The sequence below is a fragment of the Bacteroides acidifaciens genome, from assembly GCF_903181435.1.
Lineage (GTDB): Bacteria > Bacteroidota > Bacteroidia > Bacteroidales > Bacteroidaceae > Bacteroides.
Map to the genome: position 1 here is coordinate 57,672 of NZ_CAEUHO010000004.1, position 57,671 is coordinate 115,342.

Sequence of the window (57,671 nt, forward strand, 5' to 3'; positions counted from 1 at the left end):
GTCCGCATAAGGAATGATACAGAACAAGCCATTTCCGCTTGCAGACAATCCACAATACATAATATAAGGTAGTTCACCCAACTTAATCTTAAGGTCTTCTATGTTTGATATTGACGGGTTATCTTTTCCGTCAATATCAATACAAATCAAGTTCGTATACTCGTAAATTTTTTCAGTTCGTCGTTCAGAACAAACACAACTGACAGTTATTGCAGGAAGAAGTTCTTTCAATTCTCGCCGTTTCATCAAATCAGATTCATTTCGAAGTTCTTTGATTAAAACAGTACGATAGTCCTCTAAGAACAACCAGTCCCATAAGTTCACTACTCCGCTTGCATAACGATTTTGCGCACTTTCAAACATTGATACTTTTATGATATTTTCCATATTTCTTACTTTTTTACAGGCCATCAGGCAATGAATTTTCTACAAATTGTTTAGCAATATTATTACTTTTCACAAAAATATAATTATTCCCACCACCACCTTTCTCAATCTCAAATTTCAAACTCTTTATGCGAGTTGAAAATTCTTTTCGTCTCACAGGTATCAACTTCTTTATACAACAATACGCATTATATTCTTCTCTAAAATCTTTTAATAAGACTCTATCATTATCTGATACAGAAGGCACGTATTTTTTTGCCTCTATGAATTGTGCCACACTATCAGATTCAAATCTCATTTCCTCAAGAAGTTCTTTTGCCTTTGGCGATTCTGTAAATTGTTGTTGCTTCAACAACCTTCCCAATCCCTCAAGCACCCAATTGAAAATACCGCTTAATTCTTTGGATATTATTTTCTTGGCGAGATGTTTATCTTGTTTTTCATCCGGAATAATCACTTCAAAGTTCAAGATTATAAATCTTCGCAAGTAGGCATGGGTAAATTCAATATTATTAGGAAATTTGTTAGTGTTAAACATAAACTTTCCATAATTCCGAATAATAAACGGATGTCCATAAGGAGAACGCGCATCAATAGGCTCATTGCTGATTAGCTTCTTGAACAAGTCAGGATTGATATTCTTTCCTCCGAGTTCTGACGAATAGTTAAGCAGATAATTACCTAATTGTGCCCTAAAATATCCATTTTCATTACATAAATTACTTATCGTATAGGAACAAGTGTTGTGTTCTCCAAGCAGTGCTTGCACTATTTCAAATATGACGGATTTACCGTTGCTTCCTTCACCTTTCAAAATCAAACACTTTTCTAATTTCAAGTTTTGAGTAAAAATATATCCCAAATATTCTGCAAGAATCATTTGTGATTCTTTTTCAGGTAAAACCTCATTCAAGAAAGCCTTAAAATCATCACAAGTCGCTTTAGAATTGTATTCAAAAGGCAATTGATATTTAAAAAAGTCCCGCTTGTCAAAGTCTCTCAACTCTTGTTTGTCCTTTGAAATGACAAATGTCCCATTCTTTAGATTAATTTTCACCTCATCTTTTTTCTCATTCAAGTCCGGTACAAGAGTGCAAAGAGCGACAAACTGATTATACAATCTCTCAAGATTCCTACTCAGTCTAATATCATAATAATTGAAGTCTGCCTTATTTGCCGCTACGGCAAGAAATTCCTTCAAAAGTGGACGGGTTATGTTTTTCCAGTAACAGCCCGTATAAATATATGGCTGAATACTGTCCGGCTCAATGCCGAGCCCCAATTTAAACTCATCCGCGTTCTTCATTAATTCTTCTATCAATATAATATATTTGACTTCATCATCCGGCTCTAACCCCTTTAATTCTCTTGTTTCATTTTCTGACAATCCCCCGTTGTTTTCTTTCCTACGTAGTTCTGCAAGTTTTTCAAGTTTTTTATCATCATCAAGATGATAAATAACCGGATAGTCTATTTTTGAAGATATATCTATTATTTTCTTCAATGTTTCCTCTTGTTGTACTTGCTGCAAAATATCTCTTACATATCGTTTCAAGCCTTTTGCTGTTTTATACGGATGATTTATCATTGGAATATTATTATTGTTGCTATTACTATTCATATTATTTATCTCCTATCTTTGTTGAGCCGATTTTATAATTAATTGTATTGATTGAGTTGAAAGATTTTGGCTCGTTTTGCCTTCCTCCTCAATTTGGTTGTTTAACCATTTATCCAATTCTTCAGCAAAGAAATACAGATTACGTCCTGACCTGTGACAAGGTATATTATCTGTTGCTGATAATTTATAGAGTTTCGATGAACTTAATTTATATCCTTGTTTTTGAATATATTTTAAGGCTTGCTCCTTATTCAGCCACTTTGGTATTTCTTCCCTTTTTTCTATTCTGTTTATCAGAATGTTTTTTATCTCTGATATTTCCTGAATCAGATAATCTATCCGTTCCGGCAACGTGTCATAACTTGTTTTTTGATGTTCCATACCTTTTGTTTTTTGTTTCTGGGGCAAAGTTCGCCAACTTTTGAAAGGGCATAAAAAGGCACGTTCAGGCACATTTAGGCACGATTGTATCAGATTAATTATTAGTTTGTTACATATATTACCGAAAAGAAATTATTGATTTTGGCACGTTCAGGCATGAAATATATTTGATTAGTTGGTTACGTTTTGTATTTTTGTCATAAACATCATGTAGTAATATGGCAAAGAAAAGAATACCGATAGACAAAGAGAGGTTTGAAACTTTAAAAAACGAGTTAGTAAGAGTTTCTAATATAGATTTGAGTTCAGATAATGCATACTCTGACCTATGCGATTATATAAAGAAACAGAGCAATACTAATTTTCCTCTCCCACAATATGAAGACGGAAGCGTTATCCAGCAATCTGAAACTATCAGCGTTGATACATTACGTCGTTATTGGGGAGATAAAGATGCAGACAAGGAAAGAAAGCCGGATGTTGGAAAATTATCTTTCATGGCTCGTGCTTTAGGATATAAGGATTGGGAAACATTCTGCCACGAATACAAACAGACCAATACGGACTTTGACATAGAGAAAGGATTCAATGGAATGGACTATTTCAAGTTTTCATCATTGCTTGAAGGTGAAATCGTCTGTATCGGCTGGTATCCTCAAAAATATTGCAGATTGAAGTTTTTAGGAGAGTACTCTTTTGAGGTCGTTGAATCCTATAGAATGAAAAGTGAGGTTGGACGCAAATTTGAAACTTCCGGTTTTCGTCTCGCCCAAATATCAGACAAGGCTATTTTTCCAGAAGTCTTAATAGAGCCATTATATGAATATCAAGAAGATTTATGGAATGCCATAGAAAACTTTGATATAAAGAATTGCCCTACAGAAATCCTTTTATAAGAAAAGATAAAAGTGAATAAAGTGAGTAAAGTGAACTATATTTTTATAATAGAGCATATTCTTATTTTATAGACCATATAACGATATAAAACTTTATACTTTTTATAAAATATAGTTCACTTTACTCACTTTATTCACTATGTAATATTTTTCTACTTTTATTTATTCTTTCATATTCGAGATATGCTCGTGCTTCTTTATACCGAGTATTAGAGGCAAGAGAAAAGCTCGATACAGGAGACGAAAACAGCCTTATTTGGGATATGGGTATATAGTAAGCTCAGATTGTATGGAGCTAAATAAGAAACGTAAATATTGCTTGATTTAGAGAAACATAGCACATATAGAACTCTCGTTTTTCCGATAGTTCAGATTTTAAGGCATAAAAAAATCCTCTTGCTGCATAAACACAACAAGAGGATATTCTTTTGAGTTGATATTAGTTCAACGAAATAAGATTGATGATTCTGTTCCCGTTTTCTGCAACATTATCGATAATAACTTCATCTGTTTCTGTGATAGTTCCTACGACATTTACACCGTCCGAATATCTAAAACCTGTAAATGCGATATTCGGACTTTCCGAACTCGCCGAAAGACTTTGTATTTCATAGTCCAAGATTTGAAACTGAGATTCTTGATAATCTTTCATTGCTACTTTTGAGAAAGTTGTATTGCTATGGTTGTACCATGCTTTATTTGTGCGAATACCTCCAATATTAATTTGCTTATCAAGTTTTGTACATTTTTCTCCGTCAAACTCATAATGTTCATTCAGCACCATTGTTTTGCGTACATGATTAGGTACAAATCGCCAATACCCATTGAATTGTTCATCAGGTATGGTACATATTGTTTTTTCTTCTAAATCATTATTACCGATAGTTTCATACTTGATAATCTCTTTGTCACGAACTGAATATAAATCACCGTTGAAAACAAATGTATAAATATCTGAAATCGGATAAATTCTACCACCGGGGCACTTCACACGACAATTCTGTTGTTGCTCAAATCCTTGCCAATACACAATGAAACCATCACCTGTTACCGAAAAATTATCAAAACGTATATCATCTGGCAACAAACCCTCAATAGTCATTGTTTCAGGCGACAACTTTAATACCTGCTCACCTTTCAGATAGCCTTTGTAATAGATATTACCTTGTTTGTCAGTGAAGATATTATCGTTCTTACCAGGTGTTGATAGGTTTTCTGGAAAACGATATAATTTCTCAGTTTCTTTATTCAAAAGCATTGCGTATTCTGTTGCTGCGCCATGCGGCTCACTTGGGATAGCTATGTGTGTTGGGTCGTCACTATGTGAGTTATACCATTCTTGCATTATCCTATTTGTATCATACCAATCAGGAAACATCAATAATACATTGTCTGATAATTTGTTGATTTCATAGATATTCAAAACATTTGTTTTGCCGTCAGAACCTGTGATTATTAATTTGGATTCATTGCCATTTTGGTCAATTTTCCACACTCCACCAAAAGTTCCAGACTCCCCAGAACGAGTATTAGTACCTTCTTTCGTATAAATCATCTTTGCATCGCGAACATTTACAGAGGAAAGATGCTTGTAAATTTCATTACGGTCAAATTCCTGATAGTTCCCACTTTTTTCGCAACTTGACAGCATTGTTCCAAACAGGAACAAACTTAAAACGAAACAATAATTTTTCTTCATAATTACCAGTATTTATTCCATTCTCCCCGCCCACACAGAAGAAGTTTATAAAATGCGAAAGCGTGAGGGCTGCTAACTTATTTTACGGAATAGGCTCTGGTAAAACCCTTGAACTAAAACAAGCAACAGTCTCCCCACGCCATATATGGATATGACGCGAGAGATGCTAACTTATTCCCGTTCGTTAATAGTTTACCAGACTTTATTCCGGAGAATCAGTTAAACACTTTCGTGTACCTTAAATTTCTAATATGTCCGCCATGTTGCCATGACGATGCAAAATTAGAAAAAATAAGGCACATCACAAAGTTACATCTCATAAAGAGACTGTTGCAGGTTACAAAATTAGATATTCTTATTCATTCAGCATTTCATCAATGGCGAATTCGTGAAGTTCATGTTCCAGCTCCATTCCTTTAAGCCGTTCTTCTTTCTTCTGAAAATAATCATCGCCCAAACCTTTTTCTTCGAGTGCCTTGTCGAATTTATCAAGTATTTCATCTGAAACACATTCTTCATCGTCATTATCGATTGACTCGTCCAATACAGCAAGCATATCCTCCATTGTGTATTTCTGTTCTTGTGAAGAAGTATCTTCCGTTAATGAAAACTCTGTATCATCCTCACAATCAATATCCGGCCCTAACATATCTATAAGCTCATCGATTGTATAATCTTTGTCTTTAAAAGAATCTTTCGTATTTTCTTCTTTGACAATCGGCTCTTGAACACCGGTTTCCTGTATGCTTTCTTTTTGAGCAGACATTTTAGTCTTTGGTGCTTTCTTTGAAGATTTCTTTTTAGTCTCTACAACTTCGGCAGTCACCGGTTGTTCTTCTTCTACTTTTTTCTTTCGTGCCATAACTTTATTTATTTTTAAATTTAGTAATACTCCGAATACATGAATCATCGGACATTACATATATCCTCTTTTTTGTCGGAATATAAAAGAAAAAGGTATTTTAACTATATTCTTAACCTGAATTAAGCTCTCGCACCGGTAATTTTGCATAAAGAAAGCCCGATTCCCTAATGAATAGAATTACCGGGCAGGAAAGTAAGAAGAGCCCCATATAGGCTATATAGGCTACAAAAACGAGGTCAAAAGGTTAGTGTTCTTAGCACGCTCCTCTTTCTCGAAACTCGCCAGATATGCTTCCGTAGTCCTCAGGTCGGTATGTCCTAAGGATTCACTTATATAAGAGATATTGGCTCCGCTTCGTTTCAATACGGTAGCGTATGAATGTCTTGCGGTGTATGTGGTGATATTGCCGATACCCAATTCTTCACCTATCAACTTCATACGTTTGTTGATTCGCTTGACAACATCGCGTACAATCGCTTTACGCTCTATAGCCGTTTCATGCCCTTTCATATAAGGAAATATGTAATTATCGGGTAACGGTTTGTTTCCCCACTTGTCAATTATTGTCTGTAATTGGGAAGAAACAACCGCACGTATCTCTTTCCTATTCTTTGTCGTGCGCTCTGTTTTCTGTCTCACAAAACATATTTCACCGTCCACAATATCCGAGAACTTCAATTTCAGCATGTCTGTCGGATTGATACCGTTGCACAAGTAAATGAATATCCAGAGGTCTTTATATCTGTTAGTGGTTTCATTTTCACTCTTATAATCGAAAATGGCCTTCAACTGTTTCTTTGTCAATCCTTTCTTTCTTCCGATACCGGTCTTTATCTCGAACAGACCTTTTCCGAATGGGTATTGCGATTCTTTGATAACGCCGGCTCTCTTGGCTTCATTCATCAAAGTACGAATATTTCTCATGTGCATACCGATTGTAGAAATACTTCTCGTTTTCGACCAAAGTCTTTCGCATTTTTGTAACCATTCAACCGTAACGGCACTAAATGGAATATCTTTGCCGCCGACTTCCTCAACCATTACCAATGTAGTTTGATAGAACTGCATTGTCCCGATTCTTTCTTCGTTTTTCAGTTCCTCAATCTTAGCTCGTATGGCACTGTTCAGAGTATCACCGGTAGCTTTTCCCAAACGTAAATTGAGCGTATTGAAAGAGAATGTTCCTTTCTCTGCCAAAGCTTCAACATTCATACGGACTAAAGAAAAACTACTTTCAATGGCTTGTCTGATTTTCTTGCTTTCAGAAGATTTACTATCCGGCAGTTTGTTCCATTCTTCTTTTGTCATGCAGATACCAATAGAATAATACTTGGGCTTTCTTTGATAATAAACCTTGATTTTAATAGGATATTTGCCTTCTTTGTTGGCAGTACGTGCATCAAGTACCGTAGAGACTACGATACCGTCTTTTGAAAAATTATACATGGTTTTAGTGATTACCCGCAAGCGGAATTGCTTACGATAGTCTATATATCCTCATTTGAATGGAAATATAAACGTTTTGAAGCCTTTTAAATATTGGTTTTGAGTAGTTTAGACGTTAGTTTCAAACGGTTTAAAACAATAATAGCAAAACATAGTATATATATTAGTCTGTAAATAAGAATTATACGCTTCGCTCATTTCAAGAACATTATTGAGAAGTATCACTAAAAGTCGGCAAAATACAGCTATCGATAAATAGATAATAAAAGTTAAACATTCAAAGCCATTGAATCCGATTCTTCTATTTTAAAGAGTTCGCATTGATTTTCAAATTATGTTTGAAGATTCCGAGCACAAAATAAACATAGAAAATAGAATAAAACTGCATACAAATTGAAGTATATAATAATGTAGATACAATCCCGTTTTTAACTAACTGATTAAACTTTTGCTCACTTTTATTGTTAAAATATTATATAACAGACTATTTATTTCCGATTATCTGCTTGTTAATCCAAAAATTAGTCTTATTTTTGCACTCAATATGACCTCCCACGCTTCCCATTTGAACAGCGCACCCGGGGAGGTCTTCGAGTTTCTATACATTGAGAAATATGCATGATTGAGGATTTTGAAGAGAAAGTACCCTATACAAAGAGGCCTTTATCAATTAAGACACAAGTTGCAAAACTTGAAAAAAGAGGTTTAATCATAGATGATGAAAATTTAGCTGGTGACTATTTGTCTAACATCAGCTACTATCGTTTACGTGCATATACTTATCCTTTTCAAAATAATACGGATTCAGAAGTTGACCACAGCTTTTTACGAACAGACATTCATTTTAAAGACATCATTGATTTATATTGTTTCGACAGGCGTTTGCGTTCTCTGATATTTAATGCAATCGAAAAAATAGAGGTCGCTCTTCGGACTAAAATCGTTCAAACATATAGTGAAGACACCAAGAATAGCCATTGGTACGAAGATGAATCTTTGTTTAAGGACAATAAACGTATAGTTAATGGTGAGGAGATTTTTGCTTACGACACTCTTTTAGACGACATAACACACGAAATAGACAGAAGCAACGAGGATTTCATCAAACACTATAAAAGTAAGTATTCCAATCCTAATACTCCACCTGCATGGATGACTTTGGAAGTTATCTCTTTTGGTACTCTAAGCCGTTTGTATGAATTATTAAATAAAGATGATAACAAAAAGACTGTAGCCAAACTATTAGGTTTAAACAAGGTTGATATATTGGAAAACTGGATGCATGCACTATCTAATTTACGAAATTGTTGCGCACATCATAGTAGAGTTTGGAACAGGCGTTTTATTGTAAATATCTTGCTTCCAACCAATACAGACCGTCTGTTCTTGGATAGAGATACTATTGCAAGGACTAAAAGAAACAAGTTATTTGCATATCTATGTTGTATCAAATACATTTTGGATATAATCAGTCCTAATAATGACTTTCATAAGAATCTGAAAGGACTAATAGCAGAAGGCGGTAAATTGTTATCATTAAAAGATATGGGATTCCCTGAAAATTGGAACTATCTTGGTGTTTGGAGAGGATAGTAAGACCTTTCTCAAGATGAAAAATGATTTCTAGCAAAATAATTATCTAAACATACTATATAGGTGAAAAGATAAACTTTAAGAGAAGCAACATTGTTATTTATATTATTATATATATCTTTGTAATCAAACTAATTAATATTATGCTTGACAAAGTAAAGTGTTTTGAATACATTTTAATACGATTAATAGAGTGGTATTCGAATATGAGACCAGATGACACAGAACTTTTATCATTCACAAGATTAAAAGTTCTAAAATTACTTTTCTTTGTTTCAGCAGTAAAGCAAGATAATACGAAAAGAGATTTATTGGATATTTTCGATAATTTCTATGCTATGCAACATGGTCCTGTAGAAAGCGATATATATAATGAGATTACCAACCACTTAATATTTTTCAATTTTGAAGGACGAAACATCAAAAGAACTGATATTGACATTAATTTAGAGTTCTTGCATTTAAATAAAGAAGATATTACTCTTTTAGATAGCTCTATTAATGCACTGCGTAATATAAATCAAAATATTATCCTTTATAGTGCATCAAAGTTAGTAGACTTATCTCACAAATGGGAAAGTTGGCAAACTGCTATCGCAATCGCTGAAATCTTAGGTAAGGGCAGTGAAAAAATGAGAACTAATCTAATAAGGAATGACAAACAATATTTTTCAATATGACAGGACATTCCCAAAGTAAAATAGGAAAATTAGCTATTGCATATAATACTTATTTCCCAACGGATTGGATTGAAGATCAAGATTGGAGTCAAGACAAAGAGAAAGAGAGTTTTGCTTTTTGCAATAGCAATTTAAATTCCTTTCAAAAAGAATTTTTTATTGAAGTATCTAAGTCTATTCTTTCAGGTGAGTACCTAATCAAAGATATGCAAAACGACATTGAAAATCTTACTCAACCCAAAGAATACCAACCTATTGATAGTGAATCCACACTTAAACAAGAAACTTATAGGCGATATAGATGTTTAGACAACGAGTTAACTAAGGTTCTAATTCATTATCGTGCTTTCATTTTATTAATGAATACAAAAACAGATGGAGAAAATCATAAATATATTGTAAATGCTTATTTTGTAGATGAAGAAGAATCTTCTTCAATAGAACTGTTTGAATATTTAATCGTATTTATCCTCCGCCTATGTAAAATAGACCACTCTTTATCATATGATGAGCGAACAATTCGTAATCTCATCTTAATGAGAGTTGACTTAGAAAAGTTAATAGAGAAAAATGTAGATGAAATAGCAGACATCTTTAGAATAGCTTTAAATAAAAGTTCATTTTTGCTTAAAAAACTCATTTATTTTAAAGGAAAATCAGAATACGTCTTAAATTTTAAATCTTATACCATTGATGATAATAGTATAGACATTAAAGAGTTACAATCATTAAATGATGACTTCCTTTTCTTACACGGAGAAGATGAAAAAGGAGCTATGCGATGTGATAGAATTTTCTCTTTACAAGATGCTTGTAATAAAAGAAAAGCAAAATTTTTCGAGATGATTCTTCTGATGAACAAATACAAGAATCATGGAAGCGAAACTCAAATAGATAATCTAATTGAAAATTTTGAAAGGTACAGTCGAAGTTACTCTCATCAAAAAGAATTCAATATTTTTGCCATAAATACCATTAAAAACTATTTATATAATTGTCGATTTTCTTATTTATTAAAACACAAAGAGTTTACTTACTACCAACTAATCGAAAAATACACGGAAATTGACAATATCCAAAAGCTAACAGGAGTGCAGAACTTTTTTCCACACTACAAAGTTGTAGATAAGCTATTTAGTATCATAAGACATGATATTAAACAGAAGAAAACGGATTCTGAATTAATAGTAAAAGAGGTTGCTTCTCTAGAAGAGTTTATCCATAGGCTTGAAGAAAAATTGAGTTGGTCTGAAGAAAATAGCTTTTATCCATTTCAACTACCATATAGAGAGTGTAGATATAGAATTAATAATGTAATTCTATTTATGCCGTCATCATTTAATAAGCCTATTAACTATCAGGCCATACGTGAAAAAGTAATACAATACAAGGCTGATTTTCAATTACTAAAAAAAGAAATTGAATTTTTCAAGGAAAAAAAAGATATAGAGGTTTTAAAAGAAGAAATATCTTCTTTAAAAAGAAAAAATATTGAAATTGTAGGTGCTTTTACGGCAGCTATAACTTTTTTATTTGGATGCGTGAATATCTTTTCTGAAAATAAAGATAGCAATATAAAAGTTTTAGTGACTAATCTAATCGGTTTAGGTTTACTATTGATTTTATTTTGTTGTATCATATTTATATTAAGTATCCCACAAAATGAGAAATTAGGGAGCTTTTGTAGGAATCCAAGAAATATTTTATTCACAGTCTTAATAATTGGTTCTTTAATCATACTATATAATATAATCACGTAATTGCATACAAATTGCACGCATCTTAGGAAAATGGAGGAAAAGAGGAGATATTACTTGAAAAAGAAATACTATCTTAGGGCTTGGTTTCCAAGCCTTAAGAAAAAACAAGAAAACAAATGGAAAGTATTGATAATCAATTATTTGCGACTCATAATCTGGAGGTCCCTGGTTCAAGCCCAGGCTGGTCCACGAATAAAAACCTCATAAACGATAGTTTATGAGGTTTTTTGTTTTGATATTCCATCCTTGAAATATAACTAAATTGGGGCTCAGTCTGAAAACTTGGGGGATTTGATTCTGGGCAATCACATCCTTAAAAAAAGATTCATTCCGGTGCGGGGATAAATCAAAGCAGTACTGAAGTAAGCCGAGCCATGTACTTGACTTACTCAAGTCTCCTATATCATTTCATTGAGTGTAGTACTTGTTGCTGTCAATTCTCCTACTTGTTACTGCTAAATCTCCTACCAAATATAAAAAGTAAAAAACCGCCTTCAGCTTTCAGTTCTTCAAAAAAGTCCCTTTTCATCGGTTCTTTTGGCTGAAGTCACCCCTGAATGCAAAAGTGTATAACTTAACCACGTGCCACCCACTTTTATCCGGGTGATGGATCTATATACCCCGCGTGGTGGGCATATAGATTCAGTACGGTGAGTATATATACCTACCACGATGAATATATAGCTCTACTGTCAAGTCTGAAAAAGCTGAATGCGCTGAAAGCATTTCTCCCTTGCTACAACCTATTCTCGCAGGGGGTGTGTTTTTTCGCCTTCAGCCGCTATCCCCTTTTGCCAAGGCGTTTGCGAATAAAACTAAAACGCTGAAACCGGATTATAACATAAAAAATCAGTAAGAGAGTTTTTAGTTAGTTTGGATACTGATAATTGGAGATTTGGTTCATTTCCGCACAGGAATGAACCGATTTTTAGGGACATGGCTGTGTCCTGAACCAAATCCCCCAAGAATTACAACTGACCCTAAATTGGTGAAAATTACCTCGAAACACATCACTGTTAATCTATTGTTGACCTCAAATCGATAGGGCAAAAGATAAGATTACATAGAAAAACTCCCATAAGTATTCAGCTTACAGGAGTTTTTCCATGCAATCCCATTCAATTCTTTTTTACCCTAATACCTATTAATATCGACTGAAAAACTATAGTTAAAGTTTAGCGGAAGTCTTTCAACTCTTCCTGTAATTTCTGGCGAGTAAAGAAAATACGGCTCTTTACTGTACCCAATGGAAGATTCAGTTTATCTGCAATCTCACGATATTTGAATCCGGCTACATGCATAGCAAACGGCACCCTATATTCTTTAGGCAAAGCGTTGACTACGCGGCGCATCTCCTTTAAGTCATAAGCTCTTTCTGTACTCTCATATGCGGAATCCTGCGGCAGGTTGATATGATAAAGATTATCGGTCTGATCAACAAATGTCTGATCGCGTACAACCTTGCGATAATTATTAATAAAGATGTTCCGCATTATCGTATACATCCATCCTTTGAAATTTGTGTCAGGGGTATATTTATCTTCGTTATCCAATGCCTTTAATGAAGTTTCCTGTAACAAATCGTTTGCTTCTTCACGATCGGTCGTCAGTTTGTATGCGAAACGGAGTAATTCGTCCTGTACTCCCACCAGGTCTTTTTTGAAGCTTAAACTTTTCATATGCGTTACTTTTAATATGTGAATACTCGCCGTAATAATTTTGATGGTGCAAGTTTACGGGAATTCAACAGAAGTGATAGGTCAAGAACAAACATTGTTTAGGGGAAAATCTATCAGTAGATAGTTTTTAGGTCATTTTAGATAGATTTCGGGTGGTAGTTGGAGTATTTTATAATAAGAAAATCCCATTTTGATGTCACACCTGACTCAAAATGGGATAACACAAACAAAACAAACAATATTAGCGATTTTCACAAACAGCTGTTTCTTTTATATTCTAAAGATTTATAAGACTTATTTAGATTATGTCGCCAAAACATTAACGAGAGCAAAAGTATTACTTTATTGTAATATGGTAGATAGGTTTTAATAATAGTTATAAAGAATAATTGCTTCATGTATAAAGAATCGTGTTAGATTATAAAAAATAATTTTTAAAAACCAGTTATACAAAAAGATAAACCATTCATTCTCTTATATGTTACAGGCTATACTTCTCAAAAACGATATAATTCTCCCAGAACCTCTTTTCTTACAAAAAATAAATTTCTATATTTGGGCAATATACAATCAAACACTTATTCTCTTTATTTATGGCTGATACAATCTCTTATCAATATGCCGCTCCTTCCGCATTGCAACGCACTGCCGACCAGGACGAATTATTCCTTGCCAAATACAGCGAAATTGAGAAGAAAGACGCCCCCTGTTTCTTTTGGGGGAAGTTGACACAACCTTATATGACAGCACGTTGCCTCATCGCTTTGTCCAACGTTGTACAGTCTAGTTTCAACCTGGCACCGGCACAGCTTTCGATGCTGAAAGACCCGATTGTGACGGCAGGCAACGACCGTCTGCGTTTTGAAGGCTTTTCCAACTGCGCAGGCGTATATGCCAGAGTTGATGTGCTCCCCGACGGACACGACGGGGAATTTCTGGAAAACGGAACCACCAATGTAGACTTCAATACAGGGATGATTTCTGCCTTAGGCAGTATCGGCAGGCAAGAGAAAGTCGTGATGTCCGTAGGACCTAAAGAAGTGGGGCTCTATAATAAAGGTGAGAAAGTGATAGAACGCAAAGTCCCTCTCCCCGTAAAATGGATAAAGGGACTGACTACGGTACAAATCTATCAGTCAGCAGCCGAACGGCTCTATTCCTTCAATCGCATACAGACTTTACAACTCTTTCAGACTCTCCCGAAAAGCACCATAAAATGCGACTATTATTTAGTGGTCCGTGGTCAAAAACCCGCCTTTTCACCGGTGAAAAGTCTGAATTCCGTATGTATCGGCGGGCTTCATCGTTTGCGGTTACTCGAGCCTTTGCTCCCGTTTGCCGACGAGTTGAGAGTCTTTGTCCACCCCACCATGCAATCGACCACCTGGCAACTCTATTTCGGCCCGGTTCGTTTCAGCCTTTCTCTCTCGCGGGAATGCTGGCGCGGTTTCTCCGGAGAAAGAGCGGCTTTGGATGCCCTGCTCGAAGATATACCGGAAAGATGGATAGAAGCTATGGATAAGTACAGCTATGCCAACCAACAGTTCAACCCCACCCTCTTTGCTATTGAGGAACATATCGACCTGGATAGAGTAGATTCCCTTTCGGTACGACTGGCGGCTATGGGACTGTTGGGATTCGATTTGGATGAAAACAGCTTCTTTTATCGTCGTCTGCCTTTCAAGACCGAACGGATTATGAGTCTCAATCCTCGAATGGTAGCTGCTGAGAAACTTCTGGAAGAAGAGAAAGTCGAAATTATATCGAATGACGGAAACCGGGTGGAAGCGCGTGTCGCAGGCAGCGGCGGAGTAAGGCATACCGTCATTTTAGACAGAGAGAACGAGAAAGAACGTTGCACCTGCACCTGGTTCAGCAGTAATCAGGGAGAACGGGGAGCTTGCAAACATATTTTAGCAGTAAAGAAATTAATACAATGAAAGAATTAAAACACGAATTGGAGAAGCTGTCCAAGGCTTACAAAGACACTCCGGAGAAAGAAGAAAAGGTATTGATTCCTTTTATCAAGAAATTATTGGAACTCCCGATGAAGGAGCGGCGCAAGTTACTACCCGTCATACGGGATTTGCAATGGATAAAAAGTAAGTTTCCAGGTTTCAGCAGCAGTGAGACATTTTGCAGCCATGACAGGGCGCGTTTCCTGGCGGCACCCGTCACCGGACTCAAACAGCTACTCGAACTCCACCTCGAACTGTTGTCCAACAACCACAGTAAAGTTACGGACGGACAACTCCGCCAACGCCTGCAGGAGTGGACGGCAAGCAGCAACCTGAAGAAAGTGATAACCTCACTGAACAACCTCTAAAAATCCCTACGATTATGACCATAGAAGAACGCCTCAACGAAATAGTAGAAAAACAACAAGGTGATGCCATCATCCCCTTTCTACAAGGACTGACTCCGGAAGAACGCAAAAGCCTTGTCCCCTGCCTCAACAAACAGGAAGAACATTATAATAAGTTCGTCCAGCTAAAGCCAAACACATACGGTACACGCGCCACTCCCGAACAACATCGTATCCTCAACCTCACTGCCCTTGTCATCTATTCTCAGAAAGAATATAGTAAATACTATTGGAGTATAAATGTCGAACGGCTGAATGAATTGATTTCGTGGCACATCCCTTCTTGGCTGAATACCTTCTTCAAAGAAAGTGAAGGAAAAGATTCCCGCGGCTTCTATAATATGGATTATGAGATACTAATGGACTGGTTGGAGCAAGGAGTCCTCAAAGTCTCTCCCACTCCGCAGACCATAGCAGGCTATCTGGTGAACTATATCAACAACACCAGCATATTGCGAAAACGGGAAATTACACTGAAAGAGCACATTTGGTACCTCTTTGAATACGACTGCGGACAAAACTGGATGGATAGCCGAAATGGCGGTTCTCCCTACTATCCCTACAGATACCTCATCGAAAATGGACTGCTGAACCGTATGCGCGTACTGAAAGAATCCCTGCTTGCCGTCAACCGGAACATGAATAAAAACCTGTGCAGTTGGTTTGCCGGCATGTTCGAAGCACTCGCCCCCAGCGTAGAGGAACAATTGGAGTTACAACCCGAACTATTTGCCGTCCTGTCGTGCCCCCACAGCCGTCCGACAAATATCATACTCAAATTGCTGAAGAACCTGTGCAGTCACCCCCAATTCCCGACAGAAGAATTTCTGAACCAGACTTCCGTCCTGTTTGCTTCGGACGTAAAGGCAGTCCATCAAAATACGCTGGCCATCCTCAACAAGCTGGCGAAAGAAAGAAAAGAATACCGCGACGCCATCTGCTGCGCCGCCGCACAAGGGCTAATGAGCCGTGAAGAATCTATCCAAAGTAAAATAGTAAAACTGGTTCAGACCTACGGAGACACGGAATCGGCAACATTGAAAGAAGCCCTTTCCGTTTATGTAGATACTATGTTGACCAGCATCAAACAAGAATTGAAACCTTATCTGGAAGGCAGCTCCTCCGACATCACCCCGGCAAACCCGACAGCCAGCAACGCTTCCTTTATCAGTGAATCCTATGAGCCCGTCCCACCCATCATCAGCGAAGAGAACCGGATACCGGAAATCACCTCTACCGAAGACCTGATATTTTTAGCCAGCCAAGTGTTGGAAGTAAACGAAGTGTATCACTTCGAACAATTTATCAGTTCGCTGATACAATGGGACGACCAACTGGAAGCCGGGCAAGTCCCCCAATGGACGCCCATTTTTCAACGTGCCTATAAACTAATTCTAAGCGGTGGAAATTCCCGCACCGGTATATTGGACGATATGATGGCAACCTTCCTTGTCGACTATTCAAAGCTACTAACCAGACGCTTCCCTGAAGAAGGGAAAGAGCTGAAAGTCCTGCACGAGAAAATGGTGCAGAAAGATGAAGTACAACGAGGACATTGGGGATTCTGCAATTTACAATCGCTTACCATCCGCCAAAAAAGAAATAAACAAATAGAGCACCGCGTACACAGGCAATTACTATGTCATACCTTAGATATGCTTGAAAGCAACAAACCCCGCCTGCCGTTGCTTTCCACGCCTACGCATATACCCATGTTTATCGACCCGGCAATCCTCATACAAAGATTGAAGCAATATCAACAGGCAGATGTTGAGCCTAATAGTCAGGATATGCAAATAGCACTGTCGCGTACGGTACTGGATGAAACCACCGCTCAACTACTCTCCACCATCACTCAGGAACTGGAAGGAGAATACCGGAATCTGCTTCTCTTCCTGTTCGGAGAGAAAGAGTCTGCGCCCCAATCCCCCTTCACGCATCCGGCATGGTGGATGACAGCAGGACTTATCAAATCACCGGAAACGGTCTATCCCGAATTTAAGGACTTCCCCTACAACGAAAGTCCGCGTGAATTTCTGACCGGAAACTTCGCATGGAAAACGTATCTGGAATCTCATTCATATATAGATTACACTAAGAAAGTGGTAGAATGGACTTCCTCTACAATCAGCATTCATCTTCCGGAAGGACAGAACGTTCGAATCATCAATAAAGGGAAATATAACGAGAGAGCAGAGTATCACCCGCGCACTCCACATCCGTTACTGGTAGAAATATATTATCCTCAGGGAGAGTATTTCGACGAAATATCAAAAGATTTACCGCGTCTGTTATGGCTGGCACCCAATACGCCGGAGCCATTATTGGCATGGTGCATCTGCCAAGCGATATACGACCCGATGTTAAATGAAGTAAGAGAGGTCAACGTGACCCGGACTACGATAGAGACATTCCATCAGTTCAGACACACATGGCATGAGATTTCTTATCTTCTGGAAGCCAGTTGTATGTTAGTAGCCGACAAGACCAGCCGTGCCTATGCTGCCGAAATATGGATAGAACGTGCCAACCAAGGATGCATAGACAGCTCACGCATAGGCAGGATTCTAGGCTCGCACCAAAACACAGGATGGGGACCGCTGAAAAGACTAACCGACCTGATACAGCAACAGATGATGAACGTCAGTCCGCTGCACAACCGGGAATTGGAGAAACTGCTTGTCGCACTACTCGCCGAACTTCCCGAAAAACCAATCAAGGACTTAAAGAAGCTATTGGAAATCTATGCGGAACTGCTATCAATCAATAACAGCAAAGCCGAAGATGAGCGTGTCCTGCACCTGTTGGATGTATGGAAAGGCGTAGCCAATCTGAAGAAAGCAGTAGCTAATATCCGGCGATAAAAAGAGCGACAACAAACGCTTATTGGAGTTAAAGCCAAAAAGAAGTATCTTTGACGCACTAAATACAAAAGCCCGAATGAGATTTCTAAAATACAGTTTGCCCATTCTCTGCCTGCTACTGGCAGAATGTACTTCCGTCTCCGGTCACAAGGAAAAGGGAAGCCCCGCCATAGCGGAATATGAGCATCCATCGGATGACATACAACTCCGGAAAGAATGTCCTCCTGCTCCGCAACCGGCGAAAAGCGCAATGGCTCTCTATATGGACTCTTTAGGACTGGTGAACGTTGCCGAACTAGACAGCAGTCTGGTCGTTAAACTGATGTACACACAAGCCGACAATTTCACCGGAGAGGTGCTTTATGACAACTTGTCGGAAGCCTATCTGCATCCTGACGCGGCATATGCCCTTGTGAAAGCACAAAGGGCATTGAAAGAACTACACCCGTCTTACAGTCTCCTCATTTATGACGCCGCACGCCCGATGTCCATACAAAAGAAAATGTGGAATGTAGTGAAAGGAACATCTAAATACAAATACGTCTCCAACCCGAACCGTGGCGGAGGACTCCACAATTACGGACTGGCAGTAGACATCAGTATCCAGGATTCTTTGGGACAACCATTACCAATGGGGACAAAAGTAGACCATCTAGGTGTAGAAGCGCATATCACCCAAGAAAACGAACTGGTACGTAACGGAAAAATGAGCGAGGCAGAGCGGCAAAACCGGATACTGTTACGAAAAGTAATGAAAGAAGCCGGATTCCGTGCATTGCCCAGCGAATGGTGGCACTTCAACTTTTGCAGCCGTGATGTAGCCAGGCAGAAATACAAGGTAATACCATAACCCGGTATTCAGCAATTAACCGTACTATCACTGTTATACGACATAATAATACCCTATATAACGTAACAATACGCATATGCAAATCTCTCCCGAAACTCAACTATTCATTCGTAAACACCAGTCGGACGATATACGCACCTTAGCCTTACAAGCTAAAAAGTATCCGAATATAGACATGCCGACTGCCATCACCCAAATAGCCGGACGACAGGTTGCCGCCGAGAAAATCCCATCGTGGAAAGAGATAGAAGACATATGGTATCCGAAGCATTTGTCACTGGAACAATGCTCTTCGGAAATCACCGCCCGCTACAAGGCAAGCCTCCTGCAAGGTGAATCTTTGACCGACCTTACCGCAGGCTTCGGGATAGACTGCTCTTTCCTTGCTAGCAATTTTAAATCAGCCACCTATGTAGAACGTCAGGAAGAACTTTGCGAAATAGCAGCACACAACTTTCCCTTACTCAACCTGAATCACATTACCGTCAGGAATGAAGATGGCGTAGCCTATCTGAAAGCAATGTCTCCCGTAGACTGCATCTTTCTCGACCCTGCCCGCCGCAACGAGCATGGCGGCAAAACCGTAGCCATCTCCGACTGCGAACCGGATGTAGCCGAACTGGAGGAACTTTTACTAAGCAAAGCCAACCGGATAATGGTAAAACTCTCCCCCATGCTCGACCTTTCATTGGCATTGAAAGAATTGAAGCATACACAAGAAGTCCATATCCTGTCCGTCAATAACGAATGCAAAGAACTGCTGTTACTACTCGGACAAGAAGCACCGACAGAACAAGCCCCACCGGAAGAAATTCCTATTCACTGTGTAAACCTCTTCACAAAAAGAACACAAGAAGAGCAACACTTCGTTTTCACCCGCGAGCAGGAACAACGCAACGAATGTACGTACACCGACACACTGGGAAATTACCTGTATGAACCGAATACATCTCTCCTGAAAGCCGGCGCTTTCCGCAGTATTGCCGCAGCCTATCCCGTAAAGAAGCTGCACCCCAACAGCCATCTCTATACTTCCGACACCTTGATTACAGATTTTCCCGGAAGAGTGTTCCGTATCGTCAGCCAGTGCAGTTTCAACAAGAAAGAAATAAAAGAAAACCTATCCGACCTTAAAAAAGCCAATCTCACTGTACGCAACTTTCCCGCGACAGTAGCCGAACTCCGCAAACGAATCAACCTGACAGAAGGAGGAGATACCTACCTATTTGCCAGTACGTTAAATAATGGACAAAAAATTCTGATTCGTTGTGAAAAAACATAAGATATTTGCTACTTTTGCAAAAGACTTACTATCTAAACTAATCCACATGAATCAAGCACTTATAAAAACTGTCTTATTTTTTATAGTACTGGCTTTTCATGCCCCGCTTTTCTCACAGAGGAATTTTGAGAGGCATGAATTCTCTTTCCATGCCGGTTATGGCAATATGCTCAATGGTACTCCTACCCTTACTATGGATACCCACAGTTACCAACGTAAATTAGCACAAGGCGTAAGCTGGGACGGGCAATATCACTTCCGCCCTCTCAAACGTTTCATTTTCGGTGTAACTTATTCCGGTTTCTCTTCCAAAGGCAGTCATCCCGAAGGAAAAGACCATTTATCCATTCATTTCATCGGCACCCAAATCGGTATGTGTAACGCCAATACGAAACATTGGCAAATTCGTGCGGGGATAGGCCCCGGCGGAGTTTTTTTACGTAACAACAGCCAGGTATTCGGAAAAACAAGAAAAGTCACAGCCAAAAGCATCGGGCTTCTTTCCAACATCAATGCCACCTATAAACTGACTCCCCAGTTAGGAATCGGATTGGGAGTCCAATACCTTGTCAGCGGTCTATTCAGAATGAAGACGCATTATCACGGAGAAACTCTTTCTGTCAGATTCGGTGACGGTCAAGATGCCGATCTTTCACTACTCAATATTGTAACAGGACTATCCTATTATTTCTAACATTCACTTAAAAAACACTATGAAGAAATATATATTCATTCTTTTCACTATTATCAGTTTTTGGAGCTGCACAGAAGATGATACAGTTGACATCACAGTATTACCTTCCGCCACAACTACAGGTGCCGACACATTCGGCTGCCTTGTGGACGGCTGGATTTATGTAGGCGGAAGATACCTGGGATGGGGTCATTCAAATATATGGACTCACGACTCATTCCACTACAATGAAGAAGAGGATAAACTATACGTTTCAGTCCCCGTAAAGCCCGAAATTAGGATCCGTTTCACTATATTGTCTCCCAAAGAAGGCGAAGAGTCACTAGTCACGGACATACAGTTCGAAGGAGAAAAACTGGAAGACGGAACAGCCCTTGTCAGCCGTTTCGACACAAAAACGAGGGTAATAAGTGCAACATTCGGCAATGGTAAAAGTCTCACTAACGGACGTTTTGATATTCATTACGCCGTATCTGATAGTAATTAACTCTCAGCGAAAAACACATAACATCGGGTGTCTCCTTCGTGCTGAAAGAGACACCTTTATGATTATTCGGCAGTGCCACCTTGCCCTGCCTTATTCGTTGGACTACCGTTTATCCAATCATCTTTAGGAATGGTCGTTTCATTTCCATCCCGAACTGCCATATAATGTGGTGACATAATTTCAATACCGGCCTCATTAAATTTATCCTGAATATTCTGATGTAAATCCGAATAAATTTGTGCCATTTTATCTGCCTCCCTGATATATGCATTAATTTGATAGACCGGATACCAGTCGCTCAAAGACGTTTCCAGTACGAACGGGCGCGGGTCGTCCACCACTCCGGGAGTGTTCAACGCAGCGTCAATCAATATCTGATTAACCTGCCGCCAGGGAATATCATAACCGATAGACACTTCCGAGTGAATAATCAATCCATATTCACGTGCTGAAGTACTGTAGTTTACCGTATGAGACGACATGATAAATGAATTTGGAACAGTCACAATCTCATTTTTGGGAGTTCGGATACGGGTAACAAGAGGAGTCTTTTCGATAATATCTCCGGTAGTATCATTCAATTTGATCCGGTCGCCCATCTTGAACGGACGCATATAAGTAATCACCAGTCCGGCAATAATATTACCGATAACCGTACTTGAACCAAGCGAAACGATCAATCCGACAAATACCGAAATACCCTGGAACACACCGGAATCGGAGCCCGGAAGATAAGGATAAATCATCGCAATCATAAATGCATAGAGCAGGAAACGGGCAATATGAAAAGTCGGCATCGCCCAGTCCGGATAGAAGCCATTGATTTTGAGCCGTCCGGCTTCCACTTCACGTGCCAGATACAAAACGAGACGTACCAGATACCTCACAGCATACCAGATAACGATAATGGTAAACAACTTAGGAATATAGTCAATGATACCCACAAAAATAGCGCGAATCGGATTCCATATATATCCTAACAATTGATATGCCAACCCTTCTGTCTGTGGGAAGATGATGAAAATCAACGGTACGGTAAACAGTAGCTGCAATCCCATCAGAATATATCGCCCGATACTGGACAGGAATACTAATAAATTCGCCTGTTTTTGTGCATCTAGCAATTCATATCCCTGGATGGATACCGGTTTTATCTTCGTGTCTTTCAGGCGCAGAATACGCGCTTTCAGTTTACGGAACAACCAGTTAGTCAAACGGAACAGGAAATACTGTCCTACAATTACCAACACAAAATAGAGCACACGCTTTACCATTCGCCAAAGTCCGTGCTCCGCCTTCATCTCATGCAGTTTGGTAATGACATTCTGTTGTCTTTCCTTAGCCAGCGAATCACGGGAAACTCCTTCCCACAAGGCATCCTGATCGGTAAGAGAAAGCAGTACTTTGCTGCCGTACATCAAATCGGAAATAATGTCCGAATGGTCAATAGCAACAGAATCAGGTTTCAAATTAAAACGTCTTCCTATCTCTTCGATCGCTGCACCGGTCATCTGTGCACGCTGCTGGGGAGTATATCCGCCACGTTTGGTGAAAAGGTAAAATAAGGTATCACCGTCTACCACTACCGGCATGCCCTTAGTGAATTGCCGCAGAGAGTCGATACGCTGACGCTGCTGTGCATACTTTACAGAGTCGACAGTAGCCATCTGAAGCTTCATCTGCTCCATTTCCATCCTCATATTCGCCTCATTAAGCCGAGCTTCCTCCAATGATTTCTGCATGTTTACTAGATAGATGGAGTCCGAATCGCGTTTCAAAGGAACATGTCTGCCCGCTATTGTATCTCCGGCAAATATCTTCTTTACCGCCTGCTCCAACTGTGCTTGTGCCCCGATTGCCCGAAAAAAAAGGAACAACACCAGTAACGACCATTTTATTTTAACTATTTTCATATCTTATATTCCTTAAATTATAACTAAGGTTAATCTAACACTTCATTAAAAACAGAGCAAACATACGGATTGTTTTTGACATTACCATTTCCAAATTGATTATCTTTGCCACTAAAAGAGAAAAAAACATGAATATATTATTACTTATCGGGGGATTAATCCTCATTCTTCTAGGAGCTAACGGATTAACAGACGGTGCCGCCTCAGTAGCCAAGCGTTTTCACATCCCTCCCATCGTGATCGGACTTACCATCGTTGCATTCGGCACTTCTGCCCCGGAACTGACGGTCAGTGTATCTTCTGCCCTCAAAGGAAGCGCGGATATTGCCATAGGCAACGTGGTGGGAAGCAACATTTTCAATACGTTGATGATTGTGGGCTGCACGGCTTTATTCGCCCCGATTGTCATCACCCGCAATACGCTTAGAAAAGAAATACCGCTCTGCATACTTTCTTCTATTGTCTTGCTGATTTGTGCCAATGATGTATTCCTGAATAAAGCTCCGGAGAATATCCTGAACAGAGTAGACGGTTTATTATTGCTTTGTTTCTTTGTTATCTTCATGGGTTACACGTTTGCCATAGCCTTCAAGCCTGCCACAGCAACACAAACGGAACAGATAAAACCTCCAACAATAGAAGAAGAGACAGAAATCAAATCACTCCCCTGGTGGAAATCCATTCTTTATATCATTGGAGGCTTAGCTGCCCTAATTTTTGGAGGTCAGTTGTTTGTTGACGGCGCCACGGGCATTGCCCGCAACCTGGGTGTCAGCGAATCGATTATCGGACTGACACTGGTTGCTGGAGGGACTTCTCTTCCTGAACTGGCTACGTCTATCGTTGCCGCATTAAAGAAAAATCCGGAAATTGCCATTGGAAATGCGATCGGTAGTAACCTCTTCAATATTTTCTTTGTACTGGGATGTAGCGCCAGCATCACCCCTCTCCATCTTAACGGAATTACCAACTTCGACCTGTTTACGCTAGTAGGTTCCGGTATCCTGCTTTGGCTATTCGGGCTGTTCTTTGCCAAAAGGACCATCACAAGAATTGAAGGAGGCATTATGATAGTTTGTTATGTGGCGTACATGGTGGTATTGATTTATAATATTTAATTATTATAACAAAACACCTGATATTCAGCTTCATTCCAAGTATTTTTTCCCTCTTTAGACATAGAAACTGGTACGATACGAATATTTAATGATTTCTTTCCCTTAGTATACTTGGCTGGAATTTCAAAGTCATCTTCCAGCCAACGTTTATAGGGGTTACTATCAGCTACATACCATAAACGTTCTGTAACCTCTTCACCATCAACAAAAACACGGGCTGCTTGTCGAGCATCGTTTTGATCGCTCAACCTACGCAAACGCACTCCTTCATTTTGAGAAGATATATTCACTCTAAAACTACTAAAACTTTCAAAGCGAACGGTTTCTCCTACATATAAAATACGATCCTCATTTCCCTCAAAGAAGCTTTCCAATTTTGTCCTTCGTACATTACCCATAGCTTTATAGGAGTGCCGTTTAATGGAACGAGAAGAGTTTAAATCCAAGCTATCTGTTTTCACCAGTATATTTTTATCTTGACCATAATAGAATATAGTACCCGAATGTTCCAAATACTGATTGTTATATTCGCCCGACTCTATTCCAAACTTCAGTTCTGAATAGAAAGGATAACTATCGCCTATACAAAAACGAGTCATAGACCATGGGTTATCCGAAAGACCGTCATATCCTCCCATTGGATGCACTTCAGGCGGAGTCGGGAATCCCCAACCATAACAAACATAACTTTCAGAACCGTCACTCTCAACTTGTGGTGTCCGTTTGCCGTCAATATATACACGAACATCCCCCTCGCAAGAAATGATATGTGAACGTTCGGCATGACATGTAATATGAGCAGCAACCATCTTCCCTCTTCCTTGAATAGCAGCTATCGGACTATCTATTCCTGCCACATGTTTTCGGGTATAATATGGTGTATTACGAAAATACCCGGTATTAAATGTGGGATAAACCAACCGGGAAACTGCTATTTCAGAAAATCCCAAAGAAACAGGAACACCACTACGATTTTCAATTATTATCTTCGCATGCTTCCAATATGGCATTGGAAAATAATTATAAAACCAACCGTCTGTGGTATATCCTGACAGCAAATAGTTGGTATCGTGAAAACCCAAAGAATTGCCTCCCAAACACGCCAAAGGACAAGAAATATCGGGTTGTTGATGAGCATCCCAAAACATATGAATCCATACATCCTGCAAGTGCTGCTCATTAATCTCCGGAAGATAAAATTTTAAAGAACCAATCGCTCCCTCTCCTTTTTCATCCAATAAAGTAATGGATTCGCCAGCATTGATCTTTTGTTCCGACTTACGATGATATGCCAATTGATCTTTACACAAAAGATTACTTCCTTGTTTCTTCCATAATTGTATCAAAGTATCATAATTCTCCTTCCCGGTAAAGGTCTTGATACCATTGTCCGCATAAGTGTGGTATACAACATGTCCCCAACCTCCTTCACCTTTGGTTCTTTCATAACCTTCCAGTTTCACATCGGTAGTTACACGACACCCCTTGTTAAAGGGCATTGGAACAAAACTCCGTGCAACACGTATAGGGCCTCTTCCATTATCAAACGGACCAATATAACTTTCAGCCAAAGGTTTTATAAAAGGCTCTTTCTCTCCGAATTCAGATAAACGTAAACTAAAACGAGGCGTTTCTTCTCCATCAAAATAAAAGCGGAAGAGCGGATCACTTGAACTCATATAGCGATGTTGTACAAGATTATAAATGCATCCCGGACCATCAACATCAAATATTACCCATTCTCCACGTTGATCCTGATAAAGGCTCCAATCCCAGTCGGCATTCTTTCCTCTTTTATCAATACTGCCTTCATAATGAACAGAGATTCCACGATCTAACAGGGGCAAAGATGTAATATCAACCATTCGGGATATACCATAAGATATACTATCGGTCTGCCAACCCGACTGTGCTACAGAGACTATCGAACCAATTGCCGACAATGACATAAGCCCGAAAACAACAAAACAAACTAAAAAAATACTTCTTTTCATAAGGTGATAAATATAAAATAAAACATGAATCTATCTATAAAATTTAATTCATAAAAGTACGGCAACTTATATAAGCACACAACCACTTTATTATCAAATCAATATACTATTTTAACCTTCAAGCTATCTGTTATCATATTTATTTTCCGGCTTAATCTTTCTTTGTATATATATAATTAAGGTAATATACTCTTGCCTTAAATAAATGGCAAGAAAAGTATCAGTATATGATAACAAAGTACTTTTTTACATATTTTTTTTGTGCTTACTTTGCAATGTCCATCTTATATGTTATATCTAATTTATTATGAAAATGAAGAAAGTCATTTTGTTTATCACCTTATTCTCCATGATATCATTATTCAGTTACAGTAAAGATCCTGTAAAACAATGGGGACAACTACAAGTGAAAGGTAATCAATTATGCAGCCAAACCGGAGACCCTATTGTATTAAGAGGGGTTAGTTATGGCTGGCACAACCTATGGCCCAGATTCTACAATAAGCAATCTGTAAAATGGTTGAAAAAAGATTGGAAATGTACCGTTTTACGCGCTGCCATGGGGACAGTTATTGAAGACAACTACATTGAAAATCCGGAATTTGCATTAAAATGCATGAATAAAGTGATTAAAGCGGCAATTAAAAACGACCTCTATGTAATAATCGACTGGCATACTTATTATCCACAAAAAAAAGAAGCAAAAGCATTTTTCTCAATGATGGCACAGAAATATGGTAAATATCCTCATATTATTTATGAAATATACAACGAACCTATGGAGGACAGTTGGGAAAGTGTGAAAGAATATGCAACTGATATTATCTCTGAAATACGTAAATATGATCCTGATAATATTATTCTTGTAGGCAGCCCACACTGGGACCAAGACTTACACCTGGTAGCAGAAAGTCCTTTAGAAGGATTCAATAATATAATGTATACCCTCCACTTCTATGCCGCCACTCATAAACAAGAGTTACGGGATAGAGCTGAAGCAGCATGGGAAAAAGGAATTCCCATTTTTGTATCAGAATGTGCAGGCATGGAATGTACTGGCGATGGTCCATTAGATATACCAGAATGGACTCGTTGGGTAGAATGGCTGGAAAGCAAAAAGATCAGCTGGGTTAACTGGTCCATTTCAGACAAGAACGAAACTTGCTCCATGATTCTTCCGAGAGCAAACAAAAACGGAGGATGGAACGAGTCTTTAATAAAACCTGCAGGACGTCAAAGCCGTAAGTTTATCCAACAATACAACTCACATATTTATAAAAATAAATAATGATAAAATAATATCAGTTTTAGGCAAATAACGTCAATAATTTACATTCCTTATTTACTAGCTTTGCATAAATAAAATATATACGAGATTTTATACTAAAGTTAATTTTAAATTTGATAAAAATGAAGAAGAATCTCTTTTCTTTTCCCCGCTCAAAAGTGCGGATGCTAAAAGGATCAAAAGGAGTCTGGCTCTTTTTGATTATGTTCTGGATGATAAATACTGCTGCCTCAGCAGCAAGTATTGAGATCAAAGGTACTGTAACAGACAGCAAAGGTGAACCTCTGCCCGGAGTTAATATTGTTGAGTTAGGAGTTAAAAAGAACAATGGTACCATCAGTGATTTAAATGGTAAATATACTATAACAGTAGAAAGCCAAAAATCTGTTCTTCAGTACACTTTCATCGGTTATAAAACAACAGAAGTCACTGTAGGAAACCGTAAAACAATCAATGTTTCACTCAAAGATGATACTCAATCTTTGGATGAAGTAGTAGTTGTCGGCTATGGTACAATGAGGAAAAAAGATTTATCCGGAGCCGTTGCTTCTATTAAAAGTGATGACTTGATGCTTGGTAACCCGACTAGCATTTCCCAAGCCCTACAAGGAAAATTAGCTGGTGTACAAGTAAACCAAAGTGACGGTGCTCCCGGTTCAGGTGTAAGTATCACCATCCGTGGTGCTAACTCATTCTCTACAAATTCACAACCACTTTACATTGTCGACGGTATTCCGTTTGAGGTAGGAGATACTCCAAGCAGTAAAGCCAACGAAGGCAACAACTCCACAACTAATCCTCTTTCATTGATCAATCCTAACGACATCGAATCAATCGACATTTTAAAGGATGCTTCTGCAACAGCCATTTACGGTTCTCGTGGAGCTAATGGTGTCGTATTGATTACCACTAAAAGAGGTCGTGCCGGAGACGCTAAAGTTGAGTTCTCAGCCAACTTCGGACTTTCCAAAATAGCCAAAATGGTCAAAATGCTGGATGCTTACACCTATGCTAATTATGTAAATGAGGGTGTAATCAACGGAGCTGCTTATGACAATCTTCCCTATTCATACCTTCCTTATCGTGGGAAATGGAACTACCGTCGCGACGAAAACAATCAAATCGTTCCCAACTCCGGTAAATACTATGCTTCACCGGAAGATTATCTCAATCCGGGTTATCGCGAAGACGAATACGGCAATAAAGAATGGGTAGAGAGCACCAATTGGATGGACGAAATCCTACAAGATGCATTAACACAGGAATACAATCTTAGTGTATCAGGAGGAAATGAAAAGAGCAACTATGCATTTTCAGGCAACTATACAGACCAGACAGGTATTATCAAGAATTCTGGTTATGAACGTTTTGCTGTTCGTGCAAACATCGGAAGCCATGTGAAACCCTGGTTAAATACGGGACTAAATATCAACTTCACCCGTTCGTTAACTAAGTTTGCCAAGTCAAATTCTTATGATTATAGCATCATCCGTTCTGCCATGCTTTATTTACCGACATTGTATGTAGGAGACAAGACAGAAGATGATTCTTATGCATGGTTGTCAGCCAATCCACGTACATACGTTAATACAGCTAAAGATGAGCTGAAATCAATCAATGTATTTACTTCTGCGTTTGCCGAAATTAAAATCCTCGACTGTTTGAAATTCCGTCAGAATCTAGGTATCAGTTATTCAGTAAACGATCGTGCAAGTTACTACAATCGTGAAACAGGAGAAGGTAAAGCATCCAACGGACGTGCTGGTAAGAGTGATAACTTCTGGCAGAACTTAACAGCAGAATCATTGGTTACTTTCGATAAGACATTTAACAAGTTACATCATCTCAATGTAGTAGCTGGTTTCACTTACGAAAAATCGGACTGGGGTGGAAAAACAATGAATGCGTCCAACTTCCCGACTGACATCACACAAGATTTCGATATGAGCCAGGCATTAAATATTGAAACACCGGCCAGCTATCGAGGTCAAGCAGTTCTAGTCTCTTTATTAGGACGTGCCAACTACACATTCAAGGATCGTTATATTTTCACAACATCATTCCGTCGTGACGGTTCAAGCCGTTTCGCTCCGGGAAATAAATTCGCGAACTTCGCTTCAGGAGCAGTAGCATGGACCATATCGGAAGAAGAATTCATCAAAAACCTGAATATATTCAGTAACTTAAAGTTGCGACTCAGCTACGGTCAAACCGGTAATCAAGCTATCAGCAGTTACCAGACTATCGCTTCACTTGCACCATCCAATTACCCTCTGGACGGAACATTAAGCAGCGGATTTGCAGGACAAACTTACAAAGGTCCTTTGAACGATAAACTCAAATGGGAAACAACCGACCAATATAATGTCGGACTCGACATGGGATTCTGGAATAACAGAATTAGTTTATCCGCTAACTATTATTACAAGAAGACCAATGACCTGCTACAAAATGTATCTATACCGAACAGTACCGGTTATACTACAATGTGGACGAATTTCGGGCATGTAAAAAACAAAGGAGTTGAATTAACTGGTAAAATCATTGCATTAGATAAAAAAGATTGGAGCCTAGACTTCGACGGAAACATCTCTTTTAATAAAAATGAAATCGGAGGTTTAACAGCTGACCAATATGCTAACCAATTATGGTATAGTGCCAAAGAAGTATTTCTGCAAAGAAACGGACTACCTATCGGAACAATCTTCGGCTATATAGAAGACGGCTTCTATGATAATATAGCAGAAGTCCGTGCAGATCCAATATATGCTAAAGCATCTGATGATGAGGCTCGCAGAATGATCGGTGAAATCAAATACCTGGACAAAAACAATGACGGAAAAATAACGTCAGAAGACCGCGCCATCATCGGTGATACCAATCCTGACTTTATTTACGGTTTGAACGCCAATTTGCGATGGAAAAATCTGACTCTGGGATTGTTCTTCCAAGGAACTCATGGAAATGATATTTTTAACGGAAACTTGACTAATATCGGAATGAGTAGTATTGCAAACATCACTCAAGATGCTTATGATTCACGCTGGACACCAGAGAATGCAGCTAACGCCAAATGGCCTCGCGTCACCACTGCAATGACTCGTGACATGAAACTCTCCGATCGTTATGTAGAAGATGGTTCTTACTTCAGACTAAAAACAATCAACTTAAACTACAATTTCGGTTCAGTCATAAAAGGTATTAGCAATTTGTCTGTTTTCGGTACAGTAACAAACGTATTCACGATTACAGATTATAGTTGGTTTGATCCAGATGTAAACGCCTTTGGTTCTGACGCTTCTAGAAGAGGAGTTGATATTTTCTCATACCCGAGCAGCAGAACATATTCAATAGGTTTTAAATTAACTTTATAATCTCAAGAAATGATGAAAAAGAAAAATATATTCATATATCTGATGGCATCCAGTCTCCTATTATCTGGAGCAGTAATGACATCATGCGAAAGTATGATCGAAGAAAAGCCTTTCGACTTCATTGTCCCTGAAGATGTTGAGGATTCTGATAATGGTGCCGACATGTGGGTAACAGGAGTATATAATACATTACACGAAGCCATGTTCAGATACGGTAGTTTCCCACGACCGCTGGATTATGACTGTGATTATATTTCTGGTGCAGTATGGCAGTTCAGCCAGTTTGGAAGTGGTAACTTCCAGGGAGGTAACGGACAAGCCGATATACTTTGGACCGGAATGTACTCGTTGATTAACCGGGCAAATATAGCGGTCTCCGAAATCAATAAGATGCAGAATGTATCGGAGGAATTTAAAAAGAATGCATTAGGAGAATGTTATTTTCTTAAAGCATGGGCATATTTCTACTTGGTACGTGCTTATGGAGCTATCCCTATTTATTCGGTCAGTGTAAACGAATCCGGACAATATACTAACAATCCGCGTATTCCGATTGCAGAAGTCTACACAGAAACAATCATACCTTTGCTTAAAGATGCTAAAGATATGATTTATAAAAACACAGATAATGGTTTTAAACCCGGAAGAGTCTGTGCTGCAACTGCAGCAGGTTTGTTAGCCAAAGTATATGCAACTATCGGTTCTGCTTCCATGTCTACCGGAGAACAAATAACAGTAAAAACCGGTGCACCGTTTGTTATGCAGAATGTAAATGGTACTATGACCAAAGTGTATACAGAACCTGTTCCTACAACATTCTCCAAGGATCAAGTTGCCGGTTACGAAAGCTTTTCTTCTCAAGAATATTACAGACTGGCCTACGAAGTTGCGGGAGATGTTATCGGAGGAGAATATGGGACACACAAACTTGAGGACTATGATTTGATTTGGTCTCCTTCCGGCAAGACTTGTAGTGAACACTTATTCAGTTTACAAACTAAATCCGGTGATGAATTATACGGTACACTATTCAGTTCGCACTACTGTGGCAAACTCAATGCAGCAGGAAATATAGACAATAGTTTAACGGTAGGATGTAGAAAACACTGGTATCTATTGTTTGAAGAAAAAGACTACCGCGTGGACAAAGGAGTGTTGCATTGTTGGATACGTCAGAACTCCGATACAAGTTGGGGTGGCGGTTCATATTATCCGAACTTCGGGAAATGGCAACGTATGGTTGAAGCCAAAGAGCCTCCGTTCGATAATCCTAAAGTAACCTCCGGATGGAGATGTGATGAAGCTGGTTCAGAACAGTTCTTTGCTTTCACCACTAAATATTCACAACAAATAGCCGATCAGACTCAACCTCGTACAGATGCCAATTACCCATTTTTACGTTATGCTGATGTTGTTCTAATTTTTGCAGAAGCAGCTAATGAATTAAATGGTCCGACAAAAGAATCGGTAGACGCTTTAAATGATGTCCGCACCCGTAGTAACGCAACAGGTAAAGAACTGGCAAACTTTACAGATAAAACCAGCCTGCGTTCTGCAATCCTTGAAGAACGTGCAATGGAATTAGCCTTGGAAGGCGATCGTCGTTGGGATTTAATACGTTGGGGAATTTATTTGCAGGCAATGAATGCGCTAGGCGGAATGGATGAAGCTAATAACGTAAAACAACGTTCCAGTAAACATCTGCTATTCCCGATTCCGACTCTTGAGATCCTGACGAACCAAGGAATTAATGAGAATAATCCTGGTTGGGATTAATCACTTATAACCATGTAAAAATACAGATTATGAAGAAAATAAAATATTTTGCAATAATCGCAGCATCCATATTTACTTTAACATCCTGTACGGATATTGTTGAAGTCGACGACCTGAAAGCCAAAGAAAACAAACCGTCAACAGGTGCTCCGACTGTAGACAAAGTTGTTTTGGCAACAGATGCTGAATTTCCCATTGAGGGAGCAAATTTCGAACAAATAGTACGAATTGAGGGAACAAATCTCGGAGATATCACTTCTCTAAAATTCAATGATATTGAAGTAGATAGTAAAGAGATATATTCAACCTACGATATGCTTCTCGCACCTATTCCCCGTGCACTTCCTAAAGAAGTGACAAACACGATTTATATTACAACCAAGCACGGAGAGTTAAGTATTCCTTTTGTTGTTTCCATCCCTGATTTAACAATCAATGGACTCAAGAATGAATTTACCCAACCGGGAGATACGACAGTTATTACAGGTGACAACTTTGACCTCTACGGTATTACAATCGAAGAAGCAATTGTTAATCTAGGTAATTTACCGGTAAATGTACTCGCTGCCACTCGTACAGAGCTAACAATAGAAATTCCGGCAAATGCCACTCCAAAATCTACTCTTACTATAAAAGGAGCCAATATGGATGAAGCATACCAACTTACATACATGGATCCGGGAGTATCTCAACTTTTTGATTTCAATAATTGGCCGGGAAGCGGTGCCTTTACACATTCCAGCCAATTTCCTGATGCCCCTAAAAATTTCTTATGTGACGGCACATTAGAAGGACAACCGGAACCATTAGTAGAAGGAGGAAAATATATTCGATTCAATAATTCCGTGAAAGCTTGGGGATGGATGGTTATGTGGGCCGGATATATTACTGTACCGGCAGAAGTAGCTACAGATCCTTCATCATACGATTTAAGATTTGAAATCTGTACTGGAGCTAAATTCCCGATATCAGCCCAGGCACGTATCATCTTAGGAGATTATGGATGGTATCCTTCCAAAGGAGGAATTCCGGTCAATACTTATGGCGGATGGCAAACAGTACGGATCAGTGCTGACACAGAAACAATGTTGCCCAATCCTATTGATCCTAATACCAACACGCCTTTCAAAATCGTATTTTCTCCCGAATCTGCTCAAGATTTTGATTTAAGTATGTGTAATTTCAGATTTGTTCATAAATAAAAATAAGAAGGGAGCGCTTTAGTATGGGCGTTCCCTCATAACCAAAAATGATTCGATTTATGCTAAAAGACTTATTTTCATTATTAACGATTGTAGCACTTCTATTTTCATCTTGTTCCAAATCAGACGAAGAAGAAAATGGTGATGAGCCTCAACCAACCAAACAAACTGTTTACTTTGGAGTTAACCTGTCAGGAGCTGAATTTGGAAATGTGTATCCGGGAGTAGATGGTACCCACTATGGTTATCCCACAGAAAAAGACTTGGATTACTTTAAAGCCAAAGGCTTTTATCTGGTACGTTTTCCTTTTCGTTGGGAACGCATACAACCCACAATGAATGGGGAATTAAATGCAACAGAACTGGCAAAAATGAAGAAATTCGTCAAAGCTGCCGAAGATAGAAACATACAGATACTTCTGGATATGCATAACTTTGGAAGATATTGTGTATATTGCGACGGTCAAAGTTCACAAAATAATCAATATGCAATCATTGGTAATGCACGATGCACTGTTGACAATTTCTGTGACGTATGGAAGAAACTGGCAAAAGAGTTTAAAGACTATAAAAATATCTGGGGTTACGACATCATGAATGAGCCCTACGAAATGCTGACATCGACACCATGGGTTAACATAGCCCAAGCCTGCATTAATGCCATCCGCACTATAGATACTAAAACGACCATCATAGTTAGCGGAGACGAATTCAGTTCTGCCAGACGGTGGAAAGAATGCAGTGACAATCTGAAAACTCTTACAGATCCAAGTAATAACCTGATATTCCAGGCACATATATATTTCGATTCAGATTCTTCTGGAAACTATAATAAAGGATATGACGAAGATGGTGCAACCGTTCAAACAGGGGTGGCTCGTTTGAAACCTTTTGTTGACTGGCTGAAAGAGAATAATAAACGTGGATTCGTTGGTGAATATGGTATACCTGATACTGACGGTCGTTGGGTGGATATTCTTGATGCAGCACTTAAATATCTACAAGAGAATGGAATAAACGGAACTTACTGGTCTGCCGGTCCACGATGGGGTGATTATCCCTTATCTGTCCAACCGACCAATAATTACACACAGGATCGTCCGCAATTAAGCACGCTCCTGAAATATAAAAGTACACAACAATAATCAGAATAAATACTGTCCATGAGAACTCGAATCATCCCTATTATCACTTTACTGCTATCTACTCCAATGGTTATTGCACAAAAATCAATGGATGAGATAGACAGAGAAAGCTTTGCAGCAAAGCTATCTCCAATGGAAGTAAAAGGTATACAGATGACTGAAACAGGAAATATTCCTCTTGTCAGAGATACTCCTGCAAACATCTTTTTGGACGGAACCTGGCAACTGGCAGAAGGAGGAACTGAAAAAGAACGTTTACACACTATCTGGACAGATCAAATACCTGCCCATGTGCCTGGTAGTATTCACACCGCATTAGTAGAAAATGGAATCATACCCGATCCATACATCGGACAGAATGACTCTATTGCAGAAAAACAATCTTACAAGACATGGTGGATGAAGCGGGAGTTCGAACTAGACTCCCCCTCATCTCACTGTATATTATCTTTTGGCGGAATTGCTAACAAATGTACAATATGGCTCAATGGAAAACTTTTAGGAACACACGAAGGTATGTTCGGAGGGCCCGATTTTTCAATAGGTAACTATTTAAAGAATAAAAACACTCTCATAGTAAAACTAGAAGCCATCCCTCAAATGTTTCTGGGCAACTGGCCTCCCAACGCAAATGAAAGTTGGAAATATACAGTTGTATTCAATTGCGTTTATGGATGGCATTATGCACAAATCCCATCATTAGGAATCTGGCGTAGTGTTCAATTAAAAGAACAAGCCGCAGTAGAAATAGAATCACCCTTCATCGCTACTCGTTCGCTCGATGGTCAAATGCGCTTAACTCTTGATCTGCATAAAAAATCATCTCCATTAAAAGGAGTATTATATGCAGAAGTATCTCCCAAGAACTTCAAAGGAATAACACAATATTATCGTTTCGACATAAATAGTCCGAAAAAACAGGAAACTTTATCTTTAGACTTTCAAATCAAAGATCCGCATCTTTGGTGGCCCAATGACAGAGGAGAACAATCACTATACGACCTCAACCTATTCTTCGTTCCACAAAAAGGGAAGACAGCCCATACAAAAACGTCGTTCGGTATACGGACTATTGAGATGAGACCATTAATTGATGGTGCTAAAGAAGATTATTATAACTGGACATTCGTCATCAATGGCAAGCCGATGTTCATAAAAGGAACAGGCTGGTGCACTATGGATGCATTAATGGACTTCTCAAGAAATAAATATGAGCATTTGCTCCAGATAGCCCAAAGCCAGCACATACAAATGCTAAGAGCCTGGGGAGGAGGAATGCCCGAAACCGATGATTTTTACGAATTATGCGATAAATATGGTATTTTAGTCATGCAAGAATGGCCAACGGCCTGGAATAGCCATAACACACAACCGTACACTATCCTGCAAGAAACAGTGGAAAGAAATACCAAACGATTAAGAAATCACCCTTCTCTTATTATGTGGGGAGCAGGGAATGAATCGGATAAACCATTCGGACCTGCAATTGACATGATGGGACGACTTAGTATCGAACTTGACGGAACACGTCCCTTCCATCGTGGGGAAGCCTGGGGAGGCAGCCTGCACAATTATAACTGCTGGTGGGACGATGCTCATCTTAATCACAATTTGAATATGACCGCTCCTTTTTGGGGAGAATTTGGGATAGCATCATTGCCTCACATCGAGACAGTGCGTAGATATTTGGACGAGGAAAAAGAAGTGTGGCCTCCCCGAAGGAGCGGTAATTTCACGCACCACACTCCTATTTTCGGAACGATGAGAGAAATGGAGAAACTCACTCAATATTCCGGTTATTTTATGCCAAAGGATTCGCTGGCTTCTTTCATCCTCGGGTCACAGTTAGCACAAGTAGTAGGAGTGCGCCATACATTAGAACGGGCACGCACATTATGGCCTCATACTACCGGAGCACTTTATTATAAGATGAACGATAATTATCCTGGTGTATCATGGTCATGTGTAGACTATTATGGTATCATCAAACCCGTTCACTATTTTGTGCAAAAGTCTTTTGCTCCGTTAGCAGCAGTCATGCTGTTTGACCGCAGCAACCTTGCCAGTCAAGAAGTCAGTCTTCCTGTCTATCTACTTGATGACTGCCAAACATTAGAGAAAGAACCTTATCAAGTCAAAGTGTCTATATACAATGCATTACTAGATACTGTTGCCACCCATACTTTCAACGGTACCGGCGATGATAATGTCGTCAAAAAACTAGGAGAAATAAATCTGAATAGAGAACAAACCAAATCGACCATGCTATTCTTTGTTCTGGACATAATCAAAGATAACAAAAACATATATCGGAATTATTACTTTACCAATTACGAAGTACGTCCGGGCTCCATCGTATCAATGCCCCAAACAGAAATTAAAATGAAACGCACAGGTAATATGGTGACTTTAACAAATACAGGAAAGCACCCTGCTATCGGAGTACACGTAGAAGTACCAGAAAAAATGGACCAACTTATCGTTTCGGAGAACTATATATGGCTTAACCCACAGGAATCAAAAATATTAAAAATAAATTTGGAATCTCCAGTTATTGTAAAAGGCTGGAATCTTCAATCACCCTATTAAACAGAACATTATGAAAAAAGTTTTTATTTCGGCTTTTCTACTACTTAGCCTTCTTACTCTAAATGGATGTAAAAGTAATCAACCTCCGGTAAAAGAGACTGGTGAACCTTACGGAGTAAACTTGGCATGCGCGGACTTCGGTTCATCTTTCCCCGGTGAGTATAATAAAGACTATACCTACCCGACAGATCAAGACCTCGAATATTGGCAAAAGAAAGGGCTGAAACTTATCCGGTTACCATTCAAATGGGAACGGCTACAACTTGATTTAAAAGGACCGTTAAACCAGCATGACCTCAATAAAATGAAAGAATTGGTCAGAGCAGCAGAGAAACGCGATATGGTGGTTATTCTTGACTTACATAATTACTGTCGCCGCTTCATGAACAACGAACATACCCTCATTGGAAACAACGGATTAACAATCGAAGACCTAGCTTCTTTCTGGCAAGCTATCGCTAAAGAATTCTCCACTTTTAAAAACATATATGGTTACGGGCTAATGAACGAACCACACGATCTAGCCTCGGAAACCAAGTGGTTCGACATGGCACAAGCATCCATCAATGCCATACGAGAAGTCGACACAAATACGCTTATTATGGTAGGCGGCAACGACTGGTCATCAGCAGAGCGTTGGATCGAGCAGAGTGATACACTCAAATTCTTAAAAGACCCGGCTAATAACCTTGCTTTTGAAGCTCATGTATATTTTGACAAGGATGCATCCGGTACGTACAAATATTCATACGAAGAGGAAGAATGTTATCCGGAGAAAGGAATCGACCGGGTAAAACCATTTGTAGAATGGATTAAACAGAATAAATTCCATGGTTTTATCGGAGAATATGGAATCCCCGACAATGATCCCCGTTGGAATGAAACCCTCGACTTATTCTTGGGATATTTGCAAGAAAACGGAATCAATGGTACATATTGGGCTGCGGGTCCGTGGTGGGATACCTATTTCATGGCAATCACCCCCAAAGACGGGAAAGACAGACCGCAAATGCCTATCATTGAGAAATATACAAGTACCTTTAAAAAATAGAATTATGTTCAAACGATTCTCCATCTGCTATATTTTATTCATGTTTTGTATAACTGGAACTTCCGCCCAAGAAGACCGGTGGACAGGAAACGCCACGAATCTATCCAAAGGAAACTTAAGGGTAAATTCGTCAGGACGTTACCTGGAATACACTGACGGAACTCCTTTTCTCTACATGGGAGATACAGCATGGGAACTCATCAGCCGCTTAAATGACAAAGAGACTGAACAATATCTGGAGAATCGCAGGGAAAAAGGATTTACCGTCATACAAACGGTAATCCTAGATGAATTAGATGATATGGATGTTTCATCTAACGGAGAACCTAAGTTAATTGACGGCAATATTGACAAGCCCGCTCCCGGCTATTTCACTCATGTAGACAAAGTTATTTCTTTGGCAGCAGCCAAAGGTTTATACATAGCTCTACTACCAACCTGGGGAGATAAGGTAGACAAACAATGGGGAAAAGGACCGGAGATTTTTACACCGGAAAATGCATATAGATACGGCAAATGGTTAGGAGAACGCTATATGAACGCCCCCAATCTGATATGGATAATAGGAGGTGATCGAAGTGGAGACGGAAAAAACTTTGCCATTTGGAATGCATTAGCAACCGGTATTAAAAGTGTAGACAAAAACCATTTGATGACCTATCATCCTCATGGAGAGCACTCATCCTCATTCTGGTTTCACAATGCTTCCTGGCTGGATTTTAATATGTGCCAATCCGGACATGCACAACAAGATTTCGCAATCTATCAACGCCTGCTTTTGCCCGATTTAAAAAAGGAACCACATAAGCCATGCATGGATGGAGAACCCCGATATGAAAATATTCCGATCAATTTCAAAAAAGAAAAGGGAAGATTTGGTGACGATGATGTCCGCCATACACTTTACCAGAGTATGTTCAGCGGAGCTTGCGGATATACATACGGCTGTAATGATATATGGCAGATGTTTGATACCGGGCGTGAACCTAAATGTGATGCCGACACTCCATGGTACCAATCAATGGATAAACAAGGAGCATGGGACTTAATTCACTTTCGCAGATTATGGGAAAAATTTGACTTTACTCAAGGAAAAAACCAACAAACCATCTTTGGCGATATACCTTTAGAAAATGAAAACTATCCCGTAGCATTCGGCAACAAAGACTACTTATTAGTGTATTTTCCACAAGGTGGAGAGAGAACGATTTATTTGCCTTCAATGAAAGCATCCAAACGGTCTTTAAAGTGGATGAATCCTCGCAATGGAAGAATCACATTCTATCAAAATACAACAACAAATACCATTCCCATATCCTCTCCCACAAAGGGAAAAGGAAATGACTGGATTTTAATTATAGAGTAATTAACCGAAAAAAATAACTATAGAATATGAAAAGTAATAGATTAGAAGAGCTAACACAAAATTATGAAGCTCTTATCAACCGAAAAAATGAGATATGTAACAATAGCAACGGTATATATAAACGTTACTACCACCCTGTATTAACAGCAGAACATGCACCACTCATCTGGAAGTATGATTTTGATGAAAAACAAAACCCATTCATGGAAGAAAGAATTGGTATCAACGCTGTAATGAATACGGGAGCCATCAAGATCAATCATAAATACTATCTTGTGGCACGTGTGGAAGGAGCAGACCGAAAATCATTCTTTGCAGTAGCAGAAAGTAATAGTCCCGTAGACGGATTTCGTTTTTGGGATTATCCGATAGAAATGCCGGAGACAGACATTCCTGATACCAATATGTACGATATGCGCCTGACCGCACATGAAGATGGATGGATTTATGGCATTTTTTGTGCGGAACGCAAAGATACAAACGCTCCAGCCGGTGATTTATCTTCCGCAGTAGCCGTTGCAGGTATTGCACGAACAAAAGACCTGAAAACATGGCAACGCTTGCCGGATCTGAAATCTCCGAGCCAGCAACGTAACGTAGTGCTTCATCCGGAATTTGTGAATGGGAAGTATGCCCTGTATACCCGCCCTCAAGATGGTTTTATTGACGCCGGCAATGGAGGAGGTATCGGATGGGCACTCATAGATGACATCTGTCATGCCGAAATAAAAGAGGAAAAAATCATCAATAAACGGTTTTATCATACGATCAAGGAAGTAAAAAATGGAGAAGGGCCACACCCCATTAAAACTCCACAAGGATGGTTACATTTAGCACATGGTGTAAGAGGATGCGCAGCCGGATTACGCTATGTATTATACTTATATATGACTTCTTTAGAAGATCCGACAGAAATTATAGCTGAACCTGCAGGTTATTTCATGGCCCCTATAGGAGAAGAAAGAATCGGTGATGTATCGAATGTATTATTCTCAAACGGATGGATTGAAGATGATAACGGAAAAATTTATATCTATTATGCGTCTTCGGACACCCGTCTTCATGTAGCCGAGTCAACAGTAAGCCAGCTTGTAGATTATTGTCTGCACACGCCAACCGACGGTTTCCGTTCTATAGAATCTGTGAAGCGGATCATTACTATGGTAAACCACAATAAACAATACCTGAAACAATAAATACATCACCATGGAAAACATAAAACTAAGAGAAAAAATCGGGTATGGATTAGGAGATGCTGCTTCTTCCATGTTTTGGAAGTTATTCACGATGTATCTGCTATTTTTCTACACAGACGTGGTAGGTATCTCCTCGGCAGTAGTAGGAACAATGTTCCTTATCACACGCATTTGGGACACTTTCCTCGATCCGTTTGTCGGAATATTAGGCGACCGGACAAACTCACGCTGGGGTAAATTCCGCCCCTACCTACTATGGGTAGCCATACCATTCGGCATCTGTGGTATACTGACCTTCTCATCTTTTGGAGATAACATGACTACCAAAATCATATTTGCCTATGCCACATATACCCTTATGATGATGGTATATTCATTAATCAATGTTCCGTACGCATCTCTATTAGGGGTAATGTCTGCCAATCCGCAAGTACGCACAGAGTTCTCCTCCTACCGCATGACATTTGCTTTTGGAGGAAGTATTCTGGTACTATTCCTTATTGAGCCACTGGTTGATATATTCAGTAAAATGAAGATAACGGAAAATATACCTGACATCGCTTTCGGCTGGCAGATGGCTGCAGTCGTATTTGCGATTATGGCTAGTGGAATGTTCTTATTAACTTTTCTATGGACAAAAGAAAGAGTGCAACCCATAAAGGAAGAAAAAGGATCACTGAAAGAAGATCTGAAAGATCTGGGCAGAAACAAACCCTGGTGGATTCTTTTATGCGCAGGAATCATGGCATTAGTGTTCAATTCTCTTCGTGACGGTTCTGCTGTATTCTATTTCAAATATTATGTAGACAGCTCCGATACATTCTCTTTCTCATTCATGAATAGTGCCATTACTCTAATTACGATCTACTTGGTATTAGGACAAGCCGCCAATATCCTCGGAATCATGTTTGTGCCATCACTCACCAAAAGAATCGGTAAAAAGAAAACTTATTTTATGGCAATGGTTGGCGCTACCATTCTAAGTGTTTTATTCTACTTCCTTCCTAAAGATTTTATCTGGGGGATTCTTTGTTTACAGGTCTTAATAAGTATCTGTGCGGGTATTATTTCTCCTTTATTATGGTCTATGTATGCAGATATATCAGACTATTCCGAATGGAAAACCGGAAGACGGGCAACCGGCCTGATATTCTCTTCTTCGTCTATGTCTCAAAAGTTCGGTTGGACAATCGGAGGTGCTTTGACCGGATGGCTACTGGCCTATTTCGGTTTCAAAGCAAATGTAATCCAATCCGACTTTGCTCAAACCGGCATTTGTATGATGATGAGTATCTTCCCGGCAATTGCCACCATGCTATCAGCATTCTTCATTTCACGTTATCCGTTAAATGAAAAAAGATTATATGAAATATCAACAGAACTCGAAGAGAGAAGAAAAAAGTAAATTCATCACTAACCAACTAACCAATATGGCTCATATTCCAATTCGGTCCTATTTGTATTTACTATTGGGCACAACCCTATTCTCATGTGCACCTCAAGAGCTAAAACCGCCATTTGAATTAAAATGTGAGAATATACCCGCTCCTGTAGGAGTAGATACTCAAACTCCCAGACTCTCCTGGAAACTTCCGCTGCTAGAGGAAGATAGTATCAACAGAGTTGAAATATGGCTATCAACAGACAGTACTCAATTATCAGGCAGACAGTCTGGTTATTGGAACAAATCCATCATAGGAGCTCCCATAAGAGTCTCCTATGATGGACAACCATTAGATTCATATACAACGTATTATTGGAAAATAGGCTATCAAACCTCCTCCAAACAGAAAACTACATTTTCCCCTATATCCTCCTTCACAACAGGATGTTTATCACCCGACAACTGGAAAGGGAAATGGATTACTGACAAACATGACATCACATACCGTCCGGCACCCTATTATAGAAAGAGCTTCCAATTAGACAAAACAATCGAGCAAGCCTTACTCACTATTGCATCGGCAGGCCTGCATGAGCTCTCTGTCAACGGGCAACGGGCAGGAAATCATTTCCTAGACCCTATGTATACACATTTCGACAAACGTATACTATCAGTCACTCATGATGTTACGTCATTACTATCTATGGGTGAAAATGTAATAGGAGTACAACTGGGGAACGGCTGGTATAATCATCAATCCACAGCAGTATGGTTTTTCGACAAGGCTTCATGGAGAAACCGCCCTAAATTCACAGCACAACTCCATCTGCGTTACACAGATGGAACAACAGAATATCTGGGTACTGACTCAACCTGGCAAACAACTGACAGCCCGGTTGTTTTCAACAGCATCTATACAGCCGAGCATTATGATGCACAGAAAGAATTAGCAGGCTGGGACTCCCCCGGATTCAACGCTACCGGATGGTATCATGCACAAGAAACCGAATCGCCTACGGAAACGATCAAATCACAAGTTATGTATCCGATTCGTGAAACGGCCCGCTATACAGCAACTCAATGCAAAAAAATAAATGACAGCTGCTACGTCTATCATTTCCCCAAAAACATTGCAGGTGTCACCGAGCTAAAAGTAAAAGGGGAAAAAGGAACAAAACTGCGCCTGAAACATGGGGAACTTTTAGACAAAAACGGTATGGTAAACATGGCAAATATAGATTATCACTACCGGCCGACAGACGACAGCGATCCTTTTCAAACAGACATCGTCATACTTAGCGGAAAGCAAGATAGATTCATGCCCAAATTCAACTACAAAGGTTTTCAATTTGTAGAAGTCTCATCATCTGCCCCCATTCAATTATCCGACGAAAATCTCATTGCAGTAGAAATGCACAGTGATGTTCCAGCTATCGGCTACTGGTCTTCGTCATCCGATCTGCTAAACAAAATATGGAAAGCCACTAACAGTTCCTATTTAGCCAACTTGTTCGGTTACCCGACTGACTGCCCTCAACGGGAAAAAAATGGCTGGACAGGAGACGCACATATTGCCATAGAAACAGGATTATACAATTTCGATGGTATCTCCATATATGAGAAATGGATGAACGACTTTTGTGATGAACAAAAAGACAACGGAGTCCTCCCATGTATCATCCCAACTTCTGTATGGGGCTATGATTGGGCCAACGGGATCGACTGGACAAGTGCTGTCGCCATTATCCCCTGGGAAATTTATCGATTTTACGGAGATACCACATTACTCCGCCGCATGTACGGACCAATCAAAAAATATGTCTCTTATATAGAATCCATATCAACCAATCATCTTACAGACTGGGGACTGGGCGACTGGGTACCTGTACGCTCAAAAAGCAATATAACCTTGACTTCCTCTATCTATTATTATACGGACGTCTGTATTCTGGCCAAAGCAGCCAGACTTTTCGGATATGCTGAAGATGCCTCCTATTATAACACGCTGGCAGAAAAAATAAAAGAGGCTATCAACACCAGTTTTCTCAATAAGGAAACAGGAATATATGCAGAGGGAACACAGACAGAACTTGCCATGCCATTATACTGGGGAATCGTTCCGGAAGAAGATAAAAAGAAAGTTGCTGCCAGACTACATGAATTGGTAGAAAAAGACGATTATCATCTGGACGTCGGTTTATTAGGAAGCAAGGCGCTACTTTCCGCCCTGTCAGATAACGGATATGCAGAAACAGCTTACAAAGTCGCATCACAAGACACCTATCCTTCCTGGGGGTACTGGATCAAACAAGGTGCTACAACTCTACATGAAAATTGGCGGACAGATGTCGTTATCGACAACTCATATAACCATATTATGTTCGGAGAAATAGGAGCATGGCTATACAAAGGACTGGGAGGAATTCAGATAGATGAAAAACATCCCGGATTCAAGCATATTTTGCTAAAACCTTTCTTTCCGGCAGACATGAATGAACTTACCATACGCTATAATACTCCCTATGGCTGGTTAAATATCAACTGGGTTCGTCAAACTAATGACTGCATCCGTTATACAATCGATATTCCGGCAGGCACTTCTGCAACATTTGTTCCTTTTACAATGCCAGAACCCCAAAAATCTATAACTTTACAAGCCGGAAAACATTCACTTGAACTTGATTTTATTCACCAATTAATCAATCAACGATAACTATGTACAAAAGAATCACCTTATTCACATTCATTTGCCTGCTCGCTTTAGCAGGAGTAGCCCAAAATAAAGACAATTATACCATTTTATTGTCCGGAGCATCTTTTGCCGAACCTAACAATAAGTGGTTTGAAATGGGCTGTCGTGCCCTTCACGCCATCCCCATCAATCGGGCTGTAAGTGCAGAATCTATTGCTCACACTGCAAATAAAATGCTGGACGGCACTCTCTATACCCCGGAAGAGTTCGATAACATTGATGTATTCGTCTTGATGCAAGTACATGAAAAAGACGTATATAACGAAGCAAACTTAAAAGAGAACTACAAGGATTATAAAACTCCTTTTGATGCTTCCGACTATGCCGTTTGCTATGATTATGTCATCAAACGCTACATATCAGACTGTTATAACCAGAAATTCAATCCAAAATCCAAATATTACAACACTCCTTATGGGAAACCTGCTTCTATTGTCTTATGTACTCATTGGCATGACAGTCGTCCGATATTCAACACTTCGGTCCGAAAACTGGCAGAAAAATGGGGATTCCCGGTAGTAGAATTCGACAGATACATCGGATTCTCCAAAAACCAGAAACATCCGGTTACAGGAAAACAATATAGCCTAATTTACACAGGGGATTCACAAGAGACTCATGGAGAAGTATTTGGATGGCATCCGCCACATGGAGAACATTCATTTATTCAACAGCGTATGGCTGCAATCTTTGCCGATACGCTTCGTAAGATATTGCTTCCCAAAGAATATATGAATAAATAATCACCAAATACTCATCGGATGAAAAAACTTCTATCATTAACAGTTTGCTTGCTATTTGTCCTATCACAAATGATGGCACAGCTTTCCGTACCTTCTTTCTTCTCAGACCACATGGTGCTGCAACGTGAGAAGCCAATCAATATATGGGGAACTGCCAGTGCCGGCGAGCGAATTAGCGTAACATTAGGAAATGCTCAAAAGAGTACCCGAACCAATAAAAATGGGAAATGGTCAGTCAGCCTGCCCCCTATGCAAGCCGGTGGACCGTATACTCTAAATGTGAAAAGCCCCAAGCAGACTTTATCATTTACAGATATTTTAATCGGTGAAGTATGGATCTGCAGCGGACAGTCAAATATGGAGTTTCGTCTGCGTAGCGCTAATCATGCTACCGAAGAAGTCGCAGCTGCCAATTACCCTCAAATCCGTTCATTCAACGTAATTCAAGAAATGGGGCACACTCCTAAAACCAACTTAAAAGGTAAATGGGAAGTATGTTCACCCGCCTCCGCTTCTGATTTTTCAGCTGTCGGCTATTTCTTTGCACGTGAATTATACCAAAAGCTCAATATTCCTATCGGATTCATCAACTCCTCATGGGGTGGTACGGACATCGAAACCTGGATGAGCATGGAAGTGATAGAGCATTTCCCGAAATATGAAAAATCATTAGCCCGTATGCGCTCTTCTGAATTCGAAGAATACATCCAGCACAGTGACAAAGCCAAAAATGAATTCGAACAAGCCATCATAAACGAACCGGGAGAAAAAGAGAAATGGTATTTAGAAAACACCCCTACAGAAAACTGGAAGGAACATATTGTTCCGTCATTATGGTCAAATGAGGAGTTATCCGGTATAGATGGAGTTGTATGGTTTACTTATCAGTTTTCCATACCGGCCAACTGTTTAGGACAGGATGCTGAATTGAGTCTCGGTACTATCGATGACGATGACGTTACCTGGATTAACGGACATGAAGTAGGACGAACGGTAGGATATGACCTGAAACGTCTATACAAGATTCCGGCAGAAGTATTAAAGGAACAGAATACCATCACTATTAAAATATCCGACTATCGTGGAGGAGGCGGTCTATATGGTCCTAAAGATGAAGTATACCTGAAAGTCAACAACCGAATTTTCCCTTTGTGTGATAATTGGAAGTATAAAGTTGCAGTATCGAGTGCACAATATGATTATGTAGAATATGGTCCTAACGCTTTTCCTTCTTTGCTGTTCAACGCAATGATTCATCCGCTGGTAGGTTTGGGGATGAAAGGGGTAATCTGGTATCAGGGAGAAAACAATGCCGCCCGCGCCAACGAATACATTGATTTATTTCCGGCTTTAATTAAAGATTGGAGAAGCAGATGGAATAACGAATTCCCATTTTATTGGGTTCAATTAGCAAACTTCATGTCTCCGGCCAAGCAGCCTTCCGAAAGTCATTGGGCAAACCTGCGGGATACACAGTCGAAGACACTGGCCTTACCACATACAGGACAGGCCGTCATTATAGACATCGGTGAAGAAAATGACATACATCCCCGCAACAAACAAGATGTAGGTAAACGACTTGCTTTGCATGCTCTCCACAATGATTACGGATATAACTCTATTGTTTGCACCGGCCCGATATTCCAGTCGGTAAAAAGAATCGGAGATGCACTGGAGATTACTTTTAACGCTTGTGACGAGCAACTAGTAGCTCGTAATAAATACGGCTATTTATCAGGATTCGCCATTGCCGGCGCAGATGGAAAATACCAATGGGCACAAGCTAAAATCGAAAACAATAAAGTAATAGTATGGAATAAGGAAATACAGCAACCGGTCTCTGTACGATATGCTTGGGGAGATAATCCCGATGATGCTAACTTATACAACGCAGCTGGTTTACCTGCCTCGCCTTTCGAAGGACACATCAGCCAATAAACGGCCTACAAAAACAGAAAAAGAATACCGGCAATGAATGTATGATCATCATTTCCGGTATTTTTCATATTTACAGTCCACTCCCTAATCGTCCAGAGACGATATTTTCTCTTTCCGGCGCGTTGTAATTTAAAGATTATCACGTATCTTTGTCTGCTCAAATCATAAATACGAGATATGGCTATTACAATCAAGAAAGTCTCCACAAAGAGAGAACTTAAGAAATTTATCCGTTTCAATTACAGAATGTACAAGGGTAACCCCTACTCTGTGCCTGACCTCTATGACGACATGCTCAACACCTTCAACAAGAAGAAAAACGCAGCATTCGAATTCTGTGAAGCAGATTATTTCCTCGCATACCGGGACGATAAAATAGTAGGACGTGTAGCTGCAATCATCAACAACCAAGCGAACGAAAAGTGGAAATGTAAAAACGTTCGTTTCGGATGGATAGACTTCATCGACGATCCCGAAGTATCATCCGCACTCATCAAAACGGTAGAAGAATGGGGAAAAGAACGAGGCATGACTCACATTGCCGGTCCTCTCGGATTTACTGATTTCGATGCGGAAGGAATGTTAGTTGAAGGATTCGACCAACTTAGTACCATGGCTACTATCTACAACTACCCATACTATCCTGTACACATGGAAAAGTTAGGCTTCGAGAAAGACGCCGACTGGGTGGAATACAAAATCTACATACCGGATGCCATTCCCGACAAGCATAAACGTATCTCCGAACTGATCCAACGAAAATATAATCTCAAGATAAAGAAATATACTTCCGCAAAAAAAATAGCCAAAGATTACGGACAGAAGATTTTCGAGCTGATGAATGAAGCATATAGTCCTCTTTATGGCTATTCTCCGTTGACACAGCGGCAAATCGACCAATACGTGAAAATGTATCTGCCGATCCTTGACTTACGAATGGTTACACTGATTACTGATGCCAATGACGAACTGGTCTGTGTAGGTATCTCCATGCCATCTCTCGCCGAAGCTTTACAGAAATCAAACGGACGTCTGTTGCCATTCGGATGGTTCTATCTGGTAAAGGCATTATTCATGAAACGCCGTGCCAAGATGCTTGATCTGCTACTCGTTGCAGTGAAACCGGAATATCAAAACAAAGGTGTTAACGCTTTGTTATTTTCCGATTTAATTCCTGTTTATCAAAAATTAGGTTTTATCTTTGCGGAAAGCAACCCCGAACTGGAACTGAACGGAAAAGTTCAGGCACAATGGGATTACTTTGAGACTCAACAACATAAGCGCCGCCGTGCGTTCATCAAAGAGATAAAATAAAGAAACAGCTATGGAAGAGAACGAATTGATACCTGTAGACAACAACAATGCAGTAGAGTACACTGACGACAACATCCGTCACCTAAGTGACATGGAACATGTACGCACACGCCCCGGTATGTATATCGGAAGGCTGGGCGACGGTGCACATGCCGAAGACGGAATCTATGTCCTCCTGAAAGAAGTAATTGACAACAGTATTGATGAGTTCAAAATGCAAGCCGGTAAGAAAATCGAGATTACCGTTGAAGAAAACCTTCGTATCAGCGTACGCGACTACGGACGAGGCATCCCGCAGGGAAAACTCATCGAAGCTGTCAGCATGTTGAACACTGGTGGTAAGTATGACAGCAAGGCATTTAAGAAAAGTGTCGGGTTGAACGGTGTGGGTGTGAAAGCCGTCAATGCCTTGAGCTCCCGTTTTGAGGTACGCAGCTACCGTGACGGTAAAGTACGTACCGCTATTTTCTCGAAAGGAACCCTGCTGAGTGACAATACGCAAGATACCGAAGAGGAAAACGGAACTTACATCTTCTTCGAACCGGATAATACATTATTCCTGAATTACTGTTTCAAGCCTGAATTTATTGAGACAATGCTACGTAATTACACGTACCTCAATACAGGGCTTGCCATTATCTATAACGGACACCGTATCTTGTCGCGCAATGGTTTGGTAGACCTTTTGAACGACAACATGACGGCAACCGGACTTTACCCGATTATCCACCTGAAAGGGGAAGACATCGAAATAGCCTTCACTCATACCGGACAATACGGAGAAGAATATTACTCCTTTGTCAACGGTCAGCATACCACGCAGGGCGGTACGCATCAAAGTGCTTTCAAAGAACACATCGCCCGTACTATCAAGGAGTTTTTCAACAAGAACATGGATTATACCGATATCCGTAACGGACTGGTTGCTGCCATTGCTGTCAATGTGGAAGAACCGATCTTTGAGAGTCAGACGAAAACGAAGCTGGGTTCTACCAATATGGTCCCCGGCGGAGTGACCGTCAACAAGTATGTAGGTGATTTCATCAAACAGGAAGTGGATAACTTTCTGCACAAGAACGCGGATATAGCCGAAGTAATACAACAAAAAATTCAAGAATCGGAAAAAGAACGTAAAGCCATTGCAGGGGTTACCAAATTGGCCCGTGAGCGTGCAAAGAAAGCGAACCTGCACAACCGTAAATTACGCGACTGCCGTATTCACCTCAACGACCCGAAAGGGAAAGGATTGGAAGAAGACTCTTGCATCTTTATCACCGAGGGAGACTCTGCAAGTGGTTCCATCACCAAAAGCCGTGATGTGAACACGCAGGCAGTGTTCAGTCTTCGCGGTAAGCCGCTGAACTCTTTCGGATTAACCAAGAAAGTGGTTTACGAAAACGAAGAATTTAATCTGCTTCAAGCAGCCTTGAATATTGAAGACGGATTGGACGGTCTGCGCTACAACAAGGTTATCGTAGCAACCGATGCCGATGTGGACGGCATGCATATCCGCCTGCTACTGATTACCTTCTTCCTGCAATTCTTCCCCGATCTTATTAAAAAGGGACATGTGTATATCCTGCAAACACCTTTGTTCCGTGTACGCAATAAGAAGAAAACAATCTACTGCTACAGTGAAGAAGAGCGCGTTAACGCAATAAACGAACTAAGCCCGAATCCGGAAATCACGCGATTTAAAGGTTTAGGAGAGATTTCACCGGACGAGTTCAAGCACTTTATCGGCAAGGACATGCGTCTGGAACAAGTATCTTTGCGAAAAACAGACGCAGTAAAAGAACTACTTGAGTTCTACATGGGTAAAAACACCATGGAACGACAGAACTTTATTATAGACAATCTAGTTATAGAAGAAGACCTGGCATCATGAGAAAAGCAATATTCCCGGGCACCTTTGACCCATTCACCATCGGACATTATTCGGTAGTGGAACGTGCACTTACCTTTATGGACGAAATCGTGATAGGAATTGGTATCAATGAGAACAAGAATACATACTTTCCCATTGAGAAAAGGGAAGAAATGATTCGAGAACTTTATAAAGATGAACCTCGTATTCAAGTGATGTCTTACGACTGTCTGACCATTGATTTTGCGCAGGAAATAGGGGCCAAGTTCATTATACGCGGTATCCGTACGGTGAAAGATTTCGAGTATGAAGAGACAATTGCGGACATCAACCGCAAACTGGCAGGCATTGAAACCATCCTACTCTTCACAGAACCGGAACTGACTTGCGTCAGCTCTACAATTGTACGCGAATTATTGACTTATAATAAAGACATCAGCCAGTTTATTCCCAAAGGGATGAAGATGGGTTGAGAAAAAATATACTGCACAGCTTCTCCTCCTTCGGAAAGGTTGCTCTCCCCCGATAACGGGGGAGTCGGAGGGGGTGAGTATCCGTAGGGAGAGGTGGTAGGTAAAAGTGTAAATTTATATATCACTGAATAACAGAATAATATGTATACCTACCACCCCGCCCTACGGGCACCCCTCCTTCCCGAAGAAGGGAAACCATGCGGATAAAATTTCCAATAAAGTAAGATTATGAATAAGATTAAAATGTATATCTTTTTGGCTTGCCTGTGGGCAGTATCAACCATACAAGCCCAAAACTTCGGTTCTGAAGCTATGCGGAAGCTACAGATGGCAGAATTCGCAATCTCCAATTTCTATGTAGACAAAGTAGATGAAAACAAATTGGTGGAAGAAGCCATCATCAAGATGCTGGCACAACTCGACCCGCACTCTACCTACTCGAACGCAGAGGAAGTGAAGAAAATGAACGAGCCTCTTCAAGGTAACTTCGAAGGTATTGGAGTTCAGTTTCAGATGATTGAGGATACTCTGTTGGTAGTGCAACCTGTCAGCAACGGACCTTCCGAGAAAGTCGGCATCCTTGCCGGTGACCGTATTGTTGCGGTCAATGACAGCGCCATTGCCGGAGTGAAAATGAGTACGGAAGATATTATGAAGCGTCTGCGTGGTCCGAAAGGCTCTAAAGTCAACCTGACGATTGTTCGTCGTGGCGTACAGGATCCTTTATTGTTCACTGTGAAAAGAGATAAAATACCGATCCTTAGCCTCGATGCTTCTTATATGATTCAGCCAAAGACAGGTTATATCCGCATCAACCGTTTTGGAGCAACTACTGCCGAGGAATTCAAGAAAGCAATGACAAGCCTTCAGAAACAAGGCATGAAGGACCTGATTCTCGACCTGCAAGGAAACGGTGGAGGTTACCTGAATGCAGCTATCGACCTTGCCAACGAATTCCTGGGACAAAAGGAACTGATTGTCTACACAGAAGGAAGAGCTGCCAAACGCAGTGATTTCTATGCCAAAGGAAATGGGCATTTCCGCAATGGACGTCTCATCATCCTGGTAGACGAATATACAGCCTCTGCCAGCGAAATTGTCAGCGGCGCAGTACAGGATTGGGATAGAGGAATTATCGTAGGACGCCGCTCTTTCGGCAAAGGACTGGTACAACGTCCTGTCGACCTGCCGGACGGTTCCATGATTCGTTTGACTATTGCACGCTATTACACTCCTGCAGGTCGCTGCATCCAAAAGCCTTACGACAGTTCGACAGATTACAACAAAGATCTGATAGAACGTTTCAATCACGGTGAACTGATGAATGCTGACAGCATCCACTTCCCGGATTCGCTGAAAGTACAAACCAAGAAACTAGGACGTACCGTTTATGGCGGAGGGGGTATCATGCCGGATTATTTCGTACCTATCGACACTACTCTTTATACGGATTATCACCGCAATTTGGTAGCTAAAGGAGCCGTGATTAAATTCACCATGCAGTTTATCGAAGGACACCGGAAAGAGTTGGCAAACAAATACAAGAAGTTCGAATCGTTTAATGAGAAGTTCGTAGTCGATGATAATATGCTTGCCACTTTAAAAGAAATAGGAGAGAAAGAAGGGGTGAAGTTTAACGAAGAGCAATATCAAAAGTCGCTCCCTCTTATCAAGACGCAGCTTAAAGCACTGATAGCCCGTGACCTTTGGGATATGAACGAATATTTCCGGGTAATGAATACTACCAATGAGAGTATACAAAAGGCGCTGGAGATACTGAATTCGGATGAATATCAGAAGAAGCTGAAATAGGGTATTCAGTAAACAATCATAAGACACCATTTTTCAGTTCGGTGGACATATATACTCACCATAGTGGACATATAGATACACGATGGTGAGTATATATATCCACCGTGCTGTATATATATATGTCCACTATGCCTTAATCCAAGAATAAAGGCAGGATAACTTATAAAAGCCGCTTGATAGCAAACAAACAACAGCTATATCCCCCCCTTCTCCTAAGTCCGAAGATGATCGATTAGCTTTGCAACAATAGAAAACAATGTCCTGATAGACTTACAACGGTAAATTAAAGATACGTAGTAATGTATAAGGCGAAACAAATTAATAATGGCAATACAATTTGAATTGTACAAGACTCCCCGCTCTTGGTAGGAGTAACTTACCGTTTCACCTTCCAGTTTCCATCTTTAGAAACTCTTACATGCAATACGCTCTTATTGGCAAGAGTAATCTGTATATCACTCTGTTGTGCAGCATTTGTCTTGGCGGAAATGGCTTTCGCTATATCTTCTGCCTTCCAAGCGGCATTATGAGGCACAACAATTGTCACAAACACAACCGGAGAATCCGGTTTAACCTTCTGTTTGGCAAAAGCTGTCACAGGTTTTACCATATACTCCTGTTGTTGTGCTCCAAAGCTACGGCCCTTTTGTTCCTCAAAATAAACTAATAACTGATCTGTTTCAATCTCCTCGCCCGAACGGTCTTTCCATTTCTTCTTCTCACCCAGAGAATTAAACCAGTTCTTTCCACTTTTGTCCAAGGTATATAATTGCCAAAGGCTTCCTGCGGTATAATCTTCCGTTCCCTTTCCGGGCAACAAACAATCCTGCATAATAAGGATTCCTTCTTTAGTCAATACAATATTACGCTGCAAGGTAGAGCCGTCCACACATTGATCGTCCAGTACAATCTGCCCATAAGAATCCCCTTCACGCGTTTCCACAATGGCTTTCTTCACAGTGTTCGGGTTAAATAATACCCCTACCTGCTCATGAACATAATCTTCGCCTGGTAGAGAAACCTTATTGTGAGCACGTATCATAAAGTCCAGCTTTGACTTCTTAGCCCCATTTTTCGCTTCATGTTTCCAATCACAACCGATATAGCGATATTCATTCAAATTAAAATCTGCTGCAACATTCAAAGAAACAAAACAAACATTCTTGTCCTGAAGAACCACTCTTACAGCTTTTCCTTCTTTCCCCAAATCGACTAAAGAAGCATTTCTACTCCAGTTATTAAGCGTCGTGCAATCGTGTAACGATTGATTTCCTGCCGTCCCCATCAGTCTGACATCCTTTATATAGATAATCTCTCCCGGTTCCCCCTGAAAACGGAATGTAATCTTTTGCATACCACGCATGGCAGGATTGTCGGAGATTTCAGTAGAGGAACTAAAATCTATATAATCGGTAAACCAAGTATCTGTCAGCAGGCGGCTGTTTTTTTCGTCAAAAGGGAATCCGCTACCTTGTTCTTTCATCAATATGACCGTGTTGCCATGTCGTGCGTCTGTTGCATGCCGTTGAACTCCATGAAACAACGGATTATTATCTACTTCAAAATAGTTAATAGTTCCCCGCAAGTTAGGATGCTGATGAGTTCCGGAAGCGTATAAGTCACTCATGACGAAAGGAGTTCCCGGTTCGACAGAAGCACGAAGCAAAAGCTGGTCGGGAATTCCGGTCCGCCCCTTGCGATTGGTACGGGTAGTCACTAGAGAAGTACGAGTCGGTGTATCCAGTTTTCCCTTGAATGAAGGAAGCAGAGCCACTTCTGCCAGCGTAGCCCAGTCGCAAGCCTGACGAGGATTCCATCCGGGTTTCAGATATTTGTCATCCAGGTTGGGGTAGCCGATGGTAAAGAGTTTCCACGCAGCCTTTCGGAATGAAGCATCTCCAGTCAGACGGGTCATCTTTTCAAAGACCAGGATCCAGTTATTGTAGGCAAAGAAATAATCGTCTCCATATTCGGGCATATAGCCGCTTGGCGCTTGCTGGTCGCGATAGCGTTCAAACCACTTTTTTATTTCCGGCGTTTTTAATTGCGATCCCTTGCCGCTTTCAATGCCGATGGAGATAATATCATTCAGATGGATAGAAGCATAGAGCGTTGCCGTTTCATCCACATCCTTATTCCGATACCAGAAATCCCACATCTTGTCAATATATTCTTTCCATTGGGCGGCATTAGGAGCATCAGGGAATAGATTATACATACGTACAAATCCAAGTGCACGCTCTTGCCTCTGGTTGTTATCTACCACAAATTCGGGTTCAAAGTGGAGGTCGGCAAAACGAACCATTATATCGTCCGCTTCATCCGTCAGGCGTTCATTTTCTTTCAGAATCTCGTATGCTAATGTCAGATTCTGCAAAGCAAAGAAATCGTCCCTCCCACGCATGAGCTTCTCATCCTTCCGCCATTCACGTACCGCACTTTTAAATACAAGTTCCGACAGATCCAAATAACGCTTTTGCTGCGTTGCTTTATAGAAAATAGCCGATGCGGACATCAGATTCGTCATCCAGCGAACATTCTTTTTCTTGATTTCGCTTACAATACGCTCTTCGCTATGATTCTGCGTCAACAAATCGAAAGCAGTTGAGGCTTTCGGCAGAAAATCCGCTTTTCGCAATTCCTGCGCATGAACATGGCAGGATAATAGCAAACAAGCAACGGCTAATAATAAAGATCTTAGTTTCATAAATATATTATTCCAGTTTCAGCGTTTTAGTTCCTTCTTTCGTATAGAATTGCACTATGTTACTCCCCGCTTTTTGCTGCATATAATCACTTCGAGAGATATATTCAGTATTCAATTTCACTGTTTTTCCATTTACCTTATATTGTCCGGTATAAGCAGTTTCGGGCGAGAAGAACGTTAGTTCCAGCACGTCACCTTGAATATTGGTATACGAGATAGCAGGAGTGTCACTCGTTTCGTAATCGGTAGACCGCGTGAATTTAGTCTTTTTGGAGATATCACCGGCAAATTTAGCCAGTTCCTTTTCCTGATTGCCTTGGGCATCTTTGTATTGCCGGGTAATCTCCGTTGTCTCCAACACCCAAGAGCCTCTACGCCGATTACGGTCTTTCAGCGTAAGCACATCATGGTCCTTGATCGTATACTTACCGTCTACCGTATCAAAATCCCATGCTTCGGGAGTAGTAAAGGCAAACATCATAGAACCTGTGTGACACAGTACCCACCGCATACCATTGATTTCCTTGACGATTCTTTTCTTGATTCCCTTACGGCTGAAAGGAACATACATCTGATAGAATGTAGGTTGATTCATATAATCATCCGCCACATTATATACCCCTATCGCACTTCTTTCGTACCCTAGTACCCGATGATAGGGATTCTCACCATATCCCAGCTTATTCGATACAGTCTGATGCCTTTGCGGACGCTCCGGATTGTCATGACACACACTGAATACAGAAGCATTGGATACATCCGACTGCCACACTAAATGCAAGTTCTTTGTTTCCTTAAAAGCATACGTATACTGAAATCCTTTCAGTTTTTCAGGAAAGGCTTCGATCGTTTGTGTAGACAGTCCGTAATTCTGGCTTTGATAAGTAGACCTGCAATAGAAATGCCTTTCATCGATGCGCAAAGCGTCAAAACGATAAGGATATTTCTTTTCAGCATTCAAAGCTTCCAGATAAGGAAGAGGCTTGACAGTGCGTTGATAAGCCATCCAGAAATTGAAGCATCCGAAATTATCTTTGCCGGCAGTCAAACGGATGATACGTTCATCCGGCGAACCATAAAACAACCAAGCCAACTGCACAATCTGTACATCTGTACTCAA

At 40.2% G+C, this 57,671-nt stretch carries 40 protein-coding genes (2 of these 40 cut by a window edge); 29 read left to right on the forward strand and 11 right to left on the reverse strand.

Annotated features, from left to right (window positions below):
• The 3 genes in view from CLIN57ABFB40_RS12440 to CLIN57ABFB40_RS12450 are tightly spaced (at most 13 nt apart) and all read right to left on the reverse strand, a layout consistent with a single transcriptional unit that may run on beyond the window.
• A protein-coding gene (locus CLIN57ABFB40_RS12440; RefSeq protein ID WP_175630415.1) for a BT4734/BF3469 family protein crosses the window boundary here: on the reverse strand, positions 1-387 show its 5' end (the start). 582 nt of this gene lie to the left of the window's left edge; 387 of the gene's 969 nt are visible here — the first part of the coding sequence; it begins with the start codon at positions 385-387; the stop codon falls past the left edge of the window.
• A 13-nt stretch (positions 388-400) separates the two neighbouring features.
• Complete coding sequence (locus CLIN57ABFB40_RS12445; protein ID WP_117979842.1) at positions 401-2,008, reverse strand: phage/plasmid primase, P4 family; 1,608 nt, start codon at positions 2,006-2,008, stop codon at positions 401-403.
• A 12-nt stretch (positions 2,009-2,020) separates the two neighbouring features.
• Positions 2,021-2,389, reverse strand: coding sequence for a helix-turn-helix domain-containing protein (locus tag CLIN57ABFB40_RS12450; protein ID WP_115502222.1), 369 nt, complete (start codon positions 2,387-2,389; stop codon positions 2,021-2,023).
• Positions 2,390-2,607: 218 nt separating this feature from the next.
• Between CLIN57ABFB40_RS12450 and CLIN57ABFB40_RS12455 the strand changes: the two genes are divergently transcribed.
• Positions 2,608-3,285, forward strand: coding sequence for a hypothetical protein (locus tag CLIN57ABFB40_RS12455; protein WP_175630416.1), 678 nt, complete (start codon positions 2,608-2,610; stop codon positions 3,283-3,285).
• 439 nt (positions 3,286-3,724) lie between these two features.
• Here CLIN57ABFB40_RS12455 and CLIN57ABFB40_RS12460 read toward each other — a convergent pair whose 3' ends face one another.
• From CLIN57ABFB40_RS12460 to CLIN57ABFB40_RS12470, 3 genes are all read right to left on the reverse strand, one after another.
• Positions 3,725-4,984: a hypothetical protein gene (locus CLIN57ABFB40_RS12460; protein ID WP_175630417.1), complete on the reverse strand. Its 1,260-nt coding sequence runs from the start codon at positions 4,982-4,984 to the stop codon at positions 3,725-3,727.
• A gap of 355 nt (positions 4,985-5,339) precedes the next feature.
• Positions 5,340-5,846: a hypothetical protein gene (locus CLIN57ABFB40_RS12465; protein ID WP_175630418.1), complete on the reverse strand. Its 507-nt coding sequence runs from the start codon at positions 5,844-5,846 to the stop codon at positions 5,340-5,342.
• 225 nt (positions 5,847-6,071) lie between these two features.
• Positions 6,072-7,295, reverse strand: a complete 1,224-nt coding sequence (locus tag CLIN57ABFB40_RS12470; protein ID WP_149882669.1) for a site-specific integrase — start codon at positions 7,293-7,295, stop codon at positions 6,072-6,074.
• A 618-nt stretch (positions 7,296-7,913) separates the two neighbouring features.
• Between CLIN57ABFB40_RS12470 and CLIN57ABFB40_RS12475 the strand changes: the two genes are divergently transcribed.
• The 3 genes from CLIN57ABFB40_RS12475 (at position 7,914) to CLIN57ABFB40_RS12485 (ending at position 11,328) form a co-directional block, all read left to right on the forward strand.
• The gene (locus tag CLIN57ABFB40_RS12475; RefSeq protein ID WP_175630419.1) at positions 7,914-8,888 is read left to right on the forward strand and encodes an Abi family protein; all 975 of its coding nucleotides are present in this window, start codon (positions 7,914-7,916) and stop codon (positions 8,886-8,888) included.
• 206 nt (positions 8,889-9,094) lie between these two features.
• On the forward strand, positions 9,095-9,568 hold the full coding sequence (locus CLIN57ABFB40_RS12480) for a Panacea domain-containing protein (RefSeq protein WP_175630420.1): 474 nt from the start codon (positions 9,095-9,097) through the stop codon (positions 9,566-9,568).
• Positions 9,565-11,328 carry a hypothetical protein gene (locus tag CLIN57ABFB40_RS12485; protein WP_175630421.1) on the forward strand — a complete coding sequence of 588 codons (1,764 nt, stop codon included), beginning with the start codon at positions 9,565-9,567 and terminating at the stop codon, positions 11,326-11,328. Before CLIN57ABFB40_RS12480 ends, CLIN57ABFB40_RS12485 begins: the two co-directional genes overlap by 4 nt.
• Positions 11,329-12,503: 1,175 nt before the next feature.
• Here CLIN57ABFB40_RS12485 and CLIN57ABFB40_RS12490 read toward each other — a convergent pair.
• Positions 12,504-13,007, reverse strand: a complete 504-nt coding sequence (locus CLIN57ABFB40_RS12490; RefSeq protein ID WP_175630422.1) for an RNA polymerase sigma factor — start codon at positions 13,005-13,007, stop codon at positions 12,504-12,506.
• Between the two features lie 593 nt (positions 13,008-13,600).
• Between CLIN57ABFB40_RS12490 and CLIN57ABFB40_RS12495 the strand changes: the two genes are divergently transcribed.
• The 7 genes from CLIN57ABFB40_RS12495 (at position 13,601) to CLIN57ABFB40_RS12525 (ending at position 21,549) form a co-directional block, all read left to right on the forward strand.
• Positions 13,601-14,947, forward strand: a complete 1,347-nt coding sequence (locus CLIN57ABFB40_RS12495; protein ID WP_175630423.1) for an SWIM zinc finger family protein — start codon at positions 13,601-13,603, stop codon at positions 14,945-14,947.
• A complete protein-coding gene (locus CLIN57ABFB40_RS20290) occupies positions 14,944-15,333 on the forward strand; it encodes a DUF6493 family protein (protein WP_254871765.1) in 390 nt (129 codons plus the stop codon). Before CLIN57ABFB40_RS12495 ends, CLIN57ABFB40_RS20290 begins: the two co-directional genes overlap by 4 nt.
• Before the next feature lie 14 nt (positions 15,334-15,347).
• Entirely contained in the window at positions 15,348-18,236 is a 2,889-nt protein-coding gene (locus tag CLIN57ABFB40_RS12505) for a DUF6493 family protein (RefSeq protein WP_175630424.1), read from the forward strand.
• A gap of 76 nt (positions 18,237-18,312) precedes the next feature.
• Positions 18,313-19,086, forward strand: a complete 774-nt coding sequence (locus CLIN57ABFB40_RS12510) for a M15 family metallopeptidase (RefSeq protein ID WP_175630425.1) — start codon at positions 18,313-18,315, stop codon at positions 19,084-19,086.
• 76 nt (positions 19,087-19,162) lie between these two features.
• Positions 19,163-20,368, forward strand: a complete 1,206-nt coding sequence (locus CLIN57ABFB40_RS12515; RefSeq protein WP_175630426.1) for a THUMP-like domain-containing protein — start codon at positions 19,163-19,165, stop codon at positions 20,366-20,368.
• Between the two features lie 46 nt (positions 20,369-20,414).
• Positions 20,415-21,062 carry a hypothetical protein gene (locus CLIN57ABFB40_RS12520; RefSeq protein WP_175630427.1) on the forward strand — a complete coding sequence of 216 codons (648 nt, stop codon included), beginning with the start codon at positions 20,415-20,417 and terminating at the stop codon, positions 21,060-21,062.
• 19 nt (positions 21,063-21,081) lie between these two features.
• Positions 21,082-21,549 carry a hypothetical protein gene (locus tag CLIN57ABFB40_RS12525; RefSeq protein WP_175630428.1) on the forward strand — a complete coding sequence of 156 codons (468 nt, stop codon included), beginning with the start codon at positions 21,082-21,084 and terminating at the stop codon, positions 21,547-21,549.
• A gap of 62 nt (positions 21,550-21,611) precedes the next feature.
• On the opposite strand, the gene CLIN57ABFB40_RS12530 is transcribed toward CLIN57ABFB40_RS12525, so the two are convergent.
• Complete coding sequence (locus CLIN57ABFB40_RS12530; RefSeq protein WP_175630429.1) at positions 21,612-23,462, reverse strand: mechanosensitive ion channel family protein; 1,851 nt, start codon at positions 23,460-23,462, stop codon at positions 21,612-21,614.
• Positions 23,463-23,590: 128 nt separating this feature from the next.
• Between CLIN57ABFB40_RS12530 and CLIN57ABFB40_RS12535 the strand changes: the two genes are divergently transcribed.
• Positions 23,591-24,580, forward strand: coding sequence for a calcium/sodium antiporter (locus CLIN57ABFB40_RS12535; RefSeq protein ID WP_175630430.1), 990 nt, complete (start codon positions 23,591-23,593; stop codon positions 24,578-24,580).
• Here CLIN57ABFB40_RS12535 and CLIN57ABFB40_RS12540 read toward each other — a convergent pair.
• Positions 24,577-26,574 (reverse strand): DUF2961 domain-containing protein, encoded by a 1,998-nt coding sequence (locus CLIN57ABFB40_RS12540; protein ID WP_175630431.1) that lies wholly within the window; start codon positions 26,572-26,574, stop codon positions 24,577-24,579. The genes CLIN57ABFB40_RS12535 and CLIN57ABFB40_RS12540 overlap by 4 nt on opposite strands.
• 313 nt (positions 26,575-26,887) lie before the next feature.
• On the opposite strand from CLIN57ABFB40_RS12540, the gene CLIN57ABFB40_RS12545 reads away from it, so the two are divergent.
• From CLIN57ABFB40_RS12545 to CLIN57ABFB40_RS12625, 17 genes are all read left to right on the forward strand, one after another.
• Positions 26,888-27,862, forward strand: coding sequence for a glycoside hydrolase family 5 protein (locus CLIN57ABFB40_RS12545; RefSeq protein ID WP_175631211.1), 975 nt, complete (start codon positions 26,888-26,890; stop codon positions 27,860-27,862).
• 122 nt (positions 27,863-27,984) lie between these two features.
• Positions 27,985-31,236 carry a SusC/RagA family TonB-linked outer membrane protein gene (locus CLIN57ABFB40_RS12550; protein WP_175630432.1) on the forward strand — a complete coding sequence of 1,084 codons (3,252 nt, stop codon included), beginning with the start codon at positions 27,985-27,987 and terminating at the stop codon, positions 31,234-31,236.
• Between the two features lie 12 nt (positions 31,237-31,248).
• Positions 31,249-33,012 (forward strand): RagB/SusD family nutrient uptake outer membrane protein, encoded by a 1,764-nt coding sequence (locus CLIN57ABFB40_RS12555; protein WP_175631212.1) that lies wholly within the window; start codon positions 31,249-31,251, stop codon positions 33,010-33,012.
• A gap of 29 nt (positions 33,013-33,041) precedes the next feature.
• Positions 33,042-34,214 (forward strand): glycan-binding surface protein, encoded by a 1,173-nt coding sequence (locus CLIN57ABFB40_RS12560; protein ID WP_175630433.1) that lies wholly within the window; start codon positions 33,042-33,044, stop codon positions 34,212-34,214.
• Between the two features lie 59 nt (positions 34,215-34,273).
• Positions 34,274-35,359 carry a glycoside hydrolase family 5 protein gene (locus tag CLIN57ABFB40_RS12565; RefSeq protein ID WP_175630434.1) on the forward strand — a complete coding sequence of 362 codons (1,086 nt, stop codon included), beginning with the start codon at positions 34,274-34,276 and terminating at the stop codon, positions 35,357-35,359.
• Positions 35,360-35,377: 18 nt separating this feature from the next.
• Positions 35,378-37,948 carry a glycoside hydrolase family 2 protein gene (locus CLIN57ABFB40_RS12570; protein WP_175630435.1) on the forward strand — a complete coding sequence of 857 codons (2,571 nt, stop codon included), beginning with the start codon at positions 35,378-35,380 and terminating at the stop codon, positions 37,946-37,948.
• 10 nt (positions 37,949-37,958) lie between these two features.
• A complete protein-coding gene (locus CLIN57ABFB40_RS12575) occupies positions 37,959-38,999 on the forward strand; it encodes a glycoside hydrolase family 5 protein (RefSeq protein WP_175630436.1) in 1,041 nt (346 codons plus the stop codon).
• Positions 39,000-39,003: 4 nt separating this feature from the next.
• The gene (locus CLIN57ABFB40_RS12580) at positions 39,004-40,365 is read left to right on the forward strand and encodes a DUF4038 domain-containing protein (protein WP_175630437.1); all 1,362 of its coding nucleotides are present in this window, start codon (positions 39,004-39,006) and stop codon (positions 40,363-40,365) included.
• Between the two features lie 26 nt (positions 40,366-40,391).
• Complete coding sequence (locus CLIN57ABFB40_RS12585) at positions 40,392-41,561, forward strand: glycosidase (protein WP_004298408.1); 1,170 nt, start codon at positions 40,392-40,394, stop codon at positions 41,559-41,561.
• A gap of 10 nt (positions 41,562-41,571) precedes the next feature.
• Positions 41,572-42,966 (forward strand): MFS transporter, encoded by a 1,395-nt coding sequence (locus CLIN57ABFB40_RS12590; protein WP_175630438.1) that lies wholly within the window; start codon positions 41,572-41,574, stop codon positions 42,964-42,966.
• A complete protein-coding gene (locus CLIN57ABFB40_RS12595) occupies positions 42,926-45,658 on the forward strand; it encodes an alpha-L-rhamnosidase (protein ID WP_175630439.1) in 2,733 nt (910 codons plus the stop codon). Before CLIN57ABFB40_RS12590 ends, CLIN57ABFB40_RS12595 begins: the two co-directional genes overlap by 41 nt.
• A gap of 2 nt (positions 45,659-45,660) precedes the next feature.
• Entirely contained in the window at positions 45,661-46,440 is a 780-nt protein-coding gene (locus tag CLIN57ABFB40_RS12600) for a DUF5040 domain-containing protein (protein WP_175630440.1), read from the forward strand.
• Positions 46,441-46,458: 18 nt separating this feature from the next.
• Positions 46,459-48,378 (forward strand): sialate O-acetylesterase, encoded by a 1,920-nt coding sequence (locus CLIN57ABFB40_RS12605; protein WP_175630441.1) that lies wholly within the window; start codon positions 46,459-46,461, stop codon positions 48,376-48,378.
• 177 nt (positions 48,379-48,555) lie between these two features.
• The gene (locus CLIN57ABFB40_RS12610) at positions 48,556-49,692 is read left to right on the forward strand and encodes a GNAT family N-acetyltransferase (RefSeq protein WP_175630442.1); all 1,137 of its coding nucleotides are present in this window, start codon (positions 48,556-48,558) and stop codon (positions 49,690-49,692) included.
• A 10-nt stretch (positions 49,693-49,702) separates the two neighbouring features.
• Positions 49,703-51,580, forward strand: a complete 1,878-nt coding sequence (locus CLIN57ABFB40_RS12615; protein ID WP_120469443.1) for a DNA topoisomerase IV subunit B — start codon at positions 49,703-49,705, stop codon at positions 51,578-51,580.
• Positions 51,577-52,032, forward strand: coding sequence for a pantetheine-phosphate adenylyltransferase (coaD, locus tag CLIN57ABFB40_RS12620; RefSeq protein WP_175630443.1), 456 nt, complete (start codon positions 51,577-51,579; stop codon positions 52,030-52,032). The genes CLIN57ABFB40_RS12615 and coaD overlap by 4 nt, the downstream gene beginning before the upstream one ends.
• Positions 52,033-52,260: 228 nt before the next feature.
• Positions 52,261-53,844 carry a S41 family peptidase gene (locus CLIN57ABFB40_RS12625; RefSeq protein ID WP_175630444.1) on the forward strand — a complete coding sequence of 528 codons (1,584 nt, stop codon included), beginning with the start codon at positions 52,261-52,263 and terminating at the stop codon, positions 53,842-53,844.
• Between the two features lie 376 nt (positions 53,845-54,220).
• On the opposite strand, the gene CLIN57ABFB40_RS12630 is transcribed toward CLIN57ABFB40_RS12625, so the two are convergent.
• Positions 54,221-56,551 carry a hypothetical protein gene (locus CLIN57ABFB40_RS12630; protein WP_175630445.1) on the reverse strand — a complete coding sequence of 777 codons (2,331 nt, stop codon included), beginning with the start codon at positions 56,549-56,551 and terminating at the stop codon, positions 54,221-54,223.
• Positions 56,552-56,558: 7 nt separating this feature from the next.
• Positions 56,559-57,671, reverse strand: partial view of a hypothetical protein gene (locus CLIN57ABFB40_RS12635; protein WP_254871767.1) — the 3' portion only. 840 nt of this gene lie beyond the right edge of the window; only the last 1,113 of its 1,953 coding nucleotides appear in the window; its start codon lies beyond the right edge, outside the window — the gene reads right to left on this strand; it ends in the stop codon at positions 56,559-56,561.

Excerpts from the sequence above, each read along its gene's own strand:
- CLIN57ABFB40_RS20290 (WP_254871765.1), top strand. The coding sequence starts at position 14,944 with ATGAAAGAATTAAAACACGAATTGGAGAAGCTGTCCAAGGCTTACAAA.
- CLIN57ABFB40_RS12580 (WP_175630437.1), top strand. The coding sequence starts at position 39,004 with ATGTTCAAACGATTCTCCATCTGCTATATTTTATTCATGTTTTGTATA.
- CLIN57ABFB40_RS12475 (WP_175630419.1), top strand. The coding sequence starts at position 7,914 with ATGATTGAGGATTTTGAAGAGAAAGTACCCTATACAAAGAGGCCTTTA.
- CLIN57ABFB40_RS12595 (WP_175630439.1), top strand. The coding sequence starts at position 42,926 with ATGAAATATCAACAGAACTCGAAGAGAGAAGAAAAAAGTAAATTCATC.
- CLIN57ABFB40_RS12450 (WP_115502222.1), bottom strand. The coding sequence starts at position 2,389 with ATGGAACATCAAAAAACAAGTTATGACACGTTGCCGGAACGGATAGAT.
- CLIN57ABFB40_RS12485 (WP_175630421.1), top strand. The coding sequence starts at position 9,565 with ATGACAGGACATTCCCAAAGTAAAATAGGAAAATTAGCTATTGCATAT.
- CLIN57ABFB40_RS12575 (WP_175630436.1), top strand. The coding sequence starts at position 37,959 with ATGAAAAAAGTTTTTATTTCGGCTTTTCTACTACTTAGCCTTCTTACT.
- CLIN57ABFB40_RS12445 (WP_117979842.1), bottom strand. The coding sequence starts at position 2,008 with ATGAATAGTAATAGCAACAATAATAATATTCCAATGATAAATCATCCG.
- CLIN57ABFB40_RS12495 (WP_175630423.1), top strand. The coding sequence starts at position 13,601 with ATGGCTGATACAATCTCTTATCAATATGCCGCTCCTTCCGCATTGCAA.
- CLIN57ABFB40_RS12510 (WP_175630425.1), top strand. The coding sequence starts at position 18,313 with ATGAGATTTCTAAAATACAGTTTGCCCATTCTCTGCCTGCTACTGGCA.
- CLIN57ABFB40_RS12465 (WP_175630418.1), bottom strand. The coding sequence starts at position 5,846 with ATGGCACGAAAGAAAAAAGTAGAAGAAGAACAACCGGTGACTGCCGAA.
- CLIN57ABFB40_RS12515 (WP_175630426.1), top strand. The coding sequence starts at position 19,163 with ATGCAAATCTCTCCCGAAACTCAACTATTCATTCGTAAACACCAGTCG.
- CLIN57ABFB40_RS12550 (WP_175630432.1), top strand. The coding sequence starts at position 27,985 with ATGAAGAAGAATCTCTTTTCTTTTCCCCGCTCAAAAGTGCGGATGCTA.
- CLIN57ABFB40_RS12540 (WP_175630431.1), bottom strand. The coding sequence starts at position 26,574 with ATGAAAAGAAGTATTTTTTTAGTTTGTTTTGTTGTTTTCGGGCTTATG.
- CLIN57ABFB40_RS12630 (WP_175630445.1), bottom strand. The coding sequence starts at position 56,551 with ATGAAACTAAGATCTTTATTATTAGCCGTTGCTTGTTTGCTATTATCC.
- CLIN57ABFB40_RS12455 (WP_175630416.1), top strand. The coding sequence starts at position 2,608 with ATGGCAAAGAAAAGAATACCGATAGACAAAGAGAGGTTTGAAACTTTA.
- CLIN57ABFB40_RS12525 (WP_175630428.1), top strand. The coding sequence starts at position 21,082 with ATGAAGAAATATATATTCATTCTTTTCACTATTATCAGTTTTTGGAGC.
- CLIN57ABFB40_RS12535 (WP_175630430.1), top strand. The coding sequence starts at position 23,591 with ATGAATATATTATTACTTATCGGGGGATTAATCCTCATTCTTCTAGGA.
- CLIN57ABFB40_RS12570 (WP_175630435.1), top strand. The coding sequence starts at position 35,378 with ATGAGAACTCGAATCATCCCTATTATCACTTTACTGCTATCTACTCCA.
- CLIN57ABFB40_RS12610 (WP_175630442.1), top strand. The coding sequence starts at position 48,556 with ATGGCTATTACAATCAAGAAAGTCTCCACAAAGAGAGAACTTAAGAAA.
- CLIN57ABFB40_RS12460 (WP_175630417.1), bottom strand. The coding sequence starts at position 4,984 with ATGAAGAAAAATTATTGTTTCGTTTTAAGTTTGTTCCTGTTTGGAACA.
- CLIN57ABFB40_RS12560 (WP_175630433.1), top strand. The coding sequence starts at position 33,042 with ATGAAGAAAATAAAATATTTTGCAATAATCGCAGCATCCATATTTACT.
- CLIN57ABFB40_RS12590 (WP_175630438.1), top strand. The coding sequence starts at position 41,572 with ATGGAAAACATAAAACTAAGAGAAAAAATCGGGTATGGATTAGGAGAT.
- CLIN57ABFB40_RS12520 (WP_175630427.1), top strand. The coding sequence starts at position 20,415 with ATGAATCAAGCACTTATAAAAACTGTCTTATTTTTTATAGTACTGGCT.
- CLIN57ABFB40_RS12470 (WP_149882669.1), bottom strand. The coding sequence starts at position 7,295 with ATGTATAATTTTTCAAAAGACGGTATCGTAGTCTCTACGGTACTTGAT.
- CLIN57ABFB40_RS12480 (WP_175630420.1), top strand. The coding sequence starts at position 9,095 with ATGAGACCAGATGACACAGAACTTTTATCATTCACAAGATTAAAAGTT.
- CLIN57ABFB40_RS12490 (WP_175630422.1), bottom strand. The coding sequence starts at position 13,007 with ATGAAAAGTTTAAGCTTCAAAAAAGACCTGGTGGGAGTACAGGACGAA.
- CLIN57ABFB40_RS12615 (WP_120469443.1), top strand. The coding sequence starts at position 49,703 with ATGGAAGAGAACGAATTGATACCTGTAGACAACAACAATGCAGTAGAG.
- CLIN57ABFB40_RS12605 (WP_175630441.1), top strand. The coding sequence starts at position 46,459 with ATGAAAAAACTTCTATCATTAACAGTTTGCTTGCTATTTGTCCTATCA.
- CLIN57ABFB40_RS12555 (WP_175631212.1), top strand. The coding sequence starts at position 31,249 with ATGAAAAAGAAAAATATATTCATATATCTGATGGCATCCAGTCTCCTA.
- CLIN57ABFB40_RS12565 (WP_175630434.1), top strand. The coding sequence starts at position 34,274 with ATGCTAAAAGACTTATTTTCATTATTAACGATTGTAGCACTTCTATTT.
- CLIN57ABFB40_RS12600 (WP_175630440.1), top strand. The coding sequence starts at position 45,661 with ATGTACAAAAGAATCACCTTATTCACATTCATTTGCCTGCTCGCTTTA.
- CLIN57ABFB40_RS12625 (WP_175630444.1), top strand. The coding sequence starts at position 52,261 with ATGAATAAGATTAAAATGTATATCTTTTTGGCTTGCCTGTGGGCAGTA.
- CLIN57ABFB40_RS12585 (WP_004298408.1), top strand. The coding sequence starts at position 40,392 with ATGAAAAGTAATAGATTAGAAGAGCTAACACAAAATTATGAAGCTCTT.
- CLIN57ABFB40_RS12530 (WP_175630429.1), bottom strand. The coding sequence starts at position 23,462 with ATGAAAATAGTTAAAATAAAATGGTCGTTACTGGTGTTGTTCCTTTTT.
- CLIN57ABFB40_RS12505 (WP_175630424.1), top strand. The coding sequence starts at position 15,348 with ATGACCATAGAAGAACGCCTCAACGAAATAGTAGAAAAACAACAAGGT.
- coaD (WP_175630443.1), top strand. The coding sequence starts at position 51,577 with ATGAGAAAAGCAATATTCCCGGGCACCTTTGACCCATTCACCATCGGA.
- CLIN57ABFB40_RS12545 (WP_175631211.1), top strand. The coding sequence starts at position 26,888 with ATGAAGAAAGTCATTTTGTTTATCACCTTATTCTCCATGATATCATTA.